At 72.1% G+C, this 56749-nt stretch carries 52 protein-coding genes (1 of these 52 cut by a window edge); 29 read left to right on the forward strand and 23 right to left on the reverse strand.

The features are described from left to right. From SZ60_RS17400 to SZ60_RS17410, 9 genes are all read left to right on the forward strand, one after another. Nucleotides 1-336, forward strand: a 336-nt coding sequence (locus tag SZ60_RS17400) for a hypothetical protein (RefSeq protein WP_197073501.1), incomplete at its 5' end; no start/stop codon positions are given. Between the two features lie 213 nt (nucleotides 337-549). Then, nucleotides 550-2397 (forward strand): sugar transferase, encoded by a 1848-nt coding sequence (locus SZ60_RS04455; protein WP_043594046.1) that lies wholly within the window; start codon nucleotides 550-552, stop codon nucleotides 2395-2397. A gap of 165 nt (nucleotides 2398-2562) precedes the next feature. Next, nucleotides 2563-3957 carry a polysaccharide biosynthesis tyrosine autokinase gene (locus tag SZ60_RS04460; RefSeq protein ID WP_052505152.1) on the forward strand — a complete coding sequence of 465 codons (1395 nt, stop codon included), beginning with the start codon at nucleotides 2563-2565 and terminating at the stop codon, nucleotides 3955-3957. A 67-nt stretch (nucleotides 3958-4024) separates the two neighbouring features. Beyond that, entirely contained in the window at nucleotides 4025-5122 is a 1098-nt protein-coding gene (locus tag SZ60_RS04465; RefSeq protein ID WP_082059874.1) for a polysaccharide biosynthesis protein, read from the forward strand. Then, a complete protein-coding gene (locus SZ60_RS04470) occupies nucleotides 5122-6213 on the forward strand; it encodes an SDR family oxidoreductase (protein WP_043594048.1) in 1092 nt (363 codons plus the stop codon). Before SZ60_RS04465 ends, SZ60_RS04470 begins: the two co-directional genes overlap by 1 nt. Then, complete coding sequence (gene wecB / locus SZ60_RS04475) at nucleotides 6210-7349, forward strand: non-hydrolyzing UDP-N-acetylglucosamine 2-epimerase (RefSeq protein WP_043594050.1); 1140 nt, start codon at nucleotides 6210-6212, stop codon at nucleotides 7347-7349. Before SZ60_RS04470 ends, wecB begins: the two co-directional genes overlap by 4 nt. Then, complete coding sequence (locus SZ60_RS16320) at nucleotides 7346-8785, forward strand: hypothetical protein (protein WP_052505153.1); 1440 nt, start codon at nucleotides 7346-7348, stop codon at nucleotides 8783-8785. Before wecB ends, SZ60_RS16320 begins: the two co-directional genes overlap by 4 nt. Continuing rightward, nucleotides 8782-9954, forward strand: a complete 1173-nt coding sequence (locus SZ60_RS17405) for a hypothetical protein (protein WP_197073502.1) — start codon at nucleotides 8782-8784, stop codon at nucleotides 9952-9954. The genes SZ60_RS16320 and SZ60_RS17405 overlap by 4 nt, the downstream gene beginning before the upstream one ends. After that, nucleotides 9951-11108, forward strand: a complete 1158-nt coding sequence (locus SZ60_RS17410; protein WP_052505154.1) for a glycosyltransferase family 4 protein — start codon at nucleotides 9951-9953, stop codon at nucleotides 11106-11108. The genes SZ60_RS17405 and SZ60_RS17410 overlap by 4 nt, the downstream gene beginning before the upstream one ends. Nucleotides 11109-11313: 205 nt before the next feature. On the opposite strand, the gene SZ60_RS04505 is transcribed toward SZ60_RS17410, so the two are convergent. Beyond that, nucleotides 11314-12516, reverse strand: a complete 1203-nt coding sequence (locus SZ60_RS04505) for an LCP family protein (protein ID WP_052505155.1) — start codon at nucleotides 12514-12516, stop codon at nucleotides 11314-11316. A gap of 134 nt (nucleotides 12517-12650) precedes the next feature. On the opposite strand from SZ60_RS04505, the gene SZ60_RS04510 reads away from it, so the two are divergent. After that, nucleotides 12651-14042: a GNAT family N-acetyltransferase gene (locus SZ60_RS04510; protein WP_056229863.1), complete on the forward strand. Its 1392-nt coding sequence runs from the start codon at nucleotides 12651-12653 to the stop codon at nucleotides 14040-14042. Nucleotides 14043-14134: 92 nt separating this feature from the next. Here SZ60_RS04510 and SZ60_RS04515 read toward each other — a convergent pair whose 3' ends face one another. From SZ60_RS04515 to SZ60_RS04535, 5 genes are read right to left on the reverse strand one after another with little or no spacing between them, the layout of a single operon-like run. Next, complete coding sequence (locus SZ60_RS04515; RefSeq protein WP_043594058.1) at nucleotides 14135-15316, reverse strand: glycoside hydrolase family 1 protein; 1182 nt, start codon at nucleotides 15314-15316, stop codon at nucleotides 14135-14137. A gap of 34 nt (nucleotides 15317-15350) precedes the next feature. Next, the gene (locus SZ60_RS04520; RefSeq protein WP_197073503.1) at nucleotides 15351-17105 is read right to left on the reverse strand and encodes an ABC transporter ATP-binding protein; all 1755 of its coding nucleotides are present in this window, start codon (nucleotides 17103-17105) and stop codon (nucleotides 15351-15353) included. Further along, nucleotides 17102-18055 carry an ABC transporter permease gene (locus tag SZ60_RS04525; protein WP_043594060.1) on the reverse strand — a complete coding sequence of 318 codons (954 nt, stop codon included), beginning with the start codon at nucleotides 18053-18055 and terminating at the stop codon, nucleotides 17102-17104. Before SZ60_RS04525 ends, SZ60_RS04520 begins: the two co-directional genes overlap by 4 nt. Further along, nucleotides 18052-19032: an ABC transporter permease gene (locus tag SZ60_RS04530; protein WP_043594062.1), complete on the reverse strand. Its 981-nt coding sequence runs from the start codon at nucleotides 19030-19032 to the stop codon at nucleotides 18052-18054. Before SZ60_RS04530 ends, SZ60_RS04525 begins: the two co-directional genes overlap by 4 nt. Further along, a complete protein-coding gene (locus SZ60_RS04535) occupies nucleotides 19029-20717 on the reverse strand; it encodes an ABC transporter substrate-binding protein (protein ID WP_043594064.1) in 1689 nt (562 codons plus the stop codon). Before SZ60_RS04535 ends, SZ60_RS04530 begins: the two co-directional genes overlap by 4 nt. A 278-nt stretch (nucleotides 20718-20995) precedes the next feature. On the opposite strand from SZ60_RS04535, the gene SZ60_RS04540 reads away from it, so the two are divergent. After that, nucleotides 20996-22360, forward strand: coding sequence for a globin domain-containing protein (locus SZ60_RS04540; RefSeq protein ID WP_043594066.1), 1365 nt, complete (start codon nucleotides 20996-20998; stop codon nucleotides 22358-22360). A 38-nt stretch (nucleotides 22361-22398) separates the two neighbouring features. Here the strand turns inward: SZ60_RS04540 and SZ60_RS04545 are convergent, their stop codons facing one another. Beyond that, nucleotides 22399-23568 (reverse strand): LacI family DNA-binding transcriptional regulator, encoded by a 1170-nt coding sequence (locus SZ60_RS04545; RefSeq protein ID WP_052505160.1) that lies wholly within the window; start codon nucleotides 23566-23568, stop codon nucleotides 22399-22401. A 349-nt stretch (nucleotides 23569-23917) separates the two neighbouring features. Here SZ60_RS04545 and SZ60_RS04550 point away from each other — a divergent pair, with 349 nt between their 5' ends. Genes SZ60_RS04550 through SZ60_RS04560 form a run of 3 tightly spaced genes read left to right on the forward strand, consistent with a single transcriptional unit; the run spans nucleotide 23918 to nucleotide 28148 of the window. Further along, nucleotides 23918-24622, forward strand: coding sequence for a PadR family transcriptional regulator (locus tag SZ60_RS04550; protein ID WP_043594067.1), 705 nt, complete (start codon nucleotides 23918-23920; stop codon nucleotides 24620-24622). Then, entirely contained in the window at nucleotides 24619-25347 is a 729-nt protein-coding gene (locus SZ60_RS04555; protein ID WP_043594069.1) for an ABC transporter ATP-binding protein, read from the forward strand. The genes SZ60_RS04550 and SZ60_RS04555 overlap by 4 nt, the downstream gene beginning before the upstream one ends. Continuing rightward, nucleotides 25344-28148, forward strand: coding sequence for an FtsX-like permease family protein (locus SZ60_RS04560; protein ID WP_043594070.1), 2805 nt, complete (start codon nucleotides 25344-25346; stop codon nucleotides 28146-28148). The genes SZ60_RS04555 and SZ60_RS04560 overlap by 4 nt, the downstream gene beginning before the upstream one ends. A gap of 17 nt (nucleotides 28149-28165) precedes the next feature. Here the strand turns inward: SZ60_RS04560 and SZ60_RS17085 are convergent, their stop codons facing one another. Then, nucleotides 28166-30604: a S8 family serine peptidase gene (locus SZ60_RS17085; RefSeq protein WP_231567048.1), complete on the reverse strand. Its 2439-nt coding sequence runs from the start codon at nucleotides 30602-30604 to the stop codon at nucleotides 28166-28168. Nucleotides 30605-30765: 161 nt separating this feature from the next. Here SZ60_RS17085 and acs point away from each other — a divergent pair, with 161 nt between their 5' ends. From acs to SZ60_RS17090, 4 genes are all read left to right on the forward strand, one after another. Continuing rightward, a complete protein-coding gene (acs, locus tag SZ60_RS04570) occupies nucleotides 30766-32823 on the forward strand; it encodes an acetate--CoA ligase (RefSeq protein WP_043594072.1) in 2058 nt (685 codons plus the stop codon). A gap of 90 nt (nucleotides 32824-32913) precedes the next feature. Then, a complete protein-coding gene (locus SZ60_RS04575) occupies nucleotides 32914-33516 on the forward strand; it encodes a nitroreductase family protein (RefSeq protein WP_043594074.1) in 603 nt (200 codons plus the stop codon). A 59-nt stretch (nucleotides 33517-33575) separates the two neighbouring features. Further along, the gene (locus tag SZ60_RS04580) at nucleotides 33576-34373 is read left to right on the forward strand and encodes an isocitrate lyase/phosphoenolpyruvate mutase family protein (protein ID WP_043594075.1); all 798 of its coding nucleotides are present in this window, start codon (nucleotides 33576-33578) and stop codon (nucleotides 34371-34373) included. A gap of 102 nt (nucleotides 34374-34475) precedes the next feature. Next, nucleotides 34476-34652: a hypothetical protein gene (locus SZ60_RS17090; protein ID WP_156155485.1), complete on the forward strand. Its 177-nt coding sequence runs from the start codon at nucleotides 34476-34478 to the stop codon at nucleotides 34650-34652. An 86-nt stretch (nucleotides 34653-34738) separates the two neighbouring features. Here SZ60_RS17090 and SZ60_RS04585 read toward each other — a convergent pair whose 3' ends face one another. The 5 genes from SZ60_RS04585 to SZ60_RS04605 all read right to left on the reverse strand — a co-directional run bounded on the left by SZ60_RS04585 (nucleotide 34739) and on the right by SZ60_RS04605 (nucleotide 38683). Next, nucleotides 34739-35926, reverse strand: coding sequence for a YihY/virulence factor BrkB family protein (locus tag SZ60_RS04585; protein WP_043594077.1), 1188 nt, complete (start codon nucleotides 35924-35926; stop codon nucleotides 34739-34741). A 3-nt stretch (nucleotides 35927-35929) separates the two neighbouring features. Beyond that, complete coding sequence (locus tag SZ60_RS04590) at nucleotides 35930-36346, reverse strand: DUF3618 domain-containing protein (RefSeq protein WP_043594078.1); 417 nt, start codon at nucleotides 36344-36346, stop codon at nucleotides 35930-35932. Next, on the reverse strand, nucleotides 36327-36755 hold the full coding sequence (locus SZ60_RS04595; protein ID WP_043594080.1) for a phage holin family protein: 429 nt from the start codon (nucleotides 36753-36755) through the stop codon (nucleotides 36327-36329). Before SZ60_RS04595 ends, SZ60_RS04590 begins: the two co-directional genes overlap by 20 nt. After that, complete coding sequence (locus SZ60_RS17095) at nucleotides 36748-37158, reverse strand: hypothetical protein (protein WP_043594082.1); 411 nt, start codon at nucleotides 37156-37158, stop codon at nucleotides 36748-36750. The genes SZ60_RS04595 and SZ60_RS17095 overlap by 8 nt, the downstream gene beginning before the upstream one ends. 136 nt (nucleotides 37159-37294) lie before the next feature. After that, nucleotides 37295-38683, reverse strand: a complete 1389-nt coding sequence (locus SZ60_RS04605) for a glycosyltransferase 87 family protein (protein ID WP_052505158.1) — start codon at nucleotides 38681-38683, stop codon at nucleotides 37295-37297. 103 nt (nucleotides 38684-38786) lie between these two features. Between SZ60_RS04605 and SZ60_RS04610 the strand changes: the two genes are divergently transcribed. Further along, nucleotides 38787-39320 carry a MarR family winged helix-turn-helix transcriptional regulator gene (locus tag SZ60_RS04610; protein ID WP_231567049.1) on the forward strand — a complete coding sequence of 178 codons (534 nt, stop codon included), beginning with the start codon at nucleotides 38787-38789 and terminating at the stop codon, nucleotides 39318-39320. Between the two features lie 66 nt (nucleotides 39321-39386). Here the strand turns inward: SZ60_RS04610 and SZ60_RS04615 are convergent, their stop codons facing one another. The 6 genes from SZ60_RS04615 to SZ60_RS04640 are packed head-to-tail and all read right to left on the reverse strand — an operon-like array spanning nucleotide 39387 to nucleotide 44802. Beyond that, nucleotides 39387-40370 carry a prenyltransferase gene (locus SZ60_RS04615; protein WP_231567050.1) on the reverse strand — a complete coding sequence of 328 codons (984 nt, stop codon included), beginning with the start codon at nucleotides 40368-40370 and terminating at the stop codon, nucleotides 39387-39389. After that, nucleotides 40367-40783 (reverse strand): lycopene cyclase domain-containing protein, encoded by a 417-nt coding sequence (locus SZ60_RS04620; protein ID WP_043594084.1) that lies wholly within the window; start codon nucleotides 40781-40783, stop codon nucleotides 40367-40369. Before SZ60_RS04620 ends, SZ60_RS04615 begins: the two co-directional genes overlap by 4 nt. After that, on the reverse strand, nucleotides 40780-41154 hold the full coding sequence (locus SZ60_RS04625) for a lycopene cyclase domain-containing protein (RefSeq protein ID WP_043594086.1): 375 nt from the start codon (nucleotides 41152-41154) through the stop codon (nucleotides 40780-40782). Before SZ60_RS04625 ends, SZ60_RS04620 begins: the two co-directional genes overlap by 4 nt. Next, nucleotides 41154-42857, reverse strand: a complete 1704-nt coding sequence (crtI, locus tag SZ60_RS04630; RefSeq protein ID WP_082059876.1) for a phytoene desaturase family protein — start codon at nucleotides 42855-42857, stop codon at nucleotides 41154-41156. The genes SZ60_RS04625 and crtI overlap by 1 nt, the downstream gene beginning before the upstream one ends. Then, entirely contained in the window at nucleotides 42854-43735 is an 882-nt protein-coding gene (locus SZ60_RS04635; protein ID WP_043594088.1) for a phytoene/squalene synthase family protein, read from the reverse strand. The genes crtI and SZ60_RS04635 overlap by 4 nt, the downstream gene beginning before the upstream one ends. Beyond that, nucleotides 43732-44802: a polyprenyl synthetase family protein gene (locus tag SZ60_RS04640; RefSeq protein ID WP_082059877.1), complete on the reverse strand. Its 1071-nt coding sequence runs from the start codon at nucleotides 44800-44802 to the stop codon at nucleotides 43732-43734. The genes SZ60_RS04635 and SZ60_RS04640 overlap by 4 nt, the downstream gene beginning before the upstream one ends. A gap of 18 nt (nucleotides 44803-44820) precedes the next feature. On the opposite strand from SZ60_RS04640, the gene idi reads away from it, so the two are divergent. Both idi and SZ60_RS04650 read left to right on the forward strand, forming a co-directional pair. Then, nucleotides 44821-45390: an isopentenyl-diphosphate Delta-isomerase gene (gene idi / locus SZ60_RS04645; protein WP_043594089.1), complete on the forward strand. Its 570-nt coding sequence runs from the start codon at nucleotides 44821-44823 to the stop codon at nucleotides 45388-45390. 128 nt (nucleotides 45391-45518) lie between these two features. Next, on the forward strand, nucleotides 45519-45716 hold the full coding sequence (locus SZ60_RS04650) for a hypothetical protein (RefSeq protein WP_156155486.1): 198 nt from the start codon (nucleotides 45519-45521) through the stop codon (nucleotides 45714-45716). Nucleotides 45717-45756: 40 nt separating this feature from the next. Here the strand turns inward: SZ60_RS04650 and SZ60_RS04655 are convergent, their stop codons facing one another. Next, nucleotides 45757-46899 (reverse strand): acyl-CoA desaturase, encoded by a 1143-nt coding sequence (locus tag SZ60_RS04655; RefSeq protein WP_043594093.1) that lies wholly within the window; start codon nucleotides 46897-46899, stop codon nucleotides 45757-45759. A 158-nt stretch (nucleotides 46900-47057) separates the two neighbouring features. On the opposite strand from SZ60_RS04655, the gene SZ60_RS04660 reads away from it, so the two are divergent. Genes SZ60_RS04660 through SZ60_RS04670 form a run of 3 tightly spaced genes read left to right on the forward strand, consistent with a single transcriptional unit; the run spans nucleotide 47058 to nucleotide 48716 of the window. Then, nucleotides 47058-47741: a hypothetical protein gene (locus SZ60_RS04660; protein WP_156155487.1), complete on the forward strand. Its 684-nt coding sequence runs from the start codon at nucleotides 47058-47060 to the stop codon at nucleotides 47739-47741. 34 nt (nucleotides 47742-47775) lie between these two features. Beyond that, nucleotides 47776-48474: a DUF308 domain-containing protein gene (locus SZ60_RS04665; protein ID WP_231567051.1), complete on the forward strand. Its 699-nt coding sequence runs from the start codon at nucleotides 47776-47778 to the stop codon at nucleotides 48472-48474. Then, a complete protein-coding gene (locus SZ60_RS04670) occupies nucleotides 48471-48716 on the forward strand; it encodes a hypothetical protein (RefSeq protein WP_043594098.1) in 246 nt (81 codons plus the stop codon). Before SZ60_RS04665 ends, SZ60_RS04670 begins: the two co-directional genes overlap by 4 nt. Before the next feature lie 102 nt (nucleotides 48717-48818). Here the strand turns inward: SZ60_RS04670 and purB are convergent, their stop codons facing one another. From purB to SZ60_RS04685, 3 genes are read right to left on the reverse strand one after another with little or no spacing between them, the layout of a single operon-like run. Continuing rightward, on the reverse strand, nucleotides 48819-50201 hold the full coding sequence (gene purB, locus SZ60_RS04675) for an adenylosuccinate lyase (RefSeq protein WP_043594099.1): 1383 nt from the start codon (nucleotides 50199-50201) through the stop codon (nucleotides 48819-48821). Next, a complete protein-coding gene (locus SZ60_RS04680; RefSeq protein ID WP_255349702.1) occupies nucleotides 50198-50704 on the reverse strand; it encodes a low molecular weight protein-tyrosine-phosphatase in 507 nt (168 codons plus the stop codon). The genes purB and SZ60_RS04680 overlap by 4 nt, the downstream gene beginning before the upstream one ends. Beyond that, on the reverse strand, nucleotides 50701-51108 hold the full coding sequence (locus SZ60_RS04685) for a phage holin family protein (RefSeq protein WP_043594100.1): 408 nt from the start codon (nucleotides 51106-51108) through the stop codon (nucleotides 50701-50703). Before SZ60_RS04685 ends, SZ60_RS04680 begins: the two co-directional genes overlap by 4 nt. 108 nt (nucleotides 51109-51216) lie before the next feature. On the opposite strand from SZ60_RS04685, the gene SZ60_RS04690 reads away from it, so the two are divergent. The 5 genes from SZ60_RS04690 to SZ60_RS04710 form a co-directional block, all read left to right on the forward strand. Next, a complete protein-coding gene (locus SZ60_RS04690) occupies nucleotides 51217-52287 on the forward strand; it encodes a histidinol-phosphate transaminase (RefSeq protein WP_043594102.1) in 1071 nt (356 codons plus the stop codon). Between the two features lie 30 nt (nucleotides 52288-52317). Next, nucleotides 52318-53478 carry a thiamine pyrophosphate-dependent dehydrogenase E1 component subunit alpha gene (locus tag SZ60_RS04695; RefSeq protein ID WP_043594103.1) on the forward strand — a complete coding sequence of 387 codons (1161 nt, stop codon included), beginning with the start codon at nucleotides 52318-52320 and terminating at the stop codon, nucleotides 53476-53478. Beyond that, nucleotides 53475-54503 carry an alpha-ketoacid dehydrogenase subunit beta gene (locus SZ60_RS04700; protein WP_043594105.1) on the forward strand — a complete coding sequence of 343 codons (1029 nt, stop codon included), beginning with the start codon at nucleotides 53475-53477 and terminating at the stop codon, nucleotides 54501-54503. The genes SZ60_RS04695 and SZ60_RS04700 overlap by 4 nt, the downstream gene beginning before the upstream one ends. Before the next feature lie 10 nt (nucleotides 54504-54513). Beyond that, entirely contained in the window at nucleotides 54514-56031 is a 1518-nt protein-coding gene (locus SZ60_RS04705; protein ID WP_043594106.1) for a dihydrolipoamide acetyltransferase family protein, read from the forward strand. A 148-nt stretch (nucleotides 56032-56179) separates the two neighbouring features. Continuing rightward, nucleotides 56180-56749: the 5' portion of a GntR family transcriptional regulator gene (locus tag SZ60_RS04710; RefSeq protein WP_043594133.1), read on the forward strand. It continues 162 nt past the right edge of the window; only the first 570 of its 732 coding nucleotides appear in the window; its start codon is at nucleotides 56180-56182; the stop codon falls past the right edge of the window.

The raw sequence follows: 56749 nt of genomic DNA on the forward strand, positions 1-56749 counted from the left end.
GTGTTCGTCCAGACCGGCGGACCGGGCGCCGACCAGAGCGTCCCCTTCCCGCTCGACGGCACCCGCACCCCGTCGCTGATCATCGACGGAGACGGCACCGTTTCGCCCACGGGACGCACCACCCTCACCGGCACCGGCGACGCCGGCGCGACCGTGACCTTGCACCCCTTCGGCCAAGGCCGCGGCGGCGAGGTCAGCACCGAGGTCCGCGCCGACGGCAGCTGGAGCATCAGCCGCGGCTTCGGACCGTCGAAGTACAACGCCGCCGTGTTCGTCCAGACCGGCGGACCGGGCGCCGACCAGAGCATCCCCTTCCCGCTCGACGGCACCCGCTGAGACAGACCCACACCGACCGACGGGCCCCGAGACACCTCGGGGCCCGTCGCCGTCTCGACAGCAGGTCGTCTCCCCGTTGACACGAGGAAACCTAAATATTAGTATATTTCACTGGTACGTCGGCAGGGAGCTGATGGTGCCCACCCGAGACGCGAGGAGTCCCATGACCCGCACACCCACCACCCGCCGCGATGCGACGATCGGTCCGCGACGATGAAGATCCTGTTGATCACCCAGTTCTTCGACCCCGAGCCGACCCTCAAGGGCATGGCCTTCGCCCGCGAACTGACCCGTCGGGGCCACGACGTCCAGGTGCTGACCGGCTTCCCCAACTACCCGAGTGGTCGCCTCTATCCGGGATGGCGGCAGCGCCCGTTCGCCCGCGAGTCCGTCGACGGCATCACGGTGACCCGCGTCCCGCTCTACCCCAGTCATGACGACTCCGCCGCCCGCCGAGCCCTGAACTACGCATCTTTCGTCGCGAGCGCGTCGCTCGCGGCCCTGCTCGTCGATCGACCCGACGTGGCCTACGTCTACAACCCCACGGCCGGCATCGCCGCCTGGGCGCTCAAACATCTGAGGGGCGTGCCGTTCGTGCTCGACGTCCAAGACCTCTGGCCCGAAACCGTGACCAGCAGTGGCATGATGCGCAACCGAGTGCTCGTGCGCATCCTCGGAGCGATGACCGCTCGGGTCACCGCCGCCGCAGAGCACGTGGTGACCCTGTCCCCGGGAATGACCCGCGTGGTGGCCGAACGATCGCGACGCCCCGAAGCCGTCTCGACGATCCCCAACTGGGCCCACGAGCCCTCCCCGGCGGAACCTGCGGCCCCGGCCCCCCTGGCCCCGGCCGCCCCGGCCGGCCGGGCCGGCCGGTTCGTGGCGACCTTCGCGGGCAACGTCGGCCCCGCCCAGGGCGTCGACACCCTCCTCGACGCCGCCGCCCTGCTGTCGGACACACCCGGCGTCACCATCCGCGTGGTCGGCGACGGCCTCGACGCCGACCGCCTGCGGCGCCGCGCCCAGGTCGAGCGACTGTCCAACGTCGAGTTCACGGACCGCGTGTCCGTCGAGGAAGCCGCGAGGATGCAGCAGTCCTCCGACGCCCTGATCGTGCACCTCACCGACGATCCCCTCTACCGCATCACGGTCCCGTCGAAGACCCAGGCCTGCCTGATGGCCGGACGCCCCGTCGTGATGGCCGTCCACGGGGACGCGGCCGAGCTCGTACGACGAGCGGGCGCGGGTCCGGTCGTGCCCCCCTCCGACCCCGGACGACTGGCCGACGCCCTTCGCGACCTCGCCCGGCTGGACCTCCACGAGAGAGAACTCCTCGGAGCGGCGGGACGCCGCTTCTACGACGCCGAGCTCTCCCTCCGGAGAGGCGTCGACCGGTTCGAGTCGATCCTCGAGCGAGCAGCGTGCGCCCGTCCGCGACTCGACGCCCTCAAGCGGATGGCCGACCTGGTCGCCGCGGTCGTCGGGCTCGCCCTGAGCGCGCCCGTCCTCGCCGTGGTCTCCGCTGCGGTCGCGGTCGATCTCGGTCGGCCCGTGCTCTTCCGCCAGGAGCGCCTCGGGCGCGACGGTCGGATCTTCCGCCTGGTCAAGTTCCGCTCGATGAGCGACGAACGGGGGGCCGACGGCGAGCTGCTGCCCGATGAACGACGAGTCACCCGACTCGGCGCCTTCCTGCGCGTCTCCAGCCTCGACGAGGTGCCGAGTCTCGTGAACGTCCTGCGGGGCGACATGTCCCTGGTCGGACCTCGTCCGACCCTGCCCCGCTACTCGGGCTGGTTCACCGACGTCGAGCGCCACCGCTTCCGGGCCCGACCGGGGGCATCGGGCCTGGCGCAGGTCTCGGGACGCCACACCTCGTCATGGGACGAGCGCCTCGCCTTCGACGTGCACTACGTCCGCCACCCGTCCCTTCGCGCCGAGCTCAGCATCGTGGCGCGGACCATCTCGACGGTGCTGAGGAGGTCCGATGCCGTCGCGGTCGACGCGGTGAGCCGGGCGCACCTCGACCACGAACGGGCGGCGACCCCTCCTCAGCCCTCGTGACGAGACTCCGGACGGATGGACGCCGTCCGGCACGCAGCAGCGGGACACTCTCGCGAAGTATATATTTATATCCACTCTTGCCGGATGATGTCTGAAATGCAAGAATAGTTCATGTCCGAGAGGGCAGCCCGAGCACGGTCTCCGTGCGACTTCGAGGAGAAGAACATGGATCTGCGCGACTACGCCCGACTGGCTCGACGCTCGTGGTGGATCGTCCTGATCGCCTCCGCGGTCGGAGCCGGCATCGCCCTGGCGATCTCGTCCGTCGTGACCCCGCGATACGTGTCGACCGCCCAGCTCTACGTGGTCGTCCGCGCCTCGGGCGACGCCACCACCGGTGACGTGGTCCAGGGCAGCACCGCCGCCCAGCAGAAGGTCCTCTCGTACGTGGACATCGCGAGCTCGAGCCGGGTCCTCGGGCCCGTCATCGACGAACTCGGACTCGACGTCTCGTCGCGCGAACTCGCCGAGTCCGTGACGGCGACGTCGCCCGAGGACACCGCACTCGTCGTCATCGAGGCCGCTGACCCCTCGGCAGAGCAGTCCGCACGCATCGCCGACGCCATCGCCACGACCCTGAGCCGGGTCGTCGACTCGATCGAGAACGTCGAGACCGCCGGCGTAGTGAGACTCGAGCTGGTGCAAGGGGCCGACACCCCCGATTCGCCCGAATCACCCCGGCCCGTCGTCAACACCGCCCTGGGCGCCCTGCTCGGGAGCGTGGCGGGCCTGGGGCTCGCCGTCCTGCGCTCGACCCTCGACACCCGCATCCGCACCGCGGCCGCAGCCGAGGCCGCGTCAGGAGCCCCGGCCATGGCCGCGATCACCTACGACCCCGACATCCAGCGTCGACCCCTCATCGTGCACAGCGACCCGCACGACCACCGGGCCGAGGCGTTCCGCACGCTGCGCACGAACCTCCGGTTCGCCTCGGTGGGCGGACACCTGACGACCCTCGTCATCACCTCTCCCAGCCAAGGCGAGGGCAAGACCACCGTCGCGTGCAACCTCGCCATCGCCCTCGCCGACAGCGGCGCGCGGGTCGTCCTGGTCGACGCCGACGTCCGTCGCCCCCAGGTCGCCGATCGAATGGGTCTCGAAGGCGCGGCCGGTCTGACCGACGTGTTGATCGGTCGCGCCGAGGTCGACGACGTCCTCCAGCCCTGGGGTCGTGACCGACTCATGGTCCTGCCCGCCGGCGCCATCCCCCCCAACCCCAGCGAGTTGCTGGGTTCGCAGGGCATGTCGACCCTGCTCACCGACCTCGCCCACGAATTCGACCACGTCGTGATCGACGCCGCACCGGTCCTCCCGGTCACCGACGCGGCCGTCGTGAGCACGGTGGCCGACGGGGCCTTGATGGTCATCGCGGCCTCCCGGACGCAGATCTCCGACGCCACCGCCGCCCGCGCGGCCCTCGACCGCGTCGGCGGTCGCGTGGTGGGCGTCGTGCTCAGCATGGTGCCGACCAAGGGTGCCGACGCCTACGCCGCCAACAACTCCTACTACCGCGCCGAGTCCCGACACGAGACGGGCGCGAGCAGCCCCTCGGGGCGCTGACGTGTCAGCAACCCACGACGAACGACCATCAACGACCAACCGGCAGCAGCCGAGCACGGGAGACGCCATGACCACCGCGACGCACCACCGCACGCCGACCGGGCCCGACGGGCCCGGTCCACTCGGCGGCCACGCCGGCCGCCGTGTCCTCGTGACCGGTGGCACGGGTTCCTTCGGCCGCACCGTCACGCGCCGACTCCTCGACGGCGACGTCGCCGAGGTCCGGATCTTCAGCCGCGACGAGGCCAAACAGGACGCCCTGCGCCACGAGCTGTCCGACCCTCGGGTGCGGTTCTACGTCGGTGACGTGCGCGACTTCGAGAGCGTGCGCCGCGCCTCCCGGAACGTCGACCACGTCTTCCACGCCGCCGCCCTGAAGCAGGTGCCGTCATGCGAGTTCTTCCCGCTCGAGGCGGTCAAGACCAACGTGCTGGGCAGCGAGAACGTCGTCCGCGCGTCCGAGGAGAACGGCGTGACGTCGCTGGTCTGCCTCAGCACCGACAAGGCCGTGTACCCGGTCAACGCCATGGGCATGACCAAGGCCATGATGGAGAAGGTCGCGCGGTCCCACGGGTTGAACGACGCGAAGGCCACGACGACCGTGTCGTGCGTGCGCTACGGCAACGTGATGTACAGCCGCGGGTCCGTCATCCCGCTGTTCATCTCGCAGATCAAGGCCGGCACGCAGCTGTCGGTGACCAACCCCCACATGACCCGCTTCATGATGTCGCTCGCCGACAGCGTCGACCTGGTCGAGCACGCCTTCGGGCACGCCGAACAGGGCGACCTCTTCATCCGCAAGGCCCCGTCGTGCACGATCGGTGATCTCGCCGTGGCCCTGCAGTCGCTCTTCGGCGTCGACCGCCCGCTCAAGGTGATCGGCAGTCGTCACGCCGAGAAGATCTCGGAAGCTCTCGCCACACGTGACGAGCTGGCCCGCGCCGAAGAGCACGGCGAGTACTTCCGCATCCCCGCCGACGGCCGCGACCTCAACTACGGCGAGTACGCCGACGACGGCGACCACACCGTCGACGCGGCCCGGGACTACGACTCGCACACGGTCGAGCGGCTCGACGTCGCCGCGGTCCGCCGCATGCTGTTGCAGCTTCCCGAGGTGCGGCGCGAGCTCTCGCGGGCCGGCCTCGGCGAGGGGGCGGCCGCCTGATGGACGTCATGACCGGCGCCGGCGGGTTCCTCGGCTGGCACGTCCGCGCGCTCGCGCACCTCCGCGGACACGACGAAGCCCGCCGCATCCGACTCGGGCGGGACGCCGACCCCGCCTCGATCGCCACGGCCGTCGAGGGGGCCGACCGGGTCCTGCACCTCGCGGGCGTGAGCAGGGCGAGCGACGACGACCTGCGCGACGGCAACGTCCTCTTCGCCGAACAACTCGCCCGGGCCGTCACGACGTCCGACCGCCCGCCGGCCACGATCGTCTACGCGAACTCCATCCAGTCGGGCGCGGCCACCGCGTACGGCCAGGGCAAGGAGCGAGCCCTCGAGGTCCTCCAGGTCGCCGCCGACGCGGTGGGTGCCGACCTGGTCGACCTGCGGCTGCCGAACGTCTTCGGCGAGCACGGACGGCCGCAGTACAACAGCTGCGTGGCGACGTTCTGCGACGACCTGACGTCGGGCCGAGAACCACGACTCCACGTCGACATCCGTCGTGGCTTCGTCTCGGCTCAGACCTCCGCGGAGTTCGTCCTCGGCGAGCGCCCCGCCTCCGAGCTCGCCTCGGCGGCGCGCTGGCGGCTGGTCTCCGAGGTCATGAGCGAGCTGATCGAGATCGATCGCGAGTACTCGGGTGTCGCCGTGCCCGCGCTCGACGGGGGCTGGCGACGAGATCTCGTCAACGCCTATCGGTCGTTCTCGTTCGCCCGACGGCCCGTGATCGACGTCGACGGTCACGTCGACGACCGCGGCGCGTTCCACGAGATCGTCCGATCTGACGTGGGGGGCGGGCAGACGTCGTACTCGACCACCGTCCCCGGTGTCACGCGGGGCCAGCACGTCCACCGCCGGAAGGTCGAGCGCTTCTGCGTCGTCGGCGGTGACGCCGTGATCAGGCTCCGTCGACTGCTGACCGGAGAGGTCGTCGAGATCCCCGTGTCCGGCGACCACCCGGTCGCGGTCGACATCCCGACGTTGTGGGCGCACTCGATCGTCGCCGTCGGCGACCGGCCCGTACAGACCATCTTCTGGGTCGACGAACCCTTCGACCCCGCCCGACCCGACACCTACCAGGAGGACGTATGACCCGCCCGCTCAAAGTGATGACGATCGTCGGCACCCGCCCCGAGGTCATCCGACTCGCCGCCGTCATCCGACGGTTCGACGACCACGTCGACCACGTGCTCGTGCACACCGGCCAGAACCACGACCACACCCTGAACCAGGTCTTCTTCGACGACCTGGGCCTGCGTGCTCCGGACCACGTGCTCGACATCGACACGTCGTCGCTCGGCCGCGTGCTCGGCACCGTCCTGATCGAGACCGAGCGGGTGCTGCTCGCCGAGGCGCCCGACGCCGTGGTGGTGCTCGGCGACACGAACAGCTGTGTCGCCGCCGTCGTCGCGAAGCGCATGCGCATCCCCGTGTTCCACCTCGAGGCCGGCAACCGTTCGTTCGACGAGAACGTGCCCGAGGAGACCAACCGCCGGCTGGTCGACCACGTGGCCGACTACGCCCTGGTCTACACCGAGCACGCCCGCCGCAACCTGCTGGCCGAGGGCATCCACCCGTCACGCATCCTGCTGACCGGCTCGCCCATGCGCGAGGTGCTCGACTCGGCGGCCGACGGCATCGCCTCGAGCGACGTCCTGGCCCGCGAGGGTCTCGAGCCGGGGCGTTACGTGCTGGTCAGCCTGCACCGTGAGGAGAACGTCGACGACGCCGAACGGCTGACCGACTCGCTGGATGCGCTGGTGCACCTCGCTCGCCATCTCGACCTCCCCGTGCTCGTCTCGACGCATCCCCGCACCCGTCGCCGGCTCGACGAGCTCGGGGGCGTCGACACGACCGGGCTGGTCTTCCACGAGCCGTTCGGGTTCCACGACTACAACGCCCTGCAGCGATCGGCCGCCGTCGTCGTCTCCGACAGTGGCACCATCAGCGAGGAGGCGTCGATCCTCGGGTTCGCCGCCGTCACCGTGCGCGACCGGATCGAACGCCCCGAGGCCCTCGACTCGGGGGCGATCATCACGTCCACCCTGGGACGACACGCGTTGGTCGAGGCGGTGGGCTACGCGATGGCCCGGGTCCGTGACGGTCATCGTCCCGCCGCTCCGGACGAGTACCGGATCGACGACACCTCTCACCGGGTCGTCTCGTTCGTGCTCGGCACCGCCCGGAGCCACCACGCCCGTCTCGGCCTCCGCCCGCCCGTCCGATGACGACCGCCCGCGCCCGCCGCACGAGCTCGCTCGGCGCGTTGCTCGCCGCCGGCGGCGCGGTCGCCACGGCGCGCGCGACGTCCCTGTTGCTCGCCGCCGTGCAGATCCCCCTCGTCGCCCGGCTGCTGCCCGCCGACGAGTTCTCCATCGTGCCGGCATCCGTCCAGCTCGCGGGCCTGGTCGGTCTGCTCGTCGCCGACCCGGCCGTCCTGGCGTTCCAGCGGCGCCCAGGGGCCGCGGACGACCGCCGCCACTACCGGTGGGCGCTCCGGTGGACGATCCTCGGTCTCACCCTGGGGGCCGTGGCGCTCGTCGTCGCGGGCGCCGCCTCGGGACTGCTCGAGTTGGCCGTCGGCGTCGCAGGGTGGACCCTCGGCATGACCGTCAACCGCCTCTCGGCAGTCGCCTGGCTCATGTGGGGTCGGGAGTGGCGGTACACCGCTGCCCTGCTGGCCAGCACGGCCACGCGCACCGCCGTGCTGCTCGGCACCCTCGTGGCCGGGTGGTCGGCGCCCCTCGCCGTGGCGTCGGCGGGCGCGGCCTCCGCGGTGGTCGCGATCGTCGCCGCGCCGCGACGACGTCCCGCGGACGACGCCGAACCGTCGGCATCGGCCGGCGGCGATGACGTGACCCCCGACGTGCACCGCCCGACGCTGCGGCTCGGAGCAGGCCTGGCCGTCGGCCAACTGGGCATCCAGGTGCAGTCCGTCGCGCCCCTCCTCGTCGCGACCGCCCTGCTCGGCACGGCGGCGACCGGTGCGCTCGGCGCCGCGACGCAGGTCGCCGCCGTGGTCGCCGCCTGTCTCAACCTGGGCACGACGCTGGCGTACCCGCGTCTGCGCCGGACGTGGGATTCAGGAGGCGCGGGTGCGGTCCTGACCGTCGCGCGCCTCCTCGTCGGGGGGTGCTTCGCCGTCGGGGCCTGGGCCGTCGTGACGTTGTGCCTCGGTGATCTGGCCCTGCTGCGCCGGGCCCTGCCCTCCGGCCTGGTGGACGGCCGCCTCGTGGTGGCCGTCACGGTCGGCGTCTGCCTGTCGTCGATCGGCCTCGTCTCGTCGTGGCTGCACCAGTTCCGACTGCACACGGCCCTGATCGCCCGACGATCCCTGTTCACCGCCGGCGTGGCCGTCGGACTCGTCGCCGCCGGAACACTCGTCGGTGGCGTGACCGGTGCCACCGCGGGTGCCGTCGTGGGACTCTCGGTGTACGCGACCTCGATGATCGTCGGCAGCGGACTGCTCGGCCCGGGCTGTCTCGCCTCCGTCGTCGGCCTGACCGCCACGGGCCTGGGCGTGATCGTCGCGGGCGACGAGTCCTGGACCCTCGTCGCCACCGGTGCCGCGGTACTCGCCCTGGCAGGTACGGCACGGCTCGTGCTGCAGGTCCGACGGCTCGTCTCGCGCGACGGGGTGCCTCTTCTCGGCGGCACGACATGAGGGCCCTGAGAGGAACGACGAGCGAGAGCGTCCTCGTGACGCTCGGGCTCCTGGCGCTGGTCGCGACGCTGACCCCCCTCGGCGAGAGCACGGTCGCCGCCCTGGGCGTGCGGGTCGTCGGCGTCGCACTCGTCGTGGTGGCCGCGGCGCGGACGCGCGCGCCTCGACGCGGCGACGTGGCCTGGCTCGGAGGCCTGATGGCCTCGATCGCCCTCTACGTCGTCGTGGGCACCTTCTTCCACGGCCAATGGGTCGACGGGATCGTCACCCTCGCCTCGCTCGTGGTCGTCACCTCGGCTCTGCTGTTCGCCCTGCGGCGTCTCGATCCGGCGGTGTTCCTCACCGCCTGCCGTCGGGTCCTCACGGCGAGCGTCCTGGTCTCGCTCGCCCTGGGCGTGCTGACGCCCGACACCGCACTCGAGATGGGCAGGCTCCGGGGTGCGTTCGAGAACGCGAACTCCACGGGTTTCGTGGCGCTGGCCCTCGGCACGCTGACCCTGCTGCGCCCGCGGGGCGCCTTCTCGACGGTGGTCGCCGTGGGTGGCGTCGCCGCGGCCCTGGCCTGGAGCGCCAGTCGCACGAGCGCCCTCGCGCTGCTGATCGTCGTCGTGATCGTCCTCATCGCGCGACGATCGGCGACCCTCGTGCTCTTCGCGTTCGTGGTCGCCGTCGGCGTGCTGTGCCTCTGGGCGTGGCAGCCCGAGGTGCAGACCGTGCTCGACGGTCTCCTGCGTGGCACCGACTCCCGCTCGGCGACGACCGACCTCGCCGTGGAGGTCTTCCGCCGCCGGCCCGAGATCGGCATCGGCATCGGCAACGAGCACGGCACCCATGTGAGCAGCCCGATCATGGCGTTCGTCCACGCCGGCCTCGCGGGCGCGATCGCGTTCGCCGGGATGGCGGCGGCCTTCGTGCTCCCGGCCGGCAGAGGCGGGTGGAGCTCGTGGACCGTCACGCTCGCGCTGCTCGTCCACAGCACCGGCGAGTCCTGGCTGCTGAGTCCGATCAGCCCGATGCTGCTCGTCTCCCTCTGCGTCTGGCGCGGGGTCGTCGGGACCGACCCGGTGCTGCGTCGACGCGACCCCGAGCCGCCCGTGCCGGACCTCGCCCCGTCGACCGCCCTCTGTCTCGTCCCGTCCGCCCCCTCCCGTTCGAAGGTGACCTCATGACCCCCCTCTTCGCCGTCTTCGCACCGCACTTCCCGCCGGCCTCGGCCGGGGGCGGGCCGATCCGCAGCCTGGACGCCCAGACGGCCAGCATCCCCGACGGCACGAGGGTGTTGGTCCTCACCCGCGACCGGGACGTCGGCTCCATGACGCGCCTCGACGTCCCCTCGGGCGAGTGGACCCGTCACGGCGACGTGCCCGTGTTCTTCGCCGACACGACGTCGGTGCCCGCCCTTCTGCGAGCCTTCGCGGCGGTCCGAGCCCGGCGTCCGGACTACGTGTGCCTGAACACGTTCTTCGGCGTGGCCCTGTCGCTCGCCCCGCGGCTGCTCGGTCGCGTCGGCTGGTGGCGTGGAGCGCGCATCGTGATCGCGCCCCGGGGTGAGTTCGGCAGCTGGGCCCTGGGCTCGAAGGCCGCGAAGAAGAAGGCCTTCATCGCCGCCTTCCGACTGCTCGGTCTGCACCGTGGCGTCATCTGGCACGCCGCCACGCCCGACGAAGCCGACGACGTCCGCGCCGTCTGGGGCCCCACCGCCCAGGTCGTCGTCGACACCCCTCGGTCCCCGCTGCCGGCGACCGCCCGACGAACGGCACCGGCGCCGGCACCGGTTCTGAGAGCGGTCAGCTACGGCCGCCTCACCCACCTCAAGGGCCTCGACCTGGTGCTGAGAGGGCTGGCCGGGCTGCCCACGGGCACCCGGCTGCACCTCGACGTGGTCGGCCCGCCCGAGGACGCCGCGTTCGTCTCCGAGTGCCGACGGTTGGCCGCCGACCTGCCCGCGGGCATCACGGTCGCCTTCACCGGGCTGCTCGACCACCACGACGTCCAGACGGCACTGTCCCGGTACCACGTCGCGTTCATGGGCACCCTCGGCGAATCGTTCGGACACGCGTTGGCCGAGGTGCTGTCGGTCGGCTGCCCCCTGCTCGTCGCCGACACGACCCCGTGGACGAGCGCGATCGCGGGAGGCGCGGGCCTGGTGGTCCCGGACGTCACCGCGGACGCGTGGGCGGCCACGATCGCGCGGTTCGTCGCCCTCGACGAGGACGCGCGCCTCGCCCTCCGCGAAGGAGCCGCCGACGCGTTCGAGCGGGCACAGGACGATGCCGCCCCGCATCTGTTCGAGCGCGTCCTCGCCGCGGACCGGCACCGCTGAGGCATCGGGGCCACTCGCCCCCTCTCGCTCGCGTTCCCGTTCCCGTTCCGCACGACGGCCCGCCACATCACGTGGCGGGCCGTCGTGCGTCGGCGGCGCGCTGCCGGACGGCGAGACGTCGGGTCGCGAGGGGTCGGGTCGCGCGATGTCCGACGGCGAGACGTCGAGCAGTTCGACGTCGGCCGGTCGCCAGCCGACACGGAGGTCACTCGATGGCGGGCTCCGGCGCAGGAGGCGCGGTGAGGTACTCGCCGAGGGTGTCGTCCTGCAGGGCCTCGCGCAGCGGGTAGAGCGCCTCGACGTCGAGCTGGACGTACGACTGCCCGTCCGCGGCGACGCCTCCACCCGCCGTGGGCAGGGTGAAGGTCTGCACCGCCGACGGTGACAGCGACCGGGAGCCCCACCCGATCTCGACCAGACGACCGAAGGTGAGTCCGGGGTCGACCGAGAGGTGCTCGGTGACGGCTCCGACGAAGTCCGACACGGTGGCCGGTGAGCTGAGCGTGCCCCGGTCGACGACGCCGTCGATCAGACCCCGCATGAACGCCTGCTGGTTGCGCACCCGCTGGTGGTCGGCGTCGGCGAACGGGTGACGGGCCCGGACGAAGTCGAGGGCCTGCCGCCCGTCGAGGTGGTTCGGGCCGGCGACGAAGTCGTGCCCCTTGACCGTGAACGCCTTCTCGGAGACGACGTCGACCCCGCCGAGGGCGTCGGTCATGGCCTGGAACCCGGCGAAGTCGATCTCGGCCACGTGGTCGACCCGCACCTGCAGCAGTTGTTCGACGGTCTGCACCGTCAGGGGGACGCCACCCCAGCTGTAGGCGGCGTTGATCTTCGCCATGCCGTGACCGGGCACGTCGACCCAGCTGTCCCGCATGATCGACATGACGTACGCGGCCCGGCGGTCGGCGGGGAGGTGCACGAGCATCATCGAGTCGGAGCGACCCGCGGCCCCGGCCTCGCGGGTGTCGGAGCCGAGCAGGAGGACGTTCAAGGCCCCGGTCTCGTCGGCCACCGGGCGATCGACCTCGGCGGGGAAGGCCTGCTCGATGGTCGTCGTCCGGTCGCCGTAGGTCGAGGCGATGTGCCCCAGGTAGCCCGCGACGAACAACGCGCCGACGGTCGGCAGCCCCACGACGACACCGGTGATCCAGGCCGTGACCGCGATCCACCGGCGACGTCGGCGGCGCTGAGTCACGCCCGACTCGACCTGCTCACGCTGGCGCAGTTCACGCCGCGACCGGGGCTCGCCGAGACCGAGCGTCGCGAGACCGTCGTCGGGGTCGACCCCGTCGACCGGGGTCGGGCCCGAGCGCGTGACGGGGGCGGAGGCGGAGGGCGTCCCGAGCACGCGGCGGGTCGTGGTCGGGTCGCGGTCGTCGCCGGACGACGGGCTTCTCTCGGGCATGGAATCCTCTTGATCATGAATGATTCCTCACATCATATTTCGCATGTCGTAGAACCTCAAGGTGTCGCCCGTCCCCCCACGGGGTCCGTCCTCAGGACGACGACAACGACGGTGCCGATCCGTAGGCTGTGCGGGTGAGCACCCTCGACGACGACTACGACCTCCGCACGTCCGCGGCCGCGCTCGACACCGACGGGACGGACGTGGCCGATCCGGCGGCCGCCGCCGATCCCGCCACCGCCGCCACCGACGCCGACGCCGACGACGCGACTCCCCGCGCAGACGCCGCGACCGCGGCGTGGATCGGTGCCGAATCGATGGGCTTCCACGGCGCCGTCGACGACACCGCCGCCCTGGGTCGTTCCGCGCGCCGCCTCGTCGCCGACGGCCGACGCCTGACCGGCGTCCACCGTCGTGACCCGAACCCCGGCTCGCTCGACGAGCTGGGCTGGCCCGTGGCCACCTTCGCCTCGTTCGACAAGACCCTGCACGTCGGCGGCGGGCGCCTGATCGAGGCCGACCTGATCGCCGGGGTCACCGTGCAGCCGACCCACCGCCGCCGGGGCATCCTGCGCCGCATGATCACCGACGACCTCGCGCGGGCCAAGGCGGCCGGCACCGCCGTGGCGGCCCTGACCGCGAGCGAGGGCACCATCTACCGTCGCTTCGGCTTCGGGGTCGGCGTGCGCGAGCGCACGATCGAGGTCGACGCGCGTCGTGCGGGTGGTCTGCTGAGCGAGCCCGAGGGCAGCACCGAGCTGGTGACGACGGCGTCCCTGGCCGAGGTCGCCCCCGAGGTCTTCGCGCGGTTCCACGTCCGCAGCCCCGGCTCGATCGACCGCCACGAAGGCGCCTGGGACCACGCGCTCGGCCGCGAGCGCGCGGACGGCACGCCCGACCCGGCCGTCCGGGCCGCGGTGCACCGTGACGCGACCGGCACCGTCGACGGCTACGTCACGTACCGGGTCGAGTCGGTGGGCGGCGGCGAGGGCGCCACGGGCACGCAGACCCTCGTGGTCGTCGACCTCGTGGCCGCCTCGGACGACGCCTACCTCGGCCTCTGGCAGCTACTGCTCGCGGTCGACCTGGTCTCGACGATCCGGTACCCGAACGCCCCGCAGCACGACCCGCTGCCCCATGCACTCGTCGACGGCCGTGCCCTGACCGTCCGCCACGACGAAGACCACGTCTGGTTCCGCATCCTCGACCCCGTCACGGCCCTGCAGGCACGCCCCTGGGCGGCGGACGGCGTCGTCACCATCGCGATCGGCGACTCCCTGGGGCACGCCGCCGGCACGTACCGCGTCACGAGCGAGGCCGGCGAGGCGACGGTGAAGAAGGCGGCCGTCCGCCGGGCCGACCTCGAACTCGACGTGGCCACGCTCGGCTCACTCTGGCTCGGCGGCTTCGACCCGGTCACGCTGGCCGCGGCAGGGCTCGTCCGCGAGCGTCGCAAGGGGGCCGTGCAGAAGCTCCGCGCGATGCTGCTGCCCGAGCGGCCCCTGCACGGCATCACGTACTTCTAGGCGCGGCATCGGCCACGGGGCCGGGACGCAGGAGGCGCGGGTCACCCGACCCGCGCCTCCTGCGTCCCCCGCGCCCTGCGCGCCGGTGGGACCTACGCCCGAGCCAACCCGTTCGCGCGCGCGACCTCGCCGTACCAGCGGGCGCTCGGCTTGGGCGTGCGCTCGAAGGTCTCGCGGTCCCACCCGATCAGGCCGAACGTGGGGCGGAACCCACTGGCCCACTCGTAGTTGTCGAGCGCGCTCCAGTGCTGGTAGCCGAGCACCTCGATGCCCTCGTCGACGGTGTCGTGGACGTGCTCGAGCGCTCCCTGCGTGTAGGCGATGCGTCGAGTGTCGTCGGCGGTCGCGATGCCGTTCTCGGTGACCATGACGGGCACGTGGCCCGAGAGCTCCCAGGCGCTCCGGATGCCCTCGGCGGCGGCCGGCGGGTAGAACTCCCACCCCGTCAGCGTCGTCTCGAGCCCTTCGGCGACCGGACGCGGGCCCTCGGGCCCGACGAACGTCTGCGTGTAGGCCTGCACGCCGACGAAGTCGTCACCCGCCGCCATCTCGCTGTACCAGTCGTCTCGGACGTAGCCGTACTCGCGCGTCGTCTCGGCGGCACCCGGCTCGTCGACGGCCTTGAACGCCTGGGTCGCGACGGTCCAGCCCGACTTGATCTGCGGCAGCTGCGACAACACCTCGCGGCTGCGCTTGTGCGACGCGAGCAGGGCGTCCGCGACCTCGAGGTCGGGGTTCGGCAGGCCGTAGGCGACGAGGTTCGAGGCGTCCTCTCCCCCGGCCAGCATGGCGGCGATGTTCGGCTCGTTGATGGTGCACACGTACCGGACGCCCTCCGCGACGACCGGCAGCGCGAGCTCGGTGTACCGGGCGAACAGGTCGGCGGCGTTGGGCGCGCGCCAGAAGCCGTCGCGCTCGAACCAGCGGGGCACGGTGAAGTGCATCAGCGTGACGATCGGCTCGATGCCGAACTCGTGGCAGGTCTCGACCATGCGGCGGTAGTGGGCGACCTGCGCCTTGCTGACCATGCCGCGCTCGGGCTCGATGCGGGCCCACTCGATGCTGAAGCGGTAGCTGTTCAGGCCGAGCTCGGCGAGCAGCCGGATGTCGTCGCGGAACCTGTTGTAGCTGTCGGCCGCGTCACCGCTCGGCTCGACGATGGTCGTGCCGGGGGCGTTCTCGTGCACCCACCAGTTGCTGTTGACGTTGTTGCCCTCGATCTGGTGGGCGGCGGTGGCGGCTCCCCACAGGAAGCCGTCGGGGAAGGTCAGCACAGGGTGGTTCCTTTCGGGTGGAGCGAGGGAGATGTCAGGAGGCGCGGTGCGACCGGCGCGGGTTCGGCACCGCGTCGAGCAGGGTCACCGTGTAGGGGTCGGTCGGCCGCTGCAGCACCTCGGCCGTGTGCCCCCGCTCGACCACGGCACCCTGGTTGAGCACCATGATGTCGTCGGTGATCAGCCGGGCACTGAGCAGGTCGTGGGTGATGTAGAGCATCGACACGCCCCACTGTTCGCGGAGGTCCTCGAGCAGCGCCAGCACGCCGGCCCGCAGCGAGACGTCGAGCATCGAGACGGGCTCGTCGGCGATGATCACCTGCGGGTCGCTCGCGAGCGCCCGGGCGATCACGACGCGTTGTCGCTGACCACCCGACAGCTGGTGCGGCAGCTTCGCCGCGAACTGCTCGACCGGCGTCAGACCGACCGTCTCGAGCAGCTCGAGCACCCGGCGCCGCGCCTCCTGGCCGGTCAGGCCGGTGTAGTTCACGACCGGGCGCGTCAGCGTGTACTCGACCGTGTGCAGCGGGTTCAGCGCGGCGTACGGGTCCTGGAAGACCATCTGCACGTCGCTGCGGAAGCTGCGGAGCGCGCGTCCCCGGAGCTTCGTCACGTCGGTGTCGCCGAACGAGACGCTGCCGCTGGTCGGCTTCTCGACGCCGGTGACGAGCTTGGCGATCGTGCTCTTGCCCGAGCCGCTCTGCCCGACGAGGGCGAGCGACTGACCCGGTTCGAGCGTGAACGACACGTCGCGGACGGCGCGCACGGGGTCGTCGCCCCGCCGAGGAGGCGCGTAGGTCTTGGTCACACCGTTCACGGTGATCGCGTGCTGCGCCGTGCGCTGGCCGCGCGTGGCGACGGTCGGCACCGAGGTCGTCGTGTCGACGCGGCGGTCGCCCCGGGCCCGACGGACCGAACGGTCCTCGAAGCCGGGCAGCGAGACGACCTCGGCGCGCGGGTCGGCGTAGTGCGACAGCAGCATCTTCGTGTAGTCGTCCTGCGGGTCGGCGAGCACGTCGGCCGAGCGGCCGTCCTCGACGATGCGTCCCTCGTGCATCACGAGCACGCGCTGCGCCGACTCGAGCACGATGCCGAGGTCGTGGCTGATCAGCACGGCCGTGAAGCCCTCGCTCTGCTGCAGCGAGATGATCGTGTCCATCACGGCGTGCTGCACGAGCACGTCGAGGGCGGTGGTCGGCTCGTCGAAGACCATCAGCTGCGGCTCGAGCGACAGGGCGAGGGCGATCGAGACGCGCTGGCGCATGCCGCCGGACAGCTCTCCCGGGAACCGCGCGAGGACGCCCGGGTCGAGTTCGACCTTGGCGACCAGCTCGGCGGCGCGGGCGTGCCAGCGGTCGCGCGGCACGTGGCCGTGGGCCTTGAACACGTCGACGAAGTGGTTGCGGATCGTGCGCACCGGGTTCAGCGCGTTCATTCCCGACTGCAGCACCATCGCGAAGCCACCCTGTCGCTGCTGACGCAGCGCCTCGGTGTCGAGGTCGCGGACGTCGGCGCCGTCGAACCAGATGCTGCCGCCGTTGGTCCGCGCCGGTGGCTTCTGCAACCGGGTCAGTGCGTAGCCGAGCGTCGACTTGCCCGAGCCGGATTCGCCGACCAGGCCGACGAACTCGCCCCGCTTCAGCCGGAACGACACGTGGTCGACGGCCTGCACCGGCTCCGCGCCGGCGCTCTCGTAGACGACGCTGAGGTCGCGGACGTCGAGCAACACGTCGTCGGAGGACGAGGGCGAGGAGGCGGTGGGCTGGTCGGTGAGGTCCGTGGCGGTCACTTGCGCGCCTCCTTCTTCTGCTTCGCGCCTTCGCGAAGTCGGGGGTTGCCGACGGCGTCGACGCCGAAGTTGATCAGGGTCAGGCTCATCGCCAGCAGGGCGATGCAGAGGCCGGGCGCGAAGAGCAGGATCCACTGGCCGGTGAGCAGGGCGTTCGAGTTCTGCGCCCAGTAGAGGATCGTGCCCCAGCTGACGATCGACGAGTCGCCGAGCCCCAGGAACTCGAGGCCGGCCTCGGCAAGGATCGCACTGGTCGCGGCACCGAAGAACGAGCCGGTGATCAGCGAGGTCATGTTGGGCAGGATCTCGCGGAACACGATGCGTCCCGCGCTCTCGCCCGAGAACCGTGCCGCCGTGACGAAGTCGCGCGATCGCAGCGACTGCGTCTGGCTGCGCAGCACGCGCGCACCCCAGGCCCAGCCGGTGATGACGATCACCGCGAGGATCACGGTGATGCCGCCGTTCTGCAGGTAGGCCGCGATGACGATCATCAGGGGCAGGCCCGGGATGACGAGGAACAGGTTCACGATGAACCCGACGACGTCGCCGCCGAAGCCCTTCATGTAGCCCCAGCTCAGCCCGATCGCGACGGCGACCAGCGTCGACAGCACGCCGGCGACGACGCCGACGAAGACGCTGATGCGGGCGCCGTAGATCAGTTGGCTCAGGACGTCCTCACCGGCGGCCGTGGTGCCCATCCAGTGGGCCCAGCTCGCGTCGGCGTTGCGCTCGAAGCCGTTCTCGCTGCCGCCGTAGGGCGCGAGCAGCGGGGCGAAGATCGCGACGAGGACGAAGACGCCGAAGATGACGACGCCGATCTTCGCCTTGGGGTTCGACCAGATGGTCGCGGCCATGCGGCCGATGGTGAGCCAGCGACTGGGCGCCTTCTGCTCGGCGGGGCCGGTGGGAGGCGCGCCCTCGGGCAGGTGGACGGACACGGTGGAGGTCATCGGCGGGTCCTTGGGTCGAGCACGCCGTACAAGATGTCGACGAGGAAGTTGGCGACGAGCACGCTGACCGTGATCATCAGGAAGAGGGCCTGCATCAGCGGGTAGTCCTGGCCGATGACGGCGTTGAACAGCAGGTAACCGATGCCGGGGTAGCCGAACACCTGCTCGACGAGGATCGAGCCACCGACCACGCCGCCCAGGGCGAGGCCGAAGCCGGTCAGGTTCGGCAGGATCGCGTTGCGGGCGGCGTAGCGCACGGCGACCGTGCGGCCCTTGAGCCCGTTGGCCTCGGCGAAGGTGACGTAGTCGTCGCCCAGCGTCGAGATCATCGCGTTGCGCATGCCGAGTATCCATCCGCCGAGACTCGTCAGCAGGATGGTGATGGCCGGGAGCACCGCGTGCTGCAGGGCGTCGCCGACGAAGGCCGGCGTGAACCCGGGCGTGGTCGTCGCGCCGTAGGCCCCCGTGGTCGGGAACCAGTGCAGCACGTAGCCGAGGAAGAACAGCAGCAGCAGGGCCGTCCAGAAGTACGGGAACGTGCTCATGAAGCTGCCCGACAGGGTGGGCAGCGAGTCGAGCCAGGTGCCGCGCTTCCACGCCGCGGCGACGCCGATCAGGGTGCCGAGCACGAAGGCGATGATCGTGCAGACCCCGACGAGGATCAGCGTGAACGGCAGGGCCTGGCCGACCAGGTGTCCGACCGTCTCGGGGAAGAAGGTGTAGCTCGTGCCGAAGTCGAGACGCACGACCTGGCCGAGGTAGCTGACGTACTGCTGCAGCACGTTGCCGTCCGGCACGCCGAGCTGGGCCTCGATGGCGGCACGGGTCGCCGCGCTGACCGGACCGTTCAGCGACAACTTCGCGATCGCGGCGTCGGTCGGGCTGCCGGGCATCAGCCGCGGCAGGATGAAGTTCAGGGTGACCGCGGCCCACAGGGTGAGCACGAACAGGCCGAGTTTCTGGGCTGCGTACTTCACTGGTCGCCCTCTTTCTGGTCGACGCGCTTGAGCTTCGTGAAGATCAGCAGCGGTGCCTGGTCGTAGTTCTGCGGTGCCATGTACGGGTTCTCGGCGGTGGGCCAGCCGGTGAACTTCGAGTCGTTGAACAGACCCCAGAGCCCGCCGTAGTAGAGGCCGATCACGGGCAGCTGGTCGTAGACGACGTTCTGCAACCGGTAGGCGTACTGCTTCTGCTGCTCGGGGTCGGTCGTGGCCTTCCAGTCGTCGAGCAGCTGATCGACCGCCGGGTCGCTGAAGCGCTCGTAGTTGGCCGCCGTGGTCTCGCCGACCGGGGTGGCGAACTGGCTGTTGAGCAGGTTGTTGTAGGCCTGGTAGACGTTGCCGTTGCCCATGCCGCCCATCGCCATGTCGAACTCGCCGTTCGCGATGGCCGACTGGTAGCCGGCCGGCTGGGGAGCCTGGATCTGCACGTCGATGCCGATCGCGCCCAACTGGCTCCGCACCTCCTGCACGGCCCGCAGCCAGTCGGTGTAGCCGTTGGCGGTGAGGATCGTGATCTTCAACTGCGTGCCGTCGGGGCCGACCAGCTCGTCACCCTGCTGCGTGTAGCCCGACTCGGCGAAGGCCGCGAGGGCGCCGTCGACGTCCTGCTCGATCACGCCGGCGTTCGGGATCGACGGGTCGAGGTCGTCCTGCTGGTTGGGCAGGATGAGCCCGGTCTGGCCGGCCGGCTCGAGGTAGCCCTCGGTGGCCGACTCGGCGATCGGACCGCGGTCGAGCGCCAGGGCGATGCCGCGACGCACGTTGATGTCGTCGAAGGGTGCCTTGGTGAGGTTGGGCACGAGACCGATCACACCTCCCGGCGGGAACCAGAACTGGTTGTCGGGGCTGGCGGCGCCCCAGGTGCCCTCGACGTCGCTGATGAACGAGTACGACCAGTCGTAACCGCGCGTGACGGTGTCGAGCTGGTTGTTCGTGGCGGGCAGGATCAGGTGGCCGATCTCGATCTTGTCCGCCTGCCAGTACGACTCGTTCTTGTCCATCGAGTACTGCTGCGGCGAGTAGTTGCCGAGCGTGAACGGGCCGGTGCCGACCGGGTCGGGGTTGCGGAAGGTCGTGGGGTCGTCGACGTCTTTCCACAGGTGCTCGGGCACGATCGTCGTCTGGCCGATGATCTCCATCGCGGGGACGTCGTCGGTCTGCAGGTGGAAGACCACGTGGTCGCCCTGCTGCTCGATCGTGTCGATGTGCTGCCAGGCGCCCTTGAGGTCGAGCGACGGGTTCGCCTTGATCAGGTCGAACGTGTAGACCACGTCCGCCGGGGTCATCGGCGTGCCGTCGGACCACTCGACGCCGTCGCGGATCGTCATGTCGATCGTGCGCGCGTCGGGCAGCACCGTCTCGCTCGCGAGCCAGGGCGTGATCTCGCCGTCGAGCGGGTTGATCTCGAGCAGGGGCTCGTAGATCCAGGTCGAGGCGGTGCGCTTGTTCGTGAGGAACGGGTTGAAGTTGCGCTCGAACTGCGGGTTGCCCTTGTCGGCGTTGATCAGCATCGTGTCGGCCCCGATGCTGGGGTCGGGCTGGCTGCGGATCTGGATGCTGCAGCCGGTGGCCACGAGCACGGCGGCCGTGGCCGCTGCCAGGGCCGCGAGCGTGCGGAAGCGTCGGCGTGGGTGTCGCCGAGGGGGTGTCGCGTGCGTCATCGCCACGTTCTCTCATTCGTCGTCGAGGTGAGCTGGGCCCACTGTAAGCGCATACATCGCATGGGCGCAAGCAGGGGAACTCGAGAAGACGCGCCGACCTGCCGCTCGGGTCCGACCGTGAGCGTCACGTCATCGCCTCTCCGGGCCGCGAACCCCGGAGGACGAGGAGGCGCGAGGTCGTTCGACGCCGAGCCAACCGTCAGGGGATGCCCGGGCCCGCACGCCAGAATCGGCGTCGGGTGCCGGTCGCGGTGCCCCGGCCGACCGGAGGGACCCCTATGGCGAGCACGACGCAGCTGCGAGCGCTCCGCGCCTCGCTGCCCGTGGTCGCCGAGCGGGCGCGCGACATCGCCGACGAGTTCTACCGCCGCCTGTTCGGCACCCGACCCGATCTGCTGCGCGACCAGTTCAACCGCGGCGACCTCGCGCAGGGGCGGCAGCAGCGCGAGCTCGCCCGCACGATCGTCGCGCTCGCACAGGCCGTCCTCGACGCGGCCCCGGGGTCGACGCGCGGCGAGGGGGCCGACCGGCACCGCGCCTCCTCGGGGGGCCGACCGTCCGGCGGGGACGCCGCCCGCCAGGCCGGGGCGCCGACCCTCGCGCCGGCGACACCCGGTGAGATCGTCTCGCGATTGGCCCAGCGGCACGCGGCACTCGGCGTCACCCGCGACGAGTACGACCTGTTCGAGCGGCACCTCGGCGAGGCGTTCGCGGTCGCCCTCGGCCCGGACCTCACGGCCGACGTCGCCGACGCCTGGGCGGCCGTCTACCGTCAGGCCCGCGACGAGATGGTGGCGACGGTCGAGGCGATCTACCGGCAGGCCGACCTCGAGCCCGGTGACGAGTGGCGCGAGGCCCTCGTCACCGAACACCGCGTGGAGGCCGAGGACGTGGTTGCGCTCACCCTGGTCTCGGCCGACAGCGAGGCCCTGCCCCGGTACCGCGCCGGCCAGTTCGCGTCGGTGCAGGTGCGGCTGGCCGACGGGGCCCGGCAGATCCGGCAGTACAGCCTGCGCGGCGGTCACGACGAGCAGTGGCGGATCAGCGCCCGATTGCTGGTCGGCGAACCGCCCGCGCCCGACGGCGAGGTGTCGTCGCACCTGATGGGCGAGCTGCGGGTGGGCGACGTGGTGAGCGTGTCGCCCCCGATCGGGTCGCTGACCATCGACGACCTCGACGACGCCCCGCTGCTGTTCGTCTCGGCGGGCATCGGCTGCACGCCCGTGCTCGGCATGCTCGACCACCTGGCCCGGACCGAGCCCGACCGCGTCGTGACGGCGCTGCACTTCGAGCGCACGCCCGAGCGGCACGCGCACCGCGTCGAACTCGAGGCGCTGGTCGCGTCGATGCCGAACGCGACCCTGCGGGTCAGCTACACGCAGGGGTCGCTGTCGGCGCTCAGCGCGCTGGCCGAGGCGTCGATCGACGGGCCGGGCGTCTACCTCGACCCGATCGACCTGGCCCGGGTCGACCTGACCGCGTCGCACCGGGTGTTCCTGTGCGGACCGGTGCCGTTCATGGCGATCGCCCGGGCGGCCCTGATCGGCCACGGGGTCGACGCCGACCGCGTGCACTACTTCGTCTTCGGGCCCGACGACGGGAGCGTCACCGGCGCCGACACCGGGCAGGGCGGGCTCGGGTAGGACGGGCTCGGGCAGGGCGGGCTCGGTAGGGGCGGCCCTCAGAGCGCGGGGCAGCTCTCGCGCAGCAGCACCTCGACCGGCAGGGTGACCCGCTGCGGCGGCGCCCCGGGGTCGGTGAGTCGTCGGACGACCGTGCGGACGGCGATGCGGCCGAGTTCACCCATCGGCTGGCGCACCGTGGTGAGCCGGGGCCGGGAGAACCGGCCGGCGTCGATGCCGTCGAAACCCGTCACGAGCACGCGACCGGGCACGTCGACGCCCTGCTCGCCGAACACGTCGAGGACGCCGAGCGCCGACTGGTCGTTCGCGCAGAGGACGGCCCGGGGCAGGTCGCCGGTCTCGAGCAGCGCCGCTGCCGCACGACGACCGCCGGCGCGGGAGAACTCGCCCGGCTCGACCCGGACGGTGACGCGCACCCCGGCGGCGCGGTGCGCCTCGACGGCCCGGTCGAACCCGGCGTGACGGTCGAGTTCGTCGGGCGAGTCGGACGGCCCGGCGACGTAGGCGAGGTCGTGCACGCCCCGCGTCCCCAGCACGAAGTCGGTCAGGGCGTGCATGCCGGCGACGTTGTCGACGCCGACGTGGTCGAGGTCGTCACCCGGCCTCGAGTCGGCGAGCACGACGACTGGGATGCGTCGCGAGACGTGCGCGAGCAGGTCGCCGGGCACCGTCTGGGCCAGCACCGCGAGCCCGTCGACCCGGCCCGCGATGTCGTTGACCATCACCTCGCGGCTCGACCCCCGGCCGGCGGCGACCATGAGGGCGAATCCCCGCCGCCAGGCCTCGACCTCGGCGCCGCGCAGCACTTCGTCGAAATAGAGGTTCGCCGGGTTCGACCCGTGGTCGGACGCAGGAGGCGCGGTGAGGCTCGTCGCACCGCGGCCCGGCTCGACGACGGTCGACGCCTCCACGCGCTCGCGGTCGTCGATCAGCGGGATGCGCGACGCGTCCGACACCCGAGCCCAGTCGGGTTCGGGGCCGTCGATGCCGTCGTGGCCCGGCAGGAAGAGCCCGAGCACGCCCGTGCGCCGCCCGGCGAGGCCGCGGGCCGCGCCGCTCGGCACGTAGCCGAGGGCACGCACCGACTCGAGCACCCGGCTGCGGGTCTCGGGGCGCACGTCGTCGGGACGGCGCAGCACCCTCGACACCGTCGCGATCGACACGTCGGCGTGGGCGGCCACGTCGTACACGGTCGGGGCCTTGGTCACGAGGGGTCCTCCAGGCGGGCGGCGGCGGGTCGCGGACCATCCTAGGTCGGTCGGCGTCCGAGACCGGGCCGCGGCTCCGGTGCCGGACGGACGACGGACCGGGCCCGGCCCGGTGGCGTGACCGGTGGTGCGGCGCGGTGGTGCGGTGCGGCGGTGCGGTGCGGCGCGGTGTGGTGCGGACCACCGTCGGACGCCGTCGTCGAGGACGTCGGTGACGGACGTCGCCGGGCGCCGGTTGTCGGAGCCCGCGATGCCGGGCATACTCGGTATGCACGAGCGCCGCAGGGCGACGTCGCCATTCGATCACAGGAGGCCACGTGACGGCACGACCGGACGGCGGGGCGGCCGCATGACCGTGCGACTCGGCCTGTTGGCGATCCTCGACCAGGGCCCGGGCTACGGCTATCAGCTGCGCAGCGAGTTCGACCGGCGCACCGGGTCCACCTGGCCGCTCAACGTCGGCCAGGTGTACTCCACCCTCGACCGGCTCGACCGCGACGGGCTCGTCGAGCGCGACGAGCCCGCGCCGGACGGCACGTCGCCCGAGGCCGAAGGGGCACCCGCCGCCGAGGCCTCGGCGGCGGGCACCACGCACCCCGTGGGCGAGCAGCAGCGGCTCTGGCGCATCACGGCCGCCGGGCGGGCCGAGGTCGCCCGCTGGCTCGGCACGGCCGTCGACACCCCCGACGCCACCCGCGACGAGCTGCCGCTCAAGTTCGCCCTCGCCGCGACCCTGCCGGGGGTGGACGTGGCGACGCTCGTGCAGACGCAGCGCCGCGCCTCCTTGGCTAAGCTGCAGCGGCTGACCCGCACCAAGCACGCCGGCGGCGACCCGGGCGCGCCCGGAGAGTTCGCCTGGCGCCTCGTCGTCGACTCGATGATCTTCGCGGCCGAGGCCGAGGTGCGCTGGCTCGACCACGTCGAGTCGAGCCTGCGTCGTGCGTCGCTCGCCGAACGGCAGTGGGCGGTCGAGGCCGTGGCCCCGACGACGGGTGTGCCCCGATCCACGGCCCTGACGCCGGACCCGGCACCCACCGCGCGAGGCCGGTCGTGACCGGGCGCGCCGAGGTGCTGACCCTGCTCGGGGTGGGGCACGAACACGGAACCGGCGACCTCGCCCGCACCGCCCTCGACGGCGTGAGCCTGACCGTCCTCGAGGGCGAACTGGTCGCCGTCATGGGCGCGTCCGGCTCGGGCAAATCGACCCTCTTGGCGATCGCGGGCGGCCTGACGACGCCGACCGCCGGGCACGTGCAGGTCGACGGCACCTGGCTCGCCGACCTGAGCGCGGCCGAGGTCGCCCGGGTGCGACGCCGGTCGGTCGGCTTCGTGTTCCAGCAGTTCAACCTCGTCTCGACGTTGACCGCGGCCGAGAACGTCGCCCTGCCGCTCGAACTCGACGGCATCGGCACCCGTGCCGCCCGGCGTGCCGCCGACGACGCCCTGGCCGCCCTCGGCCTCGCCGGTCGCGGGCGGGCCTTCCCCGCCGAGCTCTCGGGCGGCGAGCAGCAGCGGGTCGCCATCGCGCGCGCCCTCGTCGGCAGCCGTCGCCTCGTCCTCGCCGACGAACCGACCGGCGCGCTCGACAGCAGCACGGGCGACGAGGTCATGGGCCTGTTGCGCGAACGGGTCGACGCAGGTGCCGCAGGCCTGCTCGTCACGCACGACGCCCGACACGCCGCCTGGGCCGACCGGATCGTGTTCCTCCGCGACGGCCGCCTCGTGGACGAGTCCGCGCCGCGAGGGCCCGAGTCGCTGCTGACCCCGGAGGCGCGGTGACGGCCGGCGGCCTCGTCGCGCGTCGCCAGGTGCTCAAGCGCCTGCGCGAGTACGTGATGGTCGTGCTGCTGATCGCGCTGCCCGTGGCCGGCGCCTCGGGGGCGGCGGTGCTCGTCGCGAGTGCGATGCCGACGACCCGCCAGGAGATCACCTCGACGCTGGGCCACACGGCCGCCCGGGTGCACTGGACCGGCTACGAGACCCGGCAGTCCGTCCGGGGGCTGAACCAGTGGTCGGGCGACGAGGTGACCTACCGCGCGCCGGCCGACGTCGTGCCCGGGGTCGACCGGACGCTCACCCTGCGCACCCTCTGGACCCGGGTCGGCACGTCCCCTGCCGGCGTCGTGATCGGACCGGTGACGGACCCGGCCTTCGAGGGCCGCTACGTGCTCGAGCGGGGGCGGGCCGCCGAGCAGGGCGACGAGGTGCTCGTCACGCCCGCCCTCGCCCGCGACGACGGGCTCGAGACCGGGTCGACCACGACCCTCCACCGCGTTCCCGGCGCCGACGGTGCACGCGACCTCGAGGTGACGGTCGTCGGCATCATGTCCGAGGTCGGCGGCGGCACGGACGACCGACAGGTGTTCGCCCGTGACGACCTGGCGGCGGGTCTGCCCGACCCGTCGTCGACGGCCTCCTCGTCGTCGACCGAGCAGTACCTCGTGGGCGACGCCGTCGATTGGGCCGAGGTGCGCGAGTTGGGACGCGCGGGATTCGTCGTCTGGTCGGCCGCGGTCGTCGCCGACCCTCCGCCCGACGGCACCCCCGGCCTCGAGAGCGAGGCGGGCTACGGCAGCACGGGCACCTACGCCGCCCTCGGCGTGGTCTTCGCCGTGTTCGCCGGCGCCGAGGTCGCCCTTCTCGCGGGGGCGGCCTTCGGGGTCGGGGCCCGTCGGCAACGCCGCACCCTGGCCGTGCTCGCCGCGGTCGGTGCCGACCAGCGCACGCTGACGCGCGTCGTGACGCGGCAGGGGGTGTGGGTCGGCGTCGTCGCCGCGGTCACCGGTCTCGCCGTCGGCGTCGACCTCGGCATCGGCGTCGTGGCCCTCGCCCGTCGAGCCGGCGTCGACGTGGGCCCGTTCGCGTTCTGGGGCGTCCACGTCCCCGGCGTCGTGGTCGCGGGCATCGGGCTCTTCGCCGTCGCCGTGTCGTGGATCGCGGCCGTGGTGCCCGCGCGTCGTGCCGCCCGGGTCGACGTGATGGACTCGCTGCGCGGCGGGACGGCCTCCGGCGCGGTGGACGCCGCGTCGGACCGGGGCCGCGGCCGCGGCCGACGGTCCGCCGTGCTCGCCGGCGTCCTCGTCGTCGGCGGCGTGCTCGCCTGCTTCGGGGCGGGATGGACCTCGTACGCCACCTCGGTCCCGGTCGGCTCACGCTGGTGGTGGGCGGCGTTCGTCGGCCTCGCGGTCTCCGCCGTGGTCGCCCTCGTCGGCGTCCTGCTGCTCGTGCCGACGCTCGTCCGTCGGCTCGGACGCGCGTCCACGCTCGCACCCGTGCCGTTGCGGCTCGCCCTGCGCGACGCCTCCCACGGGGTCGCGCGCACCGCTCCCGCCGTGGCGGCCGTCACCACGGCGGTGTTCGTCGCGGTGTTCGGCGTCTCGATGTCGACCGCGGCCGCACGACAGTCCGAGGACTCCTTCTACCGCCCCTACCCGGCGGGCACCGTGGCGATCTCGTACGACCAGGCGTCCGACCTCCGCGTGCCGGGCGGCTCCCCCGAGGCGGCCTCGCTCGACTCCGCGGCCGTCGCCGCCGTCGCGCGCGACCTCCCGGTGGGCGACCGTGCCGTGTGGCAGACCCCGGTCCCCAGCGGTTACGACTCGAACGGCGCCCCGGTCGCCGTCGACGCGGTCACGCCGTGGGCCGTGCTGACCGTCCCCGACCGTTGCGACTCGTCGACGGGGCGCCTCGAGGGCCTGTCGTCCCGTGAGGCGCAGCGGATCACCGATGCCGACCCTGCCTGCGACTACCCGCTCGGCTCGTTCACGTCACAGGACAACATCATCGTGACCGACGAGGACGGCCTCGCCGTGACCCTGGGGGCCGCTCCGTCCACGGCCGCCCGAGCCGCGTTCGAGTCGGGCGGCGTCATCGCCTTCGACCCGTCGCTCGTCGTCGACGGCGAAGCCACCATCGGTCTCGCCACCCCGGCCGAGGTCGAGGACGGCTTCGACGCCTCGGCCACCCCCTCGACGTCCGTGTCGCTCCCGGCCGTCGTCCAGCGTCCGACGACGCTCAGCACCGGGGCCGTCCTGATGAGCCCCGGGACCGCCGAGCGGCTGGGCTTCGAGCTGACCCAGCGTGCCGTGGTGATGGCCACCGACCGGCAACCGACCGAGGACGAGGCCGCCGGCCTCCGGGCCGCGGTCACCGCCGCCACCGACGGCCGGGCGACGGTCGAGACGAGTCCCGTCGATCGGGGCCTCGACCTGGCACTCGTGCTGGCACTCGTCGCGACGACCCTCGTCTGTGCCGCGGCAGCCGCGGTCGCCCTGGGTCTCGCCCGCGCCGAGGGGCTGAGCGACCAGGTGACCATGCAGGCCGTCGGCGGCACGGACGCCCAGCGACGCGCCATGTCGTTCTGGCAGGGCGTGGTGGTCGTCGGCACGGGTGCCGTACTGGGCACCATCCTGGGCCTGGTGCCGACGGGGGCCATGGTCTGGGCCTCCGACCTACCGTTCACCCCACCGTGGTGGGTGCTGGTCGTCGTCGTCGTCGGGCTTCCCCTCGTCGTCGCCGCCGGCAGTGCCCTGACGAGCCGTCGACCGCGCTCCCTCGTGCGGCGACCCGTGCTGGACTGACGAGCGCGTCGGCGTCGCTACCGGCCGTCGTCGACGGGACGACGCCGCCCGACGCCGACGCCGACCACGCCGAACACGACGATCAGCAGGGCCGCGAGAGCCACCGGCCCCGGCTCGGAGCCCGTCCAGGCGAGAGCATCCGAGGAGGCGCGGGCCGGCTCGGCGGCGATCCGGCGTCCCGAGGCACCCGCGTCGAGCACGGTCCCGCCCGGCCGCGCACCCGGGGCGGGCGACGTGGACCCCTGGCCGGCCGGCGCGGCCCCGGGCCCGACCGGGACGCCGCTCTCGTCATCCGGCGCGGGAGCGGGGAGCGGGTCGACGGCGAAGAGGACGACGGGGCCGGTGGCCGAGACGACGTCGTCCACCGTCCGGGTGACGGCCGAGACGTGCCAGTCCCCCTCGGCGAGGCCGAAGAACGTCGCGCTGAACGTTCCGTCCTGCTGGGCGCGGACCGTGGTGGACACGGCAGCGGCCGCCACGGCCCGGGTCGACGCGAGAACCTCTGCGGCGGGCTCCACGGTGACGGTGACGCGGGCGGAGTCGATCGAGGTGCCCTCGACGACCACGTCCTGCCCCGAGGGCACCCGTGCCCCGCCGGAGGGTGAGGTGACGACCGGGCCGGCCAGCGCCTCCTGCACCTCGACGTCGACGACCGCGCTCGCGCCCGACGACCCGACCACGGCGAACGTCGAGGGGCCCGGCGGGGTGCCGGGCGAGAGCCGGACGGGCAGCTGGACCCGCCCACGCTCGTCGGCGACGGTCGACGTCGACTCGTCGAACGCGTCCCCCTCGGCCCGGACCGTCTCGCCGGGCACGAAGCCGGTGCCGCGCAGGGTGGCCGCCGCGCCCGCCCGCAGCGTGCCGTCGGGGGCGACGACGACCGGTCCGAGCGAGAGGTCTTCGGTCACGGCGGCGAAGGCGTCGACCATGCCGGCCCCGAAGTACTCGGCCGGGGTCTCACCGCCGGCCTGACGGGTGAGCAGGTCACGCAGCTGGGCCGGGGTCGCGTCCGGATGCACGCTCGCCAGCAGGGCCGCGACCCCGGCCACGTGCGGAGCCGCCATCGAGGTCCCGCTGAGGGCGGCGAACCCGCCACCCGGCACCGTGCTGAGCACGGCGGACCCGGGGGCCGTCAGGTCGACGACGCCCGCCCCGTAGTTCGAGAAACGGGACTTCTCGATCGAGCCCCCGGTGCCCTGCTGGGCCGACGAGACCGTGACGACGCCGTCGACCTCGGCGGGCAGCTGCGCGCACCCCTGCGAGACGTCACGCCCCGACTGCGGGGTCGAGTCGTTCGGGCTGAGCGAGTCGGTCGTCTTGTGGGCGAGGTCGACGGCGACGGCACCGGTCGCGGCGTTGCCGGCGGCCGCCACGTCGAGGACGCCCTCGTGCTGCGACCAGGCGACGGCCCGCGCGACCGCCTCGAGGGCCGGGGCCTGGTCGGGGTCGGCCGAGCACCAGGCGGCCCACGGGTCGACGAAGAGGCTGGCGTTCGTCACGTCCATCTGCTGCTGCGCCGCCCACATGTAACCGCAGATCGCGTACTCGGGGTAGATGAAGCCGTTCGCGTCGACGACTTTGACGCTCGCCAGCCGCACGCCCGGGGCGACGCCGACGACACCCCGGCCGTCGTCGGCCGCGGCGATGACGCCCGCCACGTGGGTGCCGTGTTCGCGCGTGCTCGTCGCGGCGTCGGGTGAGGGCGCCCAGGCGGCGGGGTCGCTGTCGGCGACGCCGTCCACGCTGCAGCCCACCGAGGCGGCCGGGTCGACCTGCGAGGCGAGGTCGGGGTGCGTCGCATCGATCCCGCTGTCGAGCACGCCGACCAGCACGTCGCGGCTGCCGGGCTGCACCGCCCGCGCCTCGGCCGCGTGCACGGCCTGGTCGTTCCACCCTCGTTCCTCGGCGGGGTCGGCCACGTCGGTCACCCGCTCGGCCAGGCCGGTCGACTGCACACCGACCGTCGGGGCCGGCACGGAGCCCGCGTCGTCGCGCGGGTCGGCTCCGGCCGCCGTCCGGACGGCGGCCGTCCGCGTCGGACCCGCCGATCCGACCGCCGAGGAGGCGCGGACCCGGTCGACGAAGTCGGCTGCGGTCGACCGCGCGGTCACCACCCCGATCTCGTCCCACCGGGCGAGGACGGTGCCGCCCGCGGCGACCACGGCGGCCGACGCCGCGTCGGTCGTGACGGCACCGGGCGCGGCGTTGACGACGTAGGTCATCGCGTCGACGGCGGTCGGCACCGAGCTCGAGGCGGGCGCGGACAGCTGGGGGACGGCGGTCGTCGGCGCCGGAGACGAGGTGGCGGTCGCCGGGGCCGGGGACGAGGTGGCGGTCGCCGGGGCGTCCGCGGCGAAGGCCGTGACCGGTGCGAGCACGAGCACCGCGGCGAGCGCCGCCCCACCCAGTGCACGGGTCGATCGACGAGCGAGAGGACGTCGAGGGCTGCTGATCACCTGGCAACGATAAGCGGCGACGCATCACGGCGGGGTCACGATCCTGCCGCCTCGGCAGGACTCGGTCGCACGCCTCGTCCCCACCCTCCGGATCGCCCGCGCGTTACGCAGCGTTGCCCCGCGGCGCCCGACGCCGCCGAGCCGCCCGTAGCGTGGGGCGCATGGCCACCAGCGACACCATCTCGAACCTGCTCGACGAGCGACGGACCTTCGCCGCGCCTCCCGCGCTCGTCGAGGGGGCCAACGTCAGGTCCGCCGAGCACGCGCGGGCGGCCGCCGACCCCGTGGCGTTCTGGGCCGAGGCGTCGCAGCGGCTCGACTGGCACACGCCGTGGACGGTCGCGCACACCTGGAAGCCCGTGACCGAGGGGCCGGGCGGCGAGCTCACCGTGCCCGAGGCGACCTGGTTCGCCGACGGCACGCTCAACGTCGCCGTCAACTGCGTCGACCGGCACGTCGACTCCGGCCTTGGCGACAAGGTCGCCCTGCACGTCGAGGGCGAGCCCGGCGACCGTCGCGACATCACGTACGCGCAGCTGCAGCGCGAGGTCGTGAAGGCCGCCAACGGCTTGCGGTCGCTCGGCGTGGGGAAGGGCGACCGCGTGGTCGTCTACCTGCCGGTGATCGCCGAGACGATCGTGGTGACCCTCGCCATCGCCCGTCTCGGTGCCATCCACTCGTTGGTCTTCGGCGGGTTCTCGGGCGAGGCGCTGAAGTTCCGCGTCGAGGACACCCGCGCCAAGCTGCTGGTCACGACCGACGGGCAGTTCCGTCGTGGCACCGCGGTGCCGGTCAAGGCGAACGCCGACCACGCGGTCAGCGGCGACAACGAGATCGAGCACGTGCTCGTCGTCCGGCGCACCGGCGAGCAGACGCCCGACGTGCCGTGGACGGACGGCCGCGACCTGTGGTGGCACGATGTCGTCGACGACCAGCCCGACACCGACGAGCCCGAGTACTTCGGCGCCGAGACGCCGCTGTTCATCATGTACACGAGCGGCACCACCGGGAAGCCCAAGGGACTCGTGCACACGAGCGGCGGCTACCTGACGCAGGCGAACTGGACCCACTGGGCCGTCTTCGACGTCAAGCCCGACGACGTGCACTGGTGCACGGCCGACCTCGCCTGGGTGACGGCGCACACCTACGAGATCTACGGTCCGCTGTCGAACGGCCTGACCCAGGTGATCTACGAGGGCACGCCCGACACCCCCCACCCGGCCCGGCACCTCGAGATCATCGAGCGCTACGGCGTGACCACCTACTACACGGCCCCGACGCTGGTGCGGACGCTGTCGTCGTGGTTCCCCGACGGATTGCCCGACACCCACGACCTCTCGTCGCTGCGCCTGCTCGGCACGGTCGGCGAGGCCATCAACCCCGAAGCGTGGGTCTGGTTCCACGAGCAGTTCGGCCGGGGCCGGTGCCCGATCGTCGACACCTGGTGGCAGTCCGAGACGGGGGCCGCCGTCATGGCCCCGCTGCCCGGGGCCGACACCCTCAAGCCGGGCTCGTCGCTGCGGGCCCTGCCCGGGCTCTCGACCGCCGTGGTCGACGACGCCGGCGAGCGCGTCCCGAACGGCAGTGGCGGCTACCTCGTGGTCCAGCAGACCGGGCCGGCGCTCGCCCGCACGGTCTGGGGCGACCCCGAGCGGTACCGCGACAGCTACTGGGCGACCTACTGGCGGCAGGGCTGGTTCTTCTCGGGCGACGGCGCGAAGTACGACGCGGACGGCGACATCTGGGTGCTCGGGCGGGTCGACGACGTGATCAACGTGTCGGGTCACCGCCTGTCGACCATCGAGATCGAGTCATCGCTCGTGTCGCATCCGGCCGTCGCCGAGGCGGCCGTCGTCGGCGTGGCCGACGAGCGCACCGGCCAGGCGATCGCGGCCTTCGTGGTGCCTGCGGCACGACCGGCAGGAGGCGCGGTGCGGGACGCCGGCGACGTCGCCGAGCCGTCCGTGTGGGCTCCGCTCGCGGGGTCGCTGTCCCCCGTGCTGCGCGCCCACGTGGCCGATCAGATCGGGCCGATCGCCAAGCCCGCGACCGTGCTCGTCGTGCCCGACCTGCCCAAGACCCGCTCGGGCAAGATCATGCGGCGGCTGCTGGCCGACATCGTCGACGGCCGCCCCCTGGGTGACACGACGAGCCTGCAGGACGAGACCGTGCCCGGACGGGTCGCGGCGATCCTCGCGGAGGCGACCCGCGCCTCCTGACGTCGGGAATCACGCGGGGGCGGGCGGAGTTGTCGTGTCCGTGGCTCGACGGCGCGCCCACCCCCTTGTCACCGAGAAGAAAGAGGCACCATGTCGATCTCCGAGTCCACCGCCCCGTCCACCGTCCGCACCGCCGAGACCAGCGTGCCCCTCGTGTCGCTCCTCGACGAGCGCTGGAGCCCGCGCTCGTTCGACCCGACCGCCGAGATCTCGGACCGCCAGCTCGACGCCCTGCTCGAGGCCGCCCGCTGGGCCCCGTCGGCCCAGAACCACCAGCCCCGCCGCTTCATCGTGGCCCGCCGCGGCAGCGAGTCGTTCGACACGATCGTCGGCACCCTCATGAGCTTCAACGCGATGTGGGCCGGCAACGCCGCGGCACTGATCGTGGCCGTCGCCGAGACCTCGACCGTCGAGGGCGACGCACGCCCGACCGCCGAGTACGACCTCGGCCAGGCCGTCGCCCACCTCACGGTGCAGGCCCACGCCGAAGGCTTCCACACCCACCAGATGGCCGGCGTCGAGTGGGACAAGATCGTCGCCGCGTTCGACCTGACCGACAACCTCAAGCCCGTCACGATCACGGCCGTCGGCGTCGTCGACGAGGCCGACAAGCTGATCGAGGCCCTGGCCGAGCGCGAGACCGCCCCCCGCGAGCGCCTGCCGCTCAGCGAGCTCGTCCTGCGACGCGACTAGCAGCTCGGCGAGGCGAGCCCGGGCTGGTGCCTGCCAGCCCGGGCTGGTTGGCTGGGCGCATGTCGATCTCCAGCACGGCCGAGAAGGCCGAACTCCTCCGCTCCCTCCACATCCCCGGCGACCCGCTGATCGTGACGAACGTCTGGGACAGCATCACCGCGCGCATCGTCGCGGGCGCACCGGGCGTGAAGGCATTGGCCACCGCCTCCCACTCGATCAGCGAGGCGCACGGCGTCGAGGACGGCGAGGGCCTCGACGTCGACGACATGCTGGCCGCCGCCCGCATCGTGATCCGCTCGGTCGATCTGCCCGTCTCCGTCGACTTCGAGAAGGCCTACGCGACCGACGCCGCCGGCACGCTCGACAACGTCTTCCGCCTCATCGAAGAGGGCGCCGCCGGTCTCAACATCGAGGACAGCATCGGCCAGGCCAAGGCGCCGCTGTACGACATCGACACCCAGGTCTCGAAGATCGCCGCCGCCCGCCGCGCCGGCGATCGCGCCGGTGTGCCGATCGTGATCAACGCCCGGGTCGACGCCCTGGCCGGCGACCCCGATTCGTTCGACGACGCGATCACCCGCGCCAACGCCTACCTCGATGCCGGCGCCGACTGCGCGTTCGTCCTCGGTCTGGGCACCGAAGATCTCGTCAAGGCCGCCCTCGACCAGATCCACGGCAAGGTCAGCGTCATCTCGAACCCGTCGTCCGTCCCGCTCGCCCGCCTGGCCGGGCTCGGCGTCTCGCGGGTCAGCTTCGGCCCGACCACGATGGGCCTGACGCTGTCGCACCTGCGCGACGCCGCGACCACGCTCACCGCGCGCGGCGACTACCCGTCCGAGCTCGGCTTCGAGTTCTAGCCCGCCTGGGACGCCCAGCCCCTTCACCCCGGTGTGCAATTCGCGACCATCCGAGCACGACACGCCGTCCGCATCGCCTGTCGGGCGGCGTGTCGCCACGGCATGGTCGGGTTCGGCACGCACGTCGCGCACGCGCAGGTCGGGTTCGGCACGCCCGACGAGCACGTGCAGGTCGGGTTCGGCACGCACATCGCGCACGCGCAGGTCGGATGCGGCACGCCCGACGAGCACCCGCAGGTCGGGTGCGGCACGCCGGTCGGGGCGGACGCGACCCGGTGACCGTTGCCGCCGCACGAGAGACGACCCGCGCCTCCCGAGCTCGTGAGAGCCGAGGAGGCGCGGGTCGCGTCGTCGAAGGACGTCACCTAGTCGTCGCGGTCGCCCTTCGAACGGTCGCCCTTCGAGTGCCCGCCGTCGGCGCGCTCGTCCTTCTTCCGGTCGGACTCGGACGCCTCGGAGCCGCCCTCGCCGTCCGGCTCGGGCACCTCGTCGCCGTTCCGCTCGATCGTCGCGGCGGCGGCCTGACGCAGTCGCATCCCGGCGAGTTCGTCCTTGGCGAGGGCCGCGGCCTTCTTCTCGCTCTGGGCGGTGTCGCGGGGCGGCAGCAGGATGTCGCGCTCGGCCCGGAGGCCGGCCTGCAACTCGCGGCCACGCTCGAGCTCGGCGTCGAACTCGGCCCCGAAGAGCAGGGCGTTGTTCGTGATCCAGAGCCACAGCAGGAAGACGATGACCGCACCGAGCGAGCCGTACGTCTTGTTGTAGTTCGAGAAGTTCGCGATGTAGAAGGCGAACCCCACGGACGCGACCAACCAGATGACGAGCGCCACGAGCGACCCGAGGCTCATCCACTTGAACTTCGGCTGCTTGACGTTCGGGGCCCAGTAGTAGAGCACCGCGACGATCACGACGGCGATGATCGCGAGGATCGGCAGCTTCGCGATGTCCCAGACGAACACCGCGGTGCTGCCCAGTCCGACGAGGTCGCCGACCGTCTCGGCCACGGGACCGCTGATGACCAGGATGAGCGCCGCGACGACGATGAGCACGACCGTGAACGCCGTGACGCCGAGCATGGTCGGGCGGAGCTTCCAGATCGGACGCCCCTCGTCGATGCCGTAGACGCGGTTCATGGCCCGACCGAAGGCACCCACGTAACCGGAGGCCGACCAGAGGGCACCCAGCACACCGACGATCAGAGCGACCCCGGCGGCCGGCGAACCGGTGAGCTGCATGATCGGGTCCCGCAGCAGGTCGGCGACCTGCGGCGAGCCGAACTGCGAGACGAGGTCGAGCAGCGTCTTGGCGGTCGAGTCCGCCTGCCCCACGACTCCGAGCAGCGACACGATCGCCAGCAACGCCGGGAAGATCGCCAGCACCGCGTAGTACGTGAGCGCGGCGGCGAGGTCGGTGCACTGGTCACGCGTGAACTCGCGCTGGGTCTTGCCCAGCACGTACCCCCACGAGGGCTTGGAGACGTCCGTCAGGTCTTGCGGCTTGCGCGAGTCGTCCTCGTCGGGTGACTGCTGCTCGCGCTCGGTGCTCTTCTGGGCCACGGGTCAGCGCCTGATCGTCTTGACGATGCCGGCGACGAGCGCCACGACGCCGACGGTGCCGGCCGCGGCGGCCGCCATGACGGGCTTCGGGTCGCTGTCGAGGCGCCGTTTGACGCTCGCCTTCAGCCGACGGGCGTGGGCGGGGACGCTCAGCTTGTCCTCGATGGCGTCGAGCGTGGCCGCGAACTCTTCACGGGTGCGGGCGAGGTCGAGCTCGATCTCGGGGATGCTCGCACCGGGGCGGGGCCCGGTGGCGTTCTCGGCATCCTTGTCGGGCGACGTGCTGCCGTGGGCATCGGCGCGCTCCTCGGCCGCACGGGCCTCGGCGAGCTCGGCACGGGGGTCGGGCTCGTCGCCCTTGCCGCGCTTCGCCGTGCCGTGTGCGTCGTGATCGCTCGCGTCAGTGCTTCTCGGAGTCATAGCTGCCCTGCCCTTTCAATGCGCTGACGTCGGCCTTCACGCTGGCGACGGCCTTCTCCGGGGTCGGCGGCACGCCCTTCTTGAGGGCCTTGATGCCGAGCAGTGCCAGCACGGCCGTGATGACGAGCAGGACGGCAGCGACGATGAGCGCCGCGAGCCAGGGAGCGACGACCGTCGCCAGCCCCAACACAACGGCCGTGATGAGCACGGCGAGCAGGAAGAAGCCGAACAGGGCGGCGCCGACCAACAAGCCGACACCCACCCCGGCCTCTTTGGCCTTGGTGGCGAGCTCGGTCTTGGCCAGCGCGATCTCGCCGCGGATCAGCCGCGAGATCAGCTCGGGCAGGCTGCCGATCAGCGAGCCGAGCGAACGTTTGGTGCTCTGTTCGGGTGCCTTCAGGTCACTCACCGACCGTCACCCCCGGCAGCTTGTCGTCGTCGGGGCTGGTGCCCGCGGTCTGCTTCTTGACGTCGTCGGCCTTCTCGTTCACCTTGTCGGCGGCCTTGTGCGCCGCCTCGGTCGCCTTGGCGGCGGCCTTGTCGGTGGCGTCCGAGCCCTTGCCCGACACGGACTTCGCCTTGGAGCCGACCGCGTGGGCGGCGTCGTTCGCGACGTCCTGCGCCTTCTTGGCGACGATCGGAGCGTTCTCCTTCACGAAGCCCTCGGCCTGCTGGACGCCCTTCTGGACGGTCGGGTTCTCCCACAGGCTCTCGGCCTGGTCCTTGATCTTGACGTACGCGCCGCGACCCGCGCGGGCTCCGAGGACGTATCCGACGGCCGCTCCTGCGACGAAGAGGATCTTGCCTTTCATGGGTGCTCCTTGGCTCGTGGTGGCAGGTAGGCCTTCCACGCTGGCACGACCCGGCGCACGCGGCCCAGATTGGCCGGGCATCCGTGGACGACGCCGTCCGTCGGCATGCGGGGGACGAGCCACCCCGGCGCCGCGGTCAGGAGGCGCGGGTCGCCACCAGCGGGACGCGCACCTCGAGCGCGTCGCTGCGCACCGTGGCGACCGCCAGCCGCACGAGTCGCACCGTGCACCAGCAGAACAACACCACGAGCAGGGCGTTGCGGGCGCCCAGGACGAGCACGGCCACCGGGTCGAGCTCGATCAGGGATCGGTAGAGGATCGGGAAGACCAGCGTCGTGAGCCCCGAGGCCCAGGCGGTCAACACGGCCGGCGTCCGGAACGCCTCGGGGCGCGAGGCGTACCCGACGGCCACGATCGGCACGATCCAGAGCAGGTACTGCGGCGAGCCCACCTTGTTGAAGACGACGAAGGCGAGGGTGAGGGTCAGGGCGCCGAGCAGCACCGTGCCGAACTCGTCGTCGCGGCCACGAGCCGGGACGACGGCCGCGGCGCCGGCGGACGCTGCCGACCCGCGCCTCCGGAGCCCTCCCCGTCGGGGCAGGCCGAAGCTGGCCACGGCCAGGACACCCGCCAGCAGCACGAGGACGGCGAGCATGACCTGGGTGCTGTCGTTGATCATCCAGGTGTCGCCTGGGCCCATCACCTCGCGGGTGGCGAGGGCGACGTTCTGGTACACCGAAGCGCCGGGGACGCGCAGCATGGCCATCCAGAGCCAGGGCGTCGAGAGCGTCGCCTCGAGTTGCAGGGCCCGCCCCGACTGCATCGTGACGAAGCTCGTGATGTCGTCGGCCCCCCGGCCGAGCAACACGCACGACACGACGACCATGGTGACGAGCACTCCCCCGCGCAGCACGACCGCCCGGTGACGCGACCCGACGACGACCGCCGCGATGACGGCGGCGGGCCAGACCTTGATCCACGTGGCCGCCGCCAGCAGCAGCCCGGCCACCCGCGGACGCGTCGAGAGCAGCATCAGGGCGGCGACGACCAACGGCGCGCTGAACCCCTCGAGCCGCAGGAACGCGACGGGGCTGAGCACGAGCGTCACGAGCAGCCACCACCAGGCGGCCCGGTTGTCGACCGTGCGTCGGCCGCGGTCGGTCAACAGCCAGAGCGCGGCGGCGTCGAGCGCGGTCAGCAGGGCCAGCCAGACGAACTGGTAGTGCTGTTCACCGAAGACGTTCGGCAGCACGATCGGCACGAGGGCCCCGGCCGGGTAGACCCACGAGAAGTCGAGGACGGGCCAGACCCCCTCGCTCAGGGCCCCCGTCGCCCAGAGGCGGTAGAGCGGCAGGTCGCCGGTGACCCCGCCGCCGATCATCAGCGGCGTGAGCGCGAGGAACACGGCGGCGTGCACGGCGACGAAACCGTAGAGCAGGCCGCGCGGATGGGCCTGCACGCGCGACCAGGTGCGGCGCAGTCGCGTGGGGAGGGGCGCAGGCGCGACGGCGCTCGAGGTGGTCACGCCTCGAATGTAAGGCCGCGGCCTTGCCGTTGTCTTTCCGGCAGGTGAATCCATCGGAAGATCCCTCTCGAGGCGGAGGTCCGACCGGTGTACGGTGCCGTCCATGGACCGACGACGTTCCGCAGACGGAGGCGAGGTCACTCCGCCGACCGACGACACGCACGCACCTCACGACCTCGGCAGCGTCGACGACGACCTGGCCGTCGACCGGGGGCGCCCGATCGGCTTCTGGCTGAGACTCGTGGACGGGCTGATCGACCGGCGCTTCGAGGAGGTCCTCGACGAACACGGGGTCACTCGCCGTCAATGGCAACTGCTGAACCTGCTCGAGCGGGGCCCGGCCACCCGCACCACCCTCGACGGGGCCGTCGCGCCCTTCCTCGACCCGGCCACGGGCGAGTCGAGTTCGGACCACCTCGCCGAGCTGGTCGAGAGCGGCTGGGTGAGCCTCGCGACCGACGGGGTCGGTGACGGTCGCTACGCCCTCACCGAGCGCGGGAGCCTCGCGCACCGCAAGCTCGTCGACGTCGTCGACGGCATCCGCGACGAGACGGTCCGGGGGGCCGAGCCGGGCGCCCACGCGACCACGGTGCGGTTCCTCCGCACGGCCGCGCTCAACCTCGGCTGGCGTCCCTGATCGCCCGGCCCGCCCGACCCGCCCGACCCGGCGGGCCGAGGGCCGACGAGCGCAGGAGGCGCGGCGTCAGTTCCGCAGGAAGACCCACCAGATCATCAGCATCGTCACGACGAACCCGCTGACGAAGTTGAGGGCCAGGAAGCGCCGCCACCCACGGTTGACCTCTTCGGCCCGGTCGTCGGTCACGTTCCACCACGGGGCGCAGCTCATCGCGTAGGGCAGGGTGAGCAGGGCCGCCAGCGGGCCGGGCCAATCGGTGAAGGTCAGCAGCACGCCGGCCAGCAGGTAGGCCACCACCGAGAGACGCACCGTCGAGCGAGCCCCGATCTCGGTCGCGATCGACGAGATGCCGCCCTCGCGGTCGGCCAGCACGTCCTGCACGGCACCGAACGCGTGACTCGCGACGCCCCAGAGGAAGAACGCCCCGAGCAGCGCCCACAGCTGGGGCGTGAACGTGGCCCCGGCCAGCACGAGACCGTAGACGGCGGGGCTGACGAAGTGCGTGCTCGAGGTGATCGAGTCGACGAAGGGGCGCTCCTTGAAGCGCAGGCCGGGGGCCGAGTAGGCGATCACCGCGAAGACGCTGACGGCCAGCACGAGCCAGCTCAGCGGACTGCCGACCGCCACGAGGAACACCAGGAACGGGACGTTCGTGATCACCGCCGCGCGCAACGTCGTGCGGTGCAGGCTGCGATCGAGCAGCGCGCCCTCGACTCCGCCCTTGCGCGGGTTGTGCAGGTCGCTCTCGTAGTCGAAGACGTCGTTGATGCCGTACATCGCGAGGTTGTAGGGGATCAAGAAGTAGAGCGCGCCGACGATCAGTACGAGCCAGTTCACCGGGCCCAGCACGTTCTCGGCCGTGAGGAAGATGACGGCCTCCGTGCCGGCCGGCGTCACGTCGACCTGGGACAGCGGCTGGTACGAGCCCAGGTACCCGGTCGTCGTCGGCGCGAGCAGCGACGTCAGCACGTACGCCGCCGCGAACGGGAACGCCGTGTTGATCCAGCTCAGGGGCCGGGACGAGACGAACAGGGCCTTGAGCGTGTTCACGAGCGCGCCTCCTTCACGGTCGTCGATCCGCCGGCCGCCGGCGCCGCGGGAGCGCGGGGCGTCTTGGGGCCGCCGAGCAGCACCCACACCGAGGGCAGCAGGACCAGCGCCGCGACCGCGTAGGCGAAGTCCTCGAGCGGGGCGATGCCCACGAAGACGCCGCTGATGCGGGCGGCGTCGTAGCCGACCAGTCCGATGCCGATCATGACGTTGTCGAACACGGCGGTCATCACGAGCAGCACGCCCGTCGCGAGGCCCGCCCCCAGCAGCCGTTCGCGTCGCCGCCGCGACGTCTCGGCCGGGGACGAGGAGGCGCGCGCGGCCCGGCCACGCACCCCTGCGGCCACCAGCGCCAGCACCCCGAGCACCGCGACGATCGACAGGAACACCGCGTTGACGGCCCAGTAGGTCACGACGCCACGCCGTCCGCCCGGCGACCGGCCCGCGCGTGGCTCTCGTCGCGCCGGTCGAGGACGACCGCCGCCGCCATCCGGGCTCCGGCCAGGAGGTTCATCGTCAGGTAGCAGAGCAGCGCCAGGAAGAAGAGCTCTTCGAGCGGCAGCTCGGTCGCCACCAGGACGCCGGTCATGAACGAGGTCTCGCCCCGGAAGAAGATGCCGAGGTCGATGCCCACGACGTCCCAGATCAGGAAGAACACGACGCCGACCAGCAGCGTCACCGCGGCCCGGGGCACGTCGCGCCAGAAGAACAGGTGGAACCTGCGGTCGAGCATCACCATTCCGAACAGCGAGACGAGCAACGCCGCGAGGTAGACGAACCCCATCAGCCGGCGGCGGGCTCGGGGAGCGGCTCGGTGCTGGTGTCGCCGCGCAGGTTCTTGAGCAGGACCTCGGCGCTGATCAGGCACATCGGCAGGCCGATGCCGGGGCGGACCGACCCGCCGGCGTAGAACAGCGAGTCGACGCGGGTCGAGACGTTGCCGGTGCGGAACAGGGCGCTCTGGGCGAGCGTGTGCGCGGGACCGAGCATGCTGCCGCTCCAGGCGTTGACGTCGTCGACGAAGTCCCGCGGTCCGCGGGTGCGTCGGACCACGACGCGGTCGGCGAGGTCGGGCACGTGCGCCCACTCGGCGATCTGGGCGATGACGCCGTCGGCGAGCCGCTCGATCATCGGGTCGCCGTCACCGTCGACGTCGCCGGAGCCGAGCGCAGGGTCGGCGGGCAGCGGCACCAGGACGAAGAGGTTCGTGTGACCGGCGGGCGCCGTCGACGGGTCGACCGTGCTCGGTTTGCAGACGTACAGCGACGGCGGGTCGGGGATGCGCTTGTCGGCACCGAAGATCCGCTCGAAGTTCTCGTGCCAGTCCCGGGCGAAGAGCAGCGTGTGGTGCTCGAGCTCGGGGATCTCGCCCTCGACGCCCAGGTAGAGCAGCAGGGCGCTCGGCCCGGGGTTCTTCTTCGCCCAGTACGACGAGTCGTAGGTGCGCAGCTCGCGCGGCAACAGCTGCGTCTCGGTGTGGTGCAGGTCGGCCGCGCTGACGACGAGGTCGGCGTCGACGCGGTGCGTCTCGCCCTCGGCGTCGGTCCAGTCGACCCCGGTCGCCTCGGCGGTCGCCTTCGAGCCGCGCGGCAGGGCAGCGCCCTCGGCTGCGAGCGGCTGCGTGACGATCTGCGTCACGGCCGCGCCGGTCACGACGGTCACCCCGGCCTCGACGGCCACGTCGCGGATCGCCTCGATCACCGAGATCAGGCCGCCCTGCGGGTACAGGACGCCGTCGTCGAGGTCGAGCGTGCTCATCAGGTGGTACATGCTCGGGGTGTCGAACGGCGACGAACCGAGGAAGACCGCGGGGTACCCCAGGATCTGTCGGAGGCGCGGGTCGGTCACCGTGCGGGAGGCGTACGAGTCGAGGCTCGTCAGCAGCAGCCGCGCCAGCTTCGGCAGGCGCACCAGCACGTCGCCGCGCAGCAGCGGCGTGAGGCTGCCGAAGCTCGTGTAGAGGAACCGCCGCTTGGCGATCTCGTAGGTGTCGCGGGCCGAGCGCAGGTACCGGCGCATGCGTTCGCCGCTGCCGGGCTCGACGCGCTCGAAGAGCTCGACGTTCTGGTCGAGCCCGCGGGGCACGTCGATCGGTGCGCTGGCCGCGGGGTCGTCGGGCGTCGGCTCGAACAGCACGCGGTAGCCCGGGTCGAGTTCGACGAGGTCGAGGCGCTCGGCCGCCGACGTGCCCATCAGGCGGAAGAAGTGGTCGAAGACCTCGGGCATGAGGTACCAGCTCGGGCCGAGGTCGAAGCGGAAGCCCTCGTGGCTCCACGACCCGGCGCGGCCGCCGACCTCGTCGTTCTTCTCGAGCAGGGTGACCTCGTGGCCTTCGCGGGCCAGCAGCGCGGCCGAGGCCAGGCCGCTGATGCCACCACCGATCACGACGACGCGGCGGCCGTGGCGGGTGACGCTGAGGCCGTGCGACTCGTCGGGCGCACCGGTGCCGGCCCCCGTGGCCCCGCGGTCGACCGTGTCGCGGCTCATGCGCGGGCCTCGGGCAGGCGCGTGACGCGACCGGCCGCGGCCCCCGCGGCGATGCGGACCTTGACCGGGTTCGGCACGCGCACGCGCGCCCGGACCAGGGAGGAGGCGGGGGTCGCCTCGAGACGCCGGTTCAGCTCGGCGAACAGGCCGTGGGCCAGTGCCACCGCACGACGCGAGGACGTCGGCAGCACGGGGATGATCTCGCCGCTCACGCGGAGGTCGTCGTCGATGTCTCGCACCAGTCTCGTCTTGGTCTGCTCGTCGAACGTGGTCACGTCGACGCCGGGGAAGTAGCTGCGGCCGAGCTGCTCGAAGTCGGCTGCGAGGTCGCGCAGGAAGTTCACCTTCTGGAAGGCCGCGCCCAGGCGGCGAGCCCCCTCTTCGAGCTCGGCGACCGTGCTCGACGGGAAGGAGTGCCCCTGCAGGAACGCCTTCAGGCACATCAGGCCGACGACCTCGGCCGAGCCGTACACGTAGGCGTCGAACGAGGCCTGGTCGTGCTCGCGGGCGCTGAGGTCGGCCCGCATGGAGGCGAAGAAGGGAGCGGTGAGCTCGGCACCGAACCCGGTGGCGCGGGCGGTGCGGGCGAAGGCGTGCACGACCAGGTTGGGGCTGAATCCCTCGACCAGGGCCCGCTCGGTCTCGGCCTCGAAGCCATCGAGCAACCGGCCGGCCGCCTCGGCGCCCAGACCGGCCTCGGTCGCGGGGCCGTCGACGATCTCGTCCGCGACGCGCACGAGCGCGTACACGTTCTCGACGTGCTGCCGCACCTCGCCGCCCAGCAGGCGGGACGCCAGGCCGAAGGACGTCGAATAGCGGCGGATCACGCCTCCCGCGGTCGCGTCGGCCACGGAGTCGTACAGCGACAGGCCCGTCATCGCACCCTCTCGAGGACGTCCTGGACGACCGGCGTCAACGCCTCGCGCAACGACTCGGGCACCTCGGCCCGGTCGAGCACGTCGAGCGCACGGCGGGCGTGCTGCTCGACGAGTCCCTCGGCGAAGGAGCGGGCGCCGCAGACCTCGAGGCGACCACGGACGTGCTCGGCCTCGGCCTCGCTGAGGTCGGCCTTGCCGATGAACGGCTGGATCGTGAACCACTCGTCGGTGGTCGCGGCGTGGGCGACGAGCACCGTGCGCTTGCCCTCACGCAGATCGCCGCGTGTGGTCTTGCCGGTCGCCTCTTCGGTGCCGAAGACGCCGAGCAGGTCGTCCACCACCTGGTACGCGACCCCGACCTCGCGGCCGAAGTCGCCGACCGCCGTGACGACGGCCTCGCCCGCACCGGCCAGGACGGCGCCCGCCTGCAGCGGTGCCTCGAACGAGTAGACGGCCGTCTTGGCGCGCTCCATCTCGAGGATCTCGTCGACGGTCGGCAGGTCGGCGGACAGCGAGAACTCGACGTCGACCATCTCTCCGCCCGCGCTGACGAAGATCGCCTCGTCGAGCAGGTCGAGCAAACGCGTGCGGACGTGGTCCTGGCAACCGATGCCGAGCAGCATGCGGCTGGCCCCGGTCAGGGCGAGGTCGCCGGCGATCACGGCGGCCGACATGCCCCGGTGCTCTGCCGCGGGGGTCGGGATGCCCGCCGTCGTCGCGGTGTCGCGATAGCTGCCCGAGACGTTGGGGATGCCGCGCCGCGAGAAGTCGCGGTCGATGACGTCGTCGTGGACGATCAGGGCCGTGTGCAGCAACTCGAAGGCCGCACCGACCCGGGCCACGGCCTCGTCGTCGGTGCCCCCGAGGGCGTCGTAGGCCGTGAAGACCATGCGGGGCCGGAAACGCTTCCCCCCGGCGCTGTTGCGCTCGAGCACCGACCACAGGTCGACGTATCGCCAGCCCACCGACTCGGCGCGGCGCTTGGCCAGCGCGAAGAAGTCGTCGAGGACGGCGTCGACACGATCGTGTCTCGCCCGCGTGCCTGCGTGCAGGTGATCACCGTCCACCAGGGCAGACTACCTCTCATGACCCGTGAGATCTCGACGCATCCCCAGCCGACGTCCGGTGACCGCCCCGGCGCGCACGACGAGCTCGTGGTGCTGCTCGACGACGAGGGCACGCCCATCGGCACGACCGCGAAGGCGACCGTGCACACCGCCACGACGCCGTTGCACCTGGCCTTCAGCTGCCACGTCACCGACGACCTCGGCCGCGTCCTCGTCACCCGTCGCGCCCTGTCGAAGAAGACCTGGCCCGGCGTCTGGACCAATTCGTTCTGCGGCCACCCCGCCCCCGGCGAGACGCCGGCCGAGGCGCTGATGCGGCGCGCCCACCAAGAGCTCGGCATGGAGGTCCGCGACGTCGAGGTGATCCTGCCCGAGTTCCGGTACCTCGCCACCGACGCCTCGGGCGTGGTCGAGAACGAGATCTGCCCGGTCTTCACGGCCCGCGCCGTGGGCCTGCCCGACCCCTCGCCCGACGAGGTCGCCGAATGGGCCTGGGTCGAGCCCGCCGAGCTGCGCGACGCGGTCGCGGCCGCGCCGTTCGCGTTCTCGCCCTGGTTGGGCTGGCAGCTGGCCGCCTGGCCCGCCTGAGAGCACCGAACCTTCAACGGTAGCCCCCGCCGAGGGGCCTGACAAGCCCCTCGCGAACGGCCTCGCGCACTCGTATCGTGGCGATCGAGGGACCGGATGCGACGTCCGGCCCGCGACGGGAGGCGACCGTGGGTTCCACCTACACGAGGGACGCGACGACGTCCCCGGTCGCGATCCACCCCTACCCCAAGCACCAGTCCCGAGCGGTCGGGGACCGCGACCACTCCTCGGCGACCCGGGAGGCGGGGGCCGCGTCGGGCGACGCACGTCCCGTCCGCTACGCGGACTTCTTCGGGGACGACGAAGGCGCGAGCCGGTCCGCCTGACCCGGCCCGCGCCTCCTGCGCTCTCCGTGCTCGACGCGGCCTAGCGCGGACGCATGGCGTACGCCGCGGGGCAGTCGAACGGGTCGCGGGCCGAGAGGCCGACGCGGTTGAGGTACCGGATCACGATCGCGTACGACTTGCCGATCGTCGTCTCGGTGTAGGGGATGCCGTGCTCGGCGCAGTGCGCCTTCACCAGGGCGCTGGCCGCGCGCAGGTTCGGACGCGCCATGCTCGGGAACAGGTGGTGCTCGATCTGGTAGTTCAGCCCGCCCATGAAGGCCGTCGAGTGCCGGCCCGTGATGTTGCGCGAGGTGAGCACCTGCTTGCTCAGGAAGTCGACCTTCGCACCCTCGGGGATGATCGGCATGCCCTTGTGGTTCGGGGCGAAGGACGATCCCATGTAGAGGCCGAAGACGGCCATCTGCACGCCGATGAAGGCGAAGGCCATGCCGAGCGGCAGGAACCAGAAGACGACGCCGAAGTAGGCGACGAGTCGCACGGCGATCAGCGTGATCTCGAGCGCGCGGCCCTCGACCTTGTCGCGGCCGAGCAGCGTGCGGAACGACGTCACGTGCAGGTTGACGCCTTCGCCGAGCAGCAGGGGGAAGAAGAAGTAGCCCTGACGACGGGTGACGAAGCCGAGCACGCCGCGCTGCTTCGCCGCGTCCTCTTCGAGGAACGAGATCGTGTCGAACGCGATGTCGGGGTCTTTGCCCTTGGTGTTCGGGTTGGCGTGGTGGCGGCTGTGCTTGGTCATCCACCACGCGTAGCTGATGCCCACGACGCCGGCCGCGAGGACGCGACCGACCTTGTCGTTGCGCGTGCCCGACTCGAACACCTGGCGGTGCGCGGCCTCGTGCGTGAGGAACGCGAACTGCGTGAGGATGACGCCGAGGGCAGCGGCGATCAACAGCTGGAACCAGCTCGAGCCCAACAGGACGAACCCGGTGGCCGCGCCGCCGAGGCACGCGACGAGGACGACGAAGACCGTGACGTAGAAGCCGGTGCGGCGCTGCAGCAGACCCGCCTCGCGCACGGACTTGAGCAGGCTCGAGTAGGTGCTGGTCGGCTTGCCGACCTGACCCGCGACGGTGGGTCGGAACCCGGCGGGCGCGGCACCTGCCGGCGCGTGGACGATGCGCGGGTACGAGGTTCGGGGGGTCGTGGGGACGGTGGCGGTCATCGGGCTCCCGCGGCTGGTCGACTTCTCAGCCGGGTGGATGGGCCGGAGGCGGCCCGAAGATGCTGCGAACGTAACGGCGTGGGCTGGGAAGGTGTCGGGAGATCGCCGTGTCGTGACGCGCTTGCCCTCACTCGCATGTCACACGTAACCTGTCACACGTGACAGCCAGTTTCGTCGAGCGTCTCAGCGGGGTGGTCCACGACCTCGAGCAGGTGCCCTACCGCACGGGCGAGCGCGACGCCCGACAGGGGCACGGGCTGCGGCACCGCGCCCTCGAGGCCGCGGCCTCGGCCGCACCGGTACGCGAGATCGAGATCTCGGGGCTCGAGGTGCTCGTCGAGACCTGGCCCGACGCCAAGGACGGCCACGGCTCGTGGGTCACGGGGGGCACCGTCGTCGGCACCGGGCCGCGGCCCGCCTCGGTCGTGGCGGGCTACGTCGACCTGCTCTTCATGAGCACCGCGGGCGTCCGGCGCACGTACTACCGACTGCTCACCGTCGACGACCCCGACCCCGACGTCGCGACGGCCCGCCTGATCGAGTGCGTCAAAGAGGTCGGACCCGACTGGCGATCCACCTGGGCCGACACGACGACCGCCTACACCCGGGTCAGCCGCCTGCCGGCCGGCGTGCTGATCGCGGACCAGCTGCACACGGCCGAGGGGCTGGCCTCCACCCGACGCGTGATGGACGGCGTGCTCACCGGGTTGTCGCTCGAGTCCGAGGGGGTGCTGCGGGTGACGCCCTCCGGCATGGCCCGTCAACTCACGACGCTCAGGGGCCGCGGCTGGCCACTGACCTTCGGCACCGCCCGCCGCCTGGCGTTCAGGAGCGCGCGGTAAACTCGGCGGGTCCCCCACCCGTGAAAGAGGTCTCGTGACGCCTGCGCACCACGACTCCGGCGCGACCGCCCCCGTGGCGTCGCCCGACCCCTCGGACCGGGGCGTCGACCCCTCGCCCTCCGCGTACTGGCCCGTGCCCGTGTTGCGTGCCGTCCCCGCCCTCGCGGCCGCCGCCGCGATCACCTTCACCCCCGATCACTCACCGCAGGTCGGCCTGCTCGCCTTCGGGTCGTCGGCGGTCGTCGGCGGCGTCGTGCTCGCCGCGGGCTCGGCCCTGCGCCTGTCCGACCGATCGAGCCGCACCATCGCCGTGCTCCAGGGTGTCGTCGGTGCCGTGATCGGCGCTCTCTGCCTCGTCTTCTCGCACGGGCAGCTGCCCGTGCTGGTCGCCTTCGTCACGGCCTGGGCCGTGCTGACGGGCGTCCTCGAACTGCTGACCGGCCTGCGCCGTCGTCGTCGCTCGCCGCTCGCCCGTGACTGGACGACCGTCGGCGTGCTCACCCTGGCCCTGGCCGTGGTCTTCCTCGTCGTCCCGCCGGACTACAGCCAGCAGCTCGGCGGCATCGAGCAGATCGAGGGCGAACTGACGTCCTCGACCGTGCTCGTCGGCATCCTGGGCGCCTACGGCGCCCTGGTCGGCGTCTTCCTCGTGATCGCCGGCCTCTCGCTCAAATGGCAGACCGGTCACCCGGCCGCTGCCGACACCCCCGACGACAAGGCACGAACGTCATGACCCACCCCACCTGGCGCGACCGGTTCCGCCCCGCCGAGTTCCTCGGCCTGTCGGGGGTCTTCGCCGCCTTCGTCGGCCTCGTCGTCCTCATGACGACGCGCGACCTGCAACTCGCGCTGATCTTCCTCTGCATCGGCTTCATCGTCGCGCTCGTCACCATCGCCATGCTCGCCCTCGCGGCCAAGCCCAACGACGACGAACGCCACGAGATCGACGACGCCGACAAGCCGCGCGGCCACTGACGCGACGCGGATCGACTGCCGCTGCCTCTCGGCCGCTGCTCCGTCGCGCGGCGCCCTCGGGTGCGCGGGCCGTCCTGACGGGCCGGCCCGCACCTCCTGGGGTCAGGCCAGGTGGTCGACCAGCTGCGACGCGATGCCCGTGTAGGTCGCCGGGGTCAGCGCCACGAGGCGCTGCTTCGCCTCGTCGGAGACGTCGAGGCCCTCGACGAACGCGACCAGTTCGGCCTGCCCGACGCGCTTGCCGCGGGTGAGCTCTTTGAGCATGGCGTACGGGTCGTCGATCGACGAGCGTCCGGCGACGACCTCGGCACGGATCACCGTCTGGATGGCCTCGCCGAGGACCTCCCAGTTGGAGTCGAGGTCGGACTCGAGCGTCACGGTGCCGACGGCGATCTCGCCGAGGCCACGGCGCAGGTTGTCGAGCGCGAGCATCGAGTGACCGAAGGCGACCCCGATGTTGCGCTGGGCCGACGAGTCCGTGAGGTCGCGCTGCTGGCGACTGGTGACCAGGGTCGAGGCCAGCGAGTCGAAGAGTGCCGACGAGATCTCGAGGTTGGCCTCGGCGTTCTCGAAGCGGATCGGGTTGATCTTATGCGGCATGGTCGACGACCCGGTCGCCCCCGCCTGCGGGATCTGCGTGAAGTAGCCCATCGAGATGTACGACCACACGTCGGTGGCGAGGTTGTGCAGCACGCGGTTGGCGTGGGCGACGCGCGAGTAGAGCTCTGCCTGCCAGTCGTGCGACTCGATCTGTGTCGTCAGCGGGTTGAAGGTCAGCCCGAGGGCGTCCTCGACGAAGGCGCGGGCCGTCGCGGGCCAGTCCAGCCCGGGGTCGGCGACGACGTGGGCCGAGAAGGTGCCGGTCGCCCCGCTGAACTTGCCGAGGAACTCGGTGCCGACGATCTGCGAGCGCAGTCGCTGGAGGCGGTGCGCGAAGACGGCGAACTCTTTTCCGACCGTGGTCGGCGTCGCCGGTTGCCCGTGGGTGTGCGCGAGCATCGGCACGTCGCGCGCGTCGGTGGCCCAGGTGGTGAGGGCGGCGAGGACGGCGTCGAAGGCCGGCAGCCAGACGTCGAACAGGGCCGCCTTGACGGTGACCGCGTACGAGAGGTTGTTGATGTCCTCGCTGGTGCAGGCGAAGTGGGTGAGTTCGGCGATCTCGTCGAGCCCGAGCTCGGCCAGACGGGCCCGGACGAAGTACTCGACCGCCTTGACGTCGTGCCGGGTCGTCGCCTCGAGGCCGGCGAGCTCGTCGATCGCGGCCTGGCCGAAGTCGGTGACGACGGCCCGCAGTGCCCGCTTCTGCTCGTCGTCGAGCGGGGCAGAGCCGAACGCGCGGCGGTCGGTCTGGGCGATGAGCCACTCGACCTCGACGTGCACGCGGGCCCGGTTCAGCCCCGCCTCGCTGAGGTGGTCGCCCAGCGTGCCGACCGACGAGCGGTAGCGGCCGTCGAGCGGGCTGAGGGGCTGAGGAGGCAACGTCATGACTGTCCCTTGCGGAGTGCGGGTTCGATCTGGCGGAAGAGGGCCGAGCAGGCGCGCTCGACCATGTCGAGCACCTCGTCGAAGAGTCCTGCGTCGGAGTAGTACGGGTCGGGGACGTCGAGACCGCCGCCCGTCGGCGCCGCGTCGGGAGCGAAGGTGAGCAGCAGCTGCACCTTCGAGCGGTCGGCGTCGTCGCCTGCCCAGGCCCGGAGGATGCGTTCTTGGCCGCGATCGAACGCCACCACGAGGTCGTAGCGCGCGAAGTCGTCGGCCTCGAACTGTTTCGCCCGGTGCCGGGAACCATCGTAGCCGCGGCGTTCCAGGGCCTCGACGGTGCGGGGATCGGCCCCCTCGCCGACGTGCCAGTCGCCGGTGCCCGCGCTCGTGACCTCGACCCGGTCGCCGAGGCCCGCGTCGTCGGCGAGCGAGCGCAGCACCGTCTCGGCCATGGGCGAACGACAGATGTTGCCCGTGCAGACGAAGCAGATGCGGAACCGGTTCACCGCTTCCGGTCACCCCGCCCGACCACGGGACGGACGACGACGCCGATGGCCCAGGCGAAGACCGCGAGCACGACGGCACCGATCACGCCCCACCAGAAACCGTCGATCGTCAACCCGAAGCCGAAGAGATCCGAGATCCACGCCACGATCAGCAGCAGCAGCCCGTTCACGATCAACGCGATCAGGCCGAGCGTCAGGACGTAGAGGGGGAAGGCCACCACCCGGATCGCCGTGCCGACCACGCCGTTGACGATGCCGAAGACCAGGGCGAGCAGCAGGAAGGTCACGATCGTCTCGGGGGTGCCTCCTGCTCCGTAGGGCGTCACCGTCACCCCCGACACGAGCAGCGTGGTGAGCCACAGGGCCACCGCGTTGATGAGCAGCCTCACGACGAATCGGGTCATGCCCCCATCATGCCGACCTCTCCTCCACGGGCGGTAGTGCCCGACCGGATCCCCCGAGGAGGCGCGGTGCCCTGCCGCGACGCGGCCCCCGCCCCATAGGCTGACCGCGTGACCACTCCCGTCCGACTCCGTCCCGAGATCGCCGCCCTCCCGCCCTACCGCCAGGGCAAGCAGGCGTCCCCCGACGCCTTCAAGCTGTCGTCGAACGAGAACCCGTTCGAGCCCCTCCCCTCGGTCGTCGAGGCCGTCCGTGGCGCCGTCTCGCTCAACCGCTACCCCGACGCCTCGGCGACGGCCCTGCGGACGGCCCTCGCCACCCGGTTCGGCGTCACCGTCGACGAGGTTCACGTCGGCGCGGGGTCGGTCTCGTTGCTGGCCCAGTTCGTGCTCGCCGCGGCCTCGGTCGGCGACGAGGTCGTCTACGCCTGGCGTTCGTTCGAGGCCTACCCGGGGCTCGTCACGGTGGCCGGTGCGACGAGCGTCCAGGTGCCGTTGCGGGCCGACGGGGGCCACGACCTCGAGGCCATGGCCGCGGCCGTCACCGACCGCACCCGCGTCGTCATCATCTGCTCTCCCAACAACCCGACGGGCACCACGGTGTCGACGAGCGAGTTCGAGTCGTTCATGGCCGCGGTGCCCGACGACGTGCTCGTGCTGCTCGACGAGGCGTACGCCGAGTTCGTCACCGACAGCACGGCCGTCGACGGCGAGACGCTCACCGAGCTGCACCCGAACCTCGTCCTGTTGCGCACCTTCTCCAAGGCGTACGGGCTGGCCGCACTCCGCGTCGGGTACGCGATCGGCGCCTCCTACCTGCTCGACGCCGCGCGGGCCACGGCCATCCCCCTCGCCGTCACCGAGCAGGGCGCGGCCGCGGCCCTCGCCTCGCTCGACCACGCCGACGAGCTGCTCGCGCGGGTCGACCGCATCGTCCTGCTGCGCGACCAGGTGCGACGCGCCCTGATCGACCAGGGGTGGACGGTCCCCGAGGCCCAGGGCAACTTCGTCTGGCTCGCCACGGGCGAGCACACGGCCGCCGCGGCCCAGGTGTTCGCCGACCACGGGGTCGTGGTCCGGCCGTTCGCGGGCGAGGGCGTCCGCGTCACGATCGGCGAGCCGTCGTCGGTCGACAAGCTGTTGCACGCCGCCCAGCAGGTCGCCGACCTCACATCCCGGTGACGGCATATGCCGCGGAATAGATTGGACGCCATGTCTTCCTCCGAAGCGACCGACGCGCCCCCGCCCGTCCAGCTCCTGTCGCCGTCGGGCGAGGTGGTCGAGTCGGCCGCGGCCGACGAGTTCCGCCCCTACGTCGACGCCCTCGGCGACGACGGGCTCCGCGCCCTCCACCGCGACATGGTGTTGACCCGTCGGTTCGACCGCGAAGCCGCGGCACTGGCCCGCCAGGGTCAGCTCGCCCTGTGGGTGCCGAGCCACGGCCAAGAGGGGGCCCAGGTCGGCCTGGCCCACGCCACCCGTCCGCAGGACCACCTCTTCCCGTCCTATCGCGAGCACGCGGTCGCCCTGTCCCGCGGCATCGACCCGGTCGACATCCTGCGCCTGCTGCGCGGGCACACGCACGGCGGCTGGAACCCCGCCGAGCACCAGAACTTCCACATCTACACGCTGGTCATCGGCTCGCAGACGCTGCACGCGACCGGTTTCGCCATGGGGCTCGGCCTCGACGGCAAGAGCGGCACGGGCGATCCCGAGGTCGACCAGGCCGTCGTGACGTTCTTCGGCGACGGCGCGACCAGCCAGGGCGACGTCAGCGAGGCCCTGGTGTTCGCCGCGAGCTTCCAGACCCCCGAGTTGTTCTTCCTGCAGAACAACCAGTGGGCGATCAGCGTGCCGGTCGCACGCCAGTCGCGCACGCCCCTCGTCGCCCGCGCCGGCGGCTTCGGCATCCCCGGCACCCAGGTCGACGGCAACGACGTGCTCGCGAGCTACGCCGTCAGCCGCCGCGACCTCGAGGCCGCCCGTGGCGGCGGTGGGCCCCGCTTCATCGAGGCGCTCACCTACCGCGTCGGCGCGCACACCTCGTCCGACGACCCCACCAAGTACCGCACCGACGACGAGCTGCAGTCGTGGATCGCCCGTGACCCGATCACGCGGTTCGAGGCCTTCCTGCGCAACCGAGGCGAGGGCGACGCGTTCTTCGCCGACCTCGAGACCGAGGGCGACGACCTCGGAGCCGACGTCCGACGGCGCACGGTCTCGCTGCCGAACCCCGACCGCGGCCTCATCTTCGACCACGTGTACTCCGAGCCGCACCCGCTGATGACCGAACAGAAGCAGTGGTTGGCGACCTACGAGCAGAGCTTCGGCGACGCGGGCGAGACCGTGACCACCGACGAGGGGGCAGCATGACCGACACCGCCGAGAACCCGACCGGCACGGTCGAGTCGACCCGCGCCTCCGTGCAGACCATGCCGCTCGGCAAGGCGATCAACGCCGGACTCCGCCAGGCCATGGCCGACGACCCGCGCGTCCTGCTGATGGGAGAAGACATCGGCACGCTCGGTGGCGTCTTCCGTGTGACCGAGGGGCTGCAGGCCGAGTTCGGCGAGAAGCGCGTCATCGACACCCCGCTCGCCGAGTCGGGCATCGTGGGCACCGCGATCGGACTCGCGATGGGTGGCTTCCGCCCGGTCTGCGAGATCCAGTTCGACGGCTTCATCTACCCCGGCTTCGACCAGATCACGTCGCAGCTCGCCAAGATGACCAACCGTCACGAGGGTGCGGTCACGATGCCTGTCGTGATCCGGGTGCCCTACGGCGGACACATCGGCGCGGTCGAGCACCACCAGGAGAGCCCCGAGGCGTACTTCGCCCACACGGCGGGCCTGCGCGTCGTCAGCCCGAGCACACCGCACGACGCCTACTGGATGATCCAGGAGGCGATCGCGTCGAACGACCCCGTCATGTTCTTCGAGCCCAAGAGCCGCTACTGGCCCAAGGGCGAGGTCGACCTGAGCGACCCGCAGGCGCCGCTGCACGCGAGCCGTGTCGTCCGGACGGGCACCGAGGTCACCCTGCTGGGGCACGGAGCGATGGTCAGCGTGCTGCTCCAGGCGGCCGAGATCGCGGCAGCCGAGGGTGTCTCGGCCGAGGTCGTCGACCTGCGCTCGCTCTCGCCGGTCGACTACGGGCCCATCCTCGAGTCGGTCCGCAAGACCGGGCGTCTCGTGGTGGCCCAGGAGGCCCCCGGTTTCGTCTCGGTCGGCTCCGAGATCGCCGCCACCGTGGCCGAGAAGGCGTTCTACTCGCTCGAGGCGCCCGTGCTGCGCGTCAGCGGCTTCGACGCCCCCTTCCCTCCTGCCAAGCTCGAGACGCAGTACCTGCCCGACGCCGATCGCGTGCTCGAGGCGGTCGACCGGGCCCTGGCCTACTAGGAGTCACGACATGACCAGCGAATTCACCCTGCCCGACGTCGGCGAGGGCCTGACCGAGGCCGAGATCGTCGAATGGAAGGTCGCCCCCGGCGACAACGTCGAGATCAACCAGGTGCTCGTCGAGATCGAGACCGCGAAGTCGCTCGTCGAGCTGCCGTCGCCCTACGCCGGTGTGGTCGAGAGCATCCTCGTCGAACCGGGCACCACGGTCGACGTCGGCACCCCGATCATCAGGGTCGGCGACTCGTCGGCACCCGCGACCCCGTCGGGTCGTGCCGCCGAGTCCGAGTCGCTCGAGTCGGGCGGACTCGCGCGCACGGCGCAGGTGGTGTCGCAGAACGAAGAGGCGCTCTCGGCGCAGCGTGCCCGTCAGGCCGAACCCGCGGCACCCACCGCCCCCGCGTCGGCAGAGGGCTCGACCCCCGTCGCCCCGGCCCGCTCGGCCGACGCGGTCAGCGCCGACGGCGACACCGGTTCGGTGGCGCACGCACCCGAGGCCCCTGCCGACTCCGGTTCGGGTGCCGTGCTCGTGGGCTACGGCGCCGCGGGCGGTCACGGCTCGACCCGCCGCCGTCGCCCGTCGCAGACCGAGGTCGACGCGCGGCAGCTGCGCGTCGCCGAGCAGGCCCGGCGGCGCCCCACCACCTCGGTGCCCGCCGCGCAGGCCCTGCCGATCATCGCCAAGCCGCCGATCCGCAAGCTGGCCAAGGACCTCGAGGTCGACCTCGCCGTCGTCCAGCCGACCGGCCTGGCCGGCGAGGTCACGCGCGACGACGTCATCCGTCACGCCCAGCAGGCCAGCGTCTTCCGCAACATCGAGACGCCCGAGTGGGGCGAGGAGCGCGTCGAGCGCATCCCGGTCAAGGGCGTCCGCAAGGCCATCGCCGCGGCCATGACGTCGTCGGCGTTCACCGCCCCGCACGTCAGCCTGTTCGTCGACGTCGACGCCACCCGCACGATGGAGTTCGTCAAGCGGCTCAAGGCGTCGCCGCAGTTCGCCGGCGTCAAGGTCTCGCCGCTGCTGATCATGGCCAAGGCGATCATCTGGGCCGTGCGCCGCAACCCGATGGTCAACTCGGCCTGGACCGACCGCGAGATCCTCGTGCGCCACTTCGTCAACCTCGGCATCGCCGCGGCGACCCCCCGTGGCCTGATCGTGCCGAACGTCAAAGAGGCCCAGTCGATGAGCCTGCTCGAGTTGGCCCAGGCCCTCGAGCAGCTGACGCTGACCGCGCGCGACGGCAAGACCACGCCCGCCGACATGCGGGACGGCACGATCACGATCACCAACATCGGCGTCTTCGGCATGGACACCGGCACGCCGATCCTCAACCCGGGCGAGGTCGCGATCGTGGCCCTCGGCACGATCAAGCCCAAGGCCTGGGTGGTCGACGGCGAGGTGCGTTCGCGCATGGTGACGACGATCGGGGCGAGCTTCGACCACCGCGTGGTCGACGGCGACGTCGCCAGCCGCTTCGTGGCCGACGTGGCGAGCGTCCTCGAAGAGCCGGCGCTCCTGCTCGACTGACGCCGCGCCTCCCCGTCCGTTCCTGAGAACGGCGCGGTCGGCCGGGTCCTCACCTGGCTGGGGAGGGACGGCGTGGACTAACGTCGAGTGCAGGACGACCGGTCATGACCAGATGGGACCACCCTCGGGCGCGATCGACGAGGGGGCCATGACCGAGCACATCACCGACGGAGCCGTGCCGAAGCACGAGCAGTTGCGCTCCATCGTGCAGCGCCTCGCGGCCGGGTCCCAGCCCGGCTCGGCGATCGCGAGCGAGCGCCAGCTCATGCTCGAGTACGGCGTCAGCCGCATCACCGTGCGCGAGGCCGTGGGGCAACTCGTGAACGAGGGCTGGTTGACCCGCGTCCGGGGCAAGGGCACCTTCGTGGCGCACCGCGTGGTGCAGTCGACGCTGCACCTGGCCTCGTTCACCGACGAGATGACCAAGCTGGGTCACGTGCCGAGCACGGTCGTGCTGGTCAAGGCCGAGACGACTCCCCCGCCCGAGACGGCCGCCGCGCTCGGACTCGAGGTCGGCGCGTCGGCGTTCCACGTCAAGCGCCTGCGACTGGCCGACGGCGTGCCGGTCAGCATCGACGACGGCTGGTATCCCGCGGACCGCCTGCCCGGCCTCCTCGACCACGACCTCAGCAGATCGCTATACCGCATCCTCGACGGCGACTACGCGACACCGATCACGCGCGCGACCCAGACCGTCAGCGCCGAGGGGGCAGACGCC

This window comes from Frigoribacterium sp. MEB024 (genome assembly GCF_000878135.1).
Taxonomy (GTDB): Bacteria; Actinomycetota; Actinomycetes; order Actinomycetales; family Microbacteriaceae; genus Frigoribacterium.

What these genes read in the sequence shown, in the direction of transcription:
- SZ60_RS04580 (WP_043594075.1), top strand. Translation starts at nt 33,576, where the DNA reads ATGTCGATCTCCAGCACGGCCGAGAAGGCCGAACTCCTCCGCTCCCTC.
- SZ60_RS04540 (WP_043594066.1), top strand. Translation starts at nt 20,996, where the DNA reads ATGGCGAGCACGACGCAGCTGCGAGCGCTCCGCGCCTCGCTGCCCGTG.
- SZ60_RS04590 (WP_043594078.1), bottom strand. Translation starts at nt 36,346, where the DNA reads ATGACTCCGAGAAGCACTGACGCGAGCGATCACGACGCACACGGCACG.
- SZ60_RS04525 (WP_043594060.1), bottom strand. Translation starts at nt 18,055, where the DNA reads ATGACCTCCACCGTGTCCGTCCACCTGCCCGAGGGCGCGCCTCCCACC.
- SZ60_RS04700 (WP_043594105.1), top strand. Translation starts at nt 53,475, where the DNA reads ATGACCGACACCGCCGAGAACCCGACCGGCACGGTCGAGTCGACCCGC.
- SZ60_RS04535 (WP_043594064.1), bottom strand. Translation starts at nt 20,717, where the DNA reads ATGACGCACGCGACACCCCCTCGGCGACACCCACGCCGACGCTTCCGC.
- SZ60_RS04695 (WP_043594103.1), top strand. Translation starts at nt 52,318, where the DNA reads ATGTCTTCCTCCGAAGCGACCGACGCGCCCCCGCCCGTCCAGCTCCTG.
- SZ60_RS04635 (WP_043594088.1), bottom strand. Translation starts at nt 43,735, where the DNA reads ATGACGGGCCTGTCGCTGTACGACTCCGTGGCCGACGCGACCGCGGGA.
- SZ60_RS17405 (WP_197073502.1), top strand. Translation starts at nt 8,782, where the DNA reads ATGAGGGCCCTGAGAGGAACGACGAGCGAGAGCGTCCTCGTGACGCTC.
- SZ60_RS04655 (WP_043594093.1), bottom strand. Translation starts at nt 46,899, where the DNA reads ATGACCGCCACCGTCCCCACGACCCCCCGAACCTCGTACCCGCGCATC.
- SZ60_RS04685 (WP_043594100.1), bottom strand. Translation starts at nt 51,108, where the DNA reads ATGACCCGATTCGTCGTGAGGCTGCTCATCAACGCGGTGGCCCTGTGG.
- SZ60_RS04505 (WP_052505155.1), bottom strand. Translation starts at nt 12,516, where the DNA reads ATGCCCGAGAGAAGCCCGTCGTCCGGCGACGACCGCGACCCGACCACG.
- SZ60_RS17095 (WP_043594082.1), bottom strand. Translation starts at nt 37,158, where the DNA reads ATGAAAGGCAAGATCCTCTTCGTCGCAGGAGCGGCCGTCGGATACGTC.
- SZ60_RS04670 (WP_043594098.1), top strand. Translation starts at nt 48,471, where the DNA reads ATGACCCACCCCACCTGGCGCGACCGGTTCCGCCCCGCCGAGTTCCTC.
- SZ60_RS17090 (WP_156155485.1), top strand. Translation starts at nt 34,476, where the DNA reads ATGGTCGGGTTCGGCACGCACGTCGCGCACGCGCAGGTCGGGTTCGGC.
- idi (WP_043594089.1), top strand. Translation starts at nt 44,821, where the DNA reads ATGACCCGTGAGATCTCGACGCATCCCCAGCCGACGTCCGGTGACCGC.
- SZ60_RS04455 (WP_043594046.1), top strand. Translation starts at nt 550, where the DNA reads ATGAAGATCCTGTTGATCACCCAGTTCTTCGACCCCGAGCCGACCCTC.
- acs (WP_043594072.1), top strand. Translation starts at nt 30,766, where the DNA reads ATGGCCACCAGCGACACCATCTCGAACCTGCTCGACGAGCGACGGACC.
- SZ60_RS04465 (WP_082059874.1), top strand. Translation starts at nt 4,025, where the DNA reads ATGACCACCGCGACGCACCACCGCACGCCGACCGGGCCCGACGGGCCC.
- crtI (WP_082059876.1), bottom strand. Translation starts at nt 42,857, where the DNA reads ATGAGCCGCGACACGGTCGACCGCGGGGCCACGGGGGCCGGCACCGGT.
- SZ60_RS04575 (WP_043594074.1), top strand. Translation starts at nt 32,914, where the DNA reads ATGTCGATCTCCGAGTCCACCGCCCCGTCCACCGTCCGCACCGCCGAG.
- SZ60_RS04470 (WP_043594048.1), top strand. Translation starts at nt 5,122, where the DNA reads ATGGACGTCATGACCGGCGCCGGCGGGTTCCTCGGCTGGCACGTCCGC.
- SZ60_RS04610 (WP_231567049.1), top strand. Translation starts at nt 38,787, where the DNA reads ATGGACCGACGACGTTCCGCAGACGGAGGCGAGGTCACTCCGCCGACC.
- SZ60_RS17410 (WP_052505154.1), top strand. Translation starts at nt 9,951, where the DNA reads ATGACCCCCCTCTTCGCCGTCTTCGCACCGCACTTCCCGCCGGCCTCG.
- SZ60_RS04550 (WP_043594067.1), top strand. Translation starts at nt 23,918, where the DNA reads ATGACCGTGCGACTCGGCCTGTTGGCGATCCTCGACCAGGGCCCGGGC.
- SZ60_RS04625 (WP_043594086.1), bottom strand. Translation starts at nt 41,154, where the DNA reads ATGGGGTTCGTCTACCTCGCGGCGTTGCTCGTCTCGCTGTTCGGAATG.
- wecB (WP_043594050.1), top strand. Translation starts at nt 6,210, where the DNA reads ATGACCCGCCCGCTCAAAGTGATGACGATCGTCGGCACCCGCCCCGAG.
- SZ60_RS04460 (WP_052505152.1), top strand. Translation starts at nt 2,563, where the DNA reads ATGGATCTGCGCGACTACGCCCGACTGGCTCGACGCTCGTGGTGGATC.
- purB (WP_043594099.1), bottom strand. Translation starts at nt 50,201, where the DNA reads ATGACGTTGCCTCCTCAGCCCCTCAGCCCGCTCGACGGCCGCTACCGC.
- SZ60_RS16320 (WP_052505153.1), top strand. Translation starts at nt 7,346, where the DNA reads ATGACGACCGCCCGCGCCCGCCGCACGAGCTCGCTCGGCGCGTTGCTC.
- SZ60_RS04705 (WP_043594106.1), top strand. Translation starts at nt 54,514, where the DNA reads ATGACCAGCGAATTCACCCTGCCCGACGTCGGCGAGGGCCTGACCGAG.